This window comes from Bacillus coreaensis (genome assembly GCF_050586445.1).
In the GTDB taxonomy this organism is placed as follows: Bacteria; Bacillota; Bacilli; order Bacillales; family Cytobacillaceae; genus Robertmurraya_A; species Robertmurraya_A coreaensis.
In genome coordinates this window covers 57,672-115,342 of the sequence record NZ_JBOCCY010000005.1, presented here as the reverse complement: position 1 = coordinate 115,342, position 57,671 = coordinate 57,672, and the positions used below count along the sequence as shown (strand labels likewise).

General features: G+C 38.5%; 56 protein-coding genes, 2 pseudogenes and 2 other annotated features (2 of these 60 cut by a window edge). Of the genes and pseudogenes, 5 read left to right on the top strand and 53 right to left on the bottom strand.

Features of this window, described 5'->3' with window-relative positions:
- A protein-coding gene (locus tag ACQ5H4_RS09805; protein ID WP_430774759.1) for a DUF421 domain-containing protein crosses the window boundary here: on the bottom strand, positions 1-7 show its 5' end (the start). The gene continues 644 nt to the left of window position 1, outside the view; only the first 7 of its 651 coding nucleotides appear in the window; it begins with the start codon at positions 5-7; the stop codon falls past the left edge of the window.
- A gap of 89 nt (positions 8-96) precedes the next feature.
- On the opposite strand from ACQ5H4_RS09805, the gene ACQ5H4_RS09800 reads away from it, so the two are divergent.
- Complete coding sequence (locus tag ACQ5H4_RS09800) at positions 97-546, top strand: TIGR04086 family membrane protein (RefSeq protein ID WP_430774758.1); 450 nt, start codon at positions 97-99, stop codon at positions 544-546.
- A 48-nt stretch (positions 547-594) separates the two neighbouring features.
- On the opposite strand, the gene yajC is transcribed toward ACQ5H4_RS09800, so the two are convergent.
- From yajC to nadB, 13 genes are all read right to left on the bottom strand, one after another.
- Positions 595-876, bottom strand: a complete 282-nt coding sequence (yajC, locus tag ACQ5H4_RS09795) for a preprotein translocase subunit YajC (RefSeq protein WP_430774757.1) — start codon at positions 874-876, stop codon at positions 595-597.
- A 30-nt stretch (positions 877-906) separates the two neighbouring features.
- Positions 907-2,046 (bottom strand): tRNA guanosine(34) transglycosylase Tgt, encoded by a 1,140-nt coding sequence (gene tgt / locus ACQ5H4_RS09790; protein ID WP_391560266.1) that lies wholly within the window; start codon positions 2,044-2,046, stop codon positions 907-909.
- 24 nt (positions 2,047-2,070) lie between these two features.
- On the bottom strand, positions 2,071-3,099 hold the full coding sequence (gene queA / locus ACQ5H4_RS09785; protein WP_430774756.1) for a tRNA preQ1(34) S-adenosylmethionine ribosyltransferase-isomerase QueA: 1,029 nt from the start codon (positions 3,097-3,099) through the stop codon (positions 2,071-2,073).
- Positions 3,100-3,130: 31 nt separating this feature from the next.
- Positions 3,131-3,337 (bottom strand): DUF2905 domain-containing protein, encoded by a 207-nt coding sequence (locus tag ACQ5H4_RS09780; protein WP_430774755.1) that lies wholly within the window; start codon positions 3,335-3,337, stop codon positions 3,131-3,133.
- Positions 3,334-4,335: a Holliday junction branch migration DNA helicase RuvB gene (ruvB, locus tag ACQ5H4_RS09775; protein ID WP_430774754.1), complete on the bottom strand. Its 1,002-nt coding sequence runs from the start codon at positions 4,333-4,335 to the stop codon at positions 3,334-3,336. Before ruvB ends, ACQ5H4_RS09780 begins: the two co-directional genes overlap by 4 nt.
- 24 nt (positions 4,336-4,359) lie before the next feature.
- Positions 4,360-4,971: a Holliday junction branch migration protein RuvA gene (ruvA, locus tag ACQ5H4_RS09770; RefSeq protein ID WP_430774753.1), complete on the bottom strand. Its 612-nt coding sequence runs from the start codon at positions 4,969-4,971 to the stop codon at positions 4,360-4,362.
- 109 nt (positions 4,972-5,080) lie between these two features.
- A complete protein-coding gene (locus ACQ5H4_RS09765; protein ID WP_430774752.1) occupies positions 5,081-5,602 on the bottom strand; it encodes a BofC C-terminal domain-containing protein in 522 nt (173 codons plus the stop codon).
- Positions 5,603-5,735: 133 nt separating this feature from the next.
- The gene (locus ACQ5H4_RS09760; RefSeq protein ID WP_430774751.1) at positions 5,736-6,485 is read right to left on the bottom strand and encodes a YhcN/YlaJ family sporulation lipoprotein; all 750 of its coding nucleotides are present in this window, start codon (positions 6,483-6,485) and stop codon (positions 5,736-5,738) included.
- A 93-nt stretch (positions 6,486-6,578) separates the two neighbouring features.
- Positions 6,579-7,565 carry a phosphotransferase gene (locus ACQ5H4_RS09755; protein ID WP_430774750.1) on the bottom strand — a complete coding sequence of 329 codons (987 nt, stop codon included), beginning with the start codon at positions 7,563-7,565 and terminating at the stop codon, positions 6,579-6,581.
- Positions 7,549-9,096 (bottom strand): SafA/ExsA family spore coat assembly protein, encoded by a 1,548-nt coding sequence (gene safA, locus ACQ5H4_RS09750; RefSeq protein ID WP_430774749.1) that lies wholly within the window; start codon positions 9,094-9,096, stop codon positions 7,549-7,551. Before safA ends, ACQ5H4_RS09755 begins: the two co-directional genes overlap by 17 nt.
- 158 nt (positions 9,097-9,254) lie before the next feature.
- Positions 9,255-10,358: a quinolinate synthase NadA gene (gene nadA / locus ACQ5H4_RS09745; protein WP_430774748.1), complete on the bottom strand. Its 1,104-nt coding sequence runs from the start codon at positions 10,356-10,358 to the stop codon at positions 9,255-9,257.
- Between the two features lie 22 nt (positions 10,359-10,380).
- A complete protein-coding gene (gene nadC / locus ACQ5H4_RS09740) occupies positions 10,381-11,217 on the bottom strand; it encodes a carboxylating nicotinate-nucleotide diphosphorylase (protein ID WP_430774747.1) in 837 nt (278 codons plus the stop codon).
- Positions 11,186-12,760 carry an L-aspartate oxidase gene (gene nadB / locus ACQ5H4_RS09735; RefSeq protein ID WP_430774746.1) on the bottom strand — a complete coding sequence of 525 codons (1,575 nt, stop codon included), beginning with the start codon at positions 12,758-12,760 and terminating at the stop codon, positions 11,186-11,188. The genes nadC and nadB overlap by 32 nt, the downstream gene beginning before the upstream one ends.
- A gap of 106 nt (positions 12,761-12,866) precedes the next feature.
- Between nadB and ACQ5H4_RS09730 the strand changes: the two genes are divergently transcribed.
- Entirely contained in the window at positions 12,867-14,024 is a 1,158-nt protein-coding gene (locus tag ACQ5H4_RS09730) for an IscS subfamily cysteine desulfurase (protein WP_430774745.1), read from the top strand.
- 32 nt (positions 14,025-14,056) lie between these two features.
- A complete protein-coding gene (locus ACQ5H4_RS09725; protein ID WP_430774744.1) occupies positions 14,057-14,596 on the top strand; it encodes a transcription repressor NadR in 540 nt (179 codons plus the stop codon).
- A 156-nt stretch (positions 14,597-14,752) separates the two neighbouring features.
- On the opposite strand, the gene pheA is transcribed toward ACQ5H4_RS09725, so the two are convergent.
- The 23 genes and pseudogenes from pheA to ACQ5H4_RS09610 form a co-directional block, all read right to left on the bottom strand.
- Positions 14,753-15,607 carry a prephenate dehydratase gene (pheA, locus tag ACQ5H4_RS09720; protein ID WP_430774743.1) on the bottom strand — a complete coding sequence of 285 codons (855 nt, stop codon included), beginning with the start codon at positions 15,605-15,607 and terminating at the stop codon, positions 14,753-14,755.
- A 98-nt stretch (positions 15,608-15,705) separates the two neighbouring features.
- Positions 15,706-16,164 carry an ACT domain-containing protein gene (locus ACQ5H4_RS09715; protein ID WP_119709261.1) on the bottom strand — a complete coding sequence of 153 codons (459 nt, stop codon included), beginning with the start codon at positions 16,162-16,164 and terminating at the stop codon, positions 15,706-15,708.
- Positions 16,165-16,197: 33 nt separating this feature from the next.
- Complete coding sequence (gene obgE, locus ACQ5H4_RS09710) at positions 16,198-17,490, bottom strand: GTPase ObgE (RefSeq protein ID WP_430774742.1); 1,293 nt, start codon at positions 17,488-17,490, stop codon at positions 16,198-16,200.
- A gap of 90 nt (positions 17,491-17,580) precedes the next feature.
- Entirely contained in the window at positions 17,581-18,126 is a 546-nt protein-coding gene (locus ACQ5H4_RS09705; RefSeq protein ID WP_430774741.1) for a Spo0B C-terminal domain-containing protein, read from the bottom strand.
- A 134-nt stretch (positions 18,127-18,260) separates the two neighbouring features.
- A complete protein-coding gene (gene rpmA / locus ACQ5H4_RS09700) occupies positions 18,261-18,551 on the bottom strand; it encodes a 50S ribosomal protein L27 (RefSeq protein WP_160547636.1) in 291 nt (96 codons plus the stop codon).
- 14 nt (positions 18,552-18,565) lie between these two features.
- The gene (locus ACQ5H4_RS09695) at positions 18,566-18,898 is read right to left on the bottom strand and encodes a ribosomal-processing cysteine protease Prp (protein WP_430774740.1); all 333 of its coding nucleotides are present in this window, start codon (positions 18,896-18,898) and stop codon (positions 18,566-18,568) included.
- Positions 18,899-18,909: 11 nt separating this feature from the next.
- Positions 18,910-19,218 (bottom strand): 50S ribosomal protein L21, encoded by a 309-nt coding sequence (gene rplU, locus ACQ5H4_RS09690; RefSeq protein ID WP_391557273.1) that lies wholly within the window; start codon positions 19,216-19,218, stop codon positions 18,910-18,912.
- A gap of 13 nt (positions 19,219-19,231) precedes the next feature.
- Positions 19,232-19,309, bottom strand: a sequence feature (ribosomal protein L21 leader region).
- Between the two features lie 69 nt (positions 19,310-19,378).
- Positions 19,379-20,827 carry an Rne/Rng family ribonuclease gene (locus ACQ5H4_RS09685; protein WP_430774739.1) on the bottom strand — a complete coding sequence of 483 codons (1,449 nt, stop codon included), beginning with the start codon at positions 20,825-20,827 and terminating at the stop codon, positions 19,379-19,381.
- 45 nt (positions 20,828-20,872) lie between these two features.
- A complete protein-coding gene (locus ACQ5H4_RS09680; protein WP_430774738.1) occupies positions 20,873-21,739 on the bottom strand; it encodes a M50 family metallopeptidase in 867 nt (288 codons plus the stop codon).
- Entirely contained in the window at positions 21,732-22,508 is a 777-nt protein-coding gene (locus ACQ5H4_RS09675) for a peptidoglycan DD-metalloendopeptidase family protein (RefSeq protein ID WP_430774737.1), read from the bottom strand. Before ACQ5H4_RS09675 ends, ACQ5H4_RS09680 begins: the two co-directional genes overlap by 8 nt.
- Positions 22,509-22,632: 124 nt before the next feature.
- A complete protein-coding gene (gene minD / locus ACQ5H4_RS09670) occupies positions 22,633-23,436 on the bottom strand; it encodes a septum site-determining protein MinD (RefSeq protein WP_119709270.1) in 804 nt (267 codons plus the stop codon).
- A gap of 1 nt (position 23,437) precedes the next feature.
- On the bottom strand, positions 23,438-24,118 hold the full coding sequence (gene minC, locus ACQ5H4_RS09665; RefSeq protein WP_430774736.1) for a septum site-determining protein MinC: 681 nt from the start codon (positions 24,116-24,118) through the stop codon (positions 23,438-23,440).
- Positions 24,119-24,261: 143 nt separating this feature from the next.
- Positions 24,262-24,780 carry a rod shape-determining protein MreD gene (mreD, locus tag ACQ5H4_RS09660; RefSeq protein WP_430774735.1) on the bottom strand — a complete coding sequence of 173 codons (519 nt, stop codon included), beginning with the start codon at positions 24,778-24,780 and terminating at the stop codon, positions 24,262-24,264.
- Complete coding sequence (mreC, locus tag ACQ5H4_RS09655) at positions 24,777-25,658, bottom strand: rod shape-determining protein MreC (RefSeq protein WP_430774734.1); 882 nt, start codon at positions 25,656-25,658, stop codon at positions 24,777-24,779. Before mreC ends, mreD begins: the two co-directional genes overlap by 4 nt.
- 80 nt (positions 25,659-25,738) lie before the next feature.
- Positions 25,739-26,761 carry a rod shape-determining protein gene (locus tag ACQ5H4_RS09650; protein ID WP_119709274.1) on the bottom strand — a complete coding sequence of 341 codons (1,023 nt, stop codon included), beginning with the start codon at positions 26,759-26,761 and terminating at the stop codon, positions 25,739-25,741.
- Between the two features lie 175 nt (positions 26,762-26,936).
- A pseudogene (locus ACQ5H4_RS09645) lies at positions 26,937-27,077 on the bottom strand (JAB domain-containing protein); the annotation flags it as partial.
- Between the two features lie 104 nt (positions 27,078-27,181).
- Positions 27,182-28,420: a hypothetical protein gene (locus ACQ5H4_RS09640; RefSeq protein ID WP_430774733.1), complete on the bottom strand. Its 1,239-nt coding sequence runs from the start codon at positions 28,418-28,420 to the stop codon at positions 27,182-27,184.
- Between the two features lie 511 nt (positions 28,421-28,931).
- Positions 28,932-29,480: pseudogene (gene radC, locus ACQ5H4_RS09635) on the bottom strand (RadC family protein); the annotation flags it as partial.
- A 43-nt stretch (positions 29,481-29,523) separates the two neighbouring features.
- Complete coding sequence (locus tag ACQ5H4_RS09630) at positions 29,524-30,081, bottom strand: Maf family protein (protein WP_430774732.1); 558 nt, start codon at positions 30,079-30,081, stop codon at positions 29,524-29,526.
- 184 nt (positions 30,082-30,265) lie between these two features.
- Complete coding sequence (locus ACQ5H4_RS09625; RefSeq protein WP_430774731.1) at positions 30,266-31,351, bottom strand: hypothetical protein; 1,086 nt, start codon at positions 31,349-31,351, stop codon at positions 30,266-30,268.
- Between the two features lie 131 nt (positions 31,352-31,482).
- On the bottom strand, positions 31,483-33,198 hold the full coding sequence (locus tag ACQ5H4_RS09620; protein WP_430774729.1) for a diguanylate cyclase domain-containing protein: 1,716 nt from the start codon (positions 33,196-33,198) through the stop codon (positions 31,483-31,485).
- Between the two features lie 86 nt (positions 33,199-33,284).
- On the bottom strand, positions 33,285-34,595 hold the full coding sequence (locus tag ACQ5H4_RS09615) for a bifunctional folylpolyglutamate synthase/dihydrofolate synthase (protein WP_430774728.1): 1,311 nt from the start codon (positions 34,593-34,595) through the stop codon (positions 33,285-33,287).
- A 60-nt stretch (positions 34,596-34,655) separates the two neighbouring features.
- On the bottom strand, positions 34,656-37,301 hold the full coding sequence (locus tag ACQ5H4_RS09610) for a valine--tRNA ligase (protein ID WP_430774727.1): 2,646 nt from the start codon (positions 37,299-37,301) through the stop codon (positions 34,656-34,658).
- A 43-nt stretch (positions 37,302-37,344) separates the two neighbouring features.
- Positions 37,345-37,578: a binding site (T-box leader), on the bottom strand.
- A 184-nt stretch (positions 37,579-37,762) separates the two neighbouring features.
- Between ACQ5H4_RS09610 and ACQ5H4_RS09605 the strand changes: the two genes are divergently transcribed.
- Entirely contained in the window at positions 37,763-37,954 is a 192-nt protein-coding gene (locus ACQ5H4_RS09605) for a hypothetical protein (RefSeq protein WP_371321643.1), read from the top strand.
- 8 nt (positions 37,955-37,962) lie between these two features.
- Here the strand turns inward: ACQ5H4_RS09605 and ysxE are convergent, their stop codons facing one another.
- The 8 genes from ysxE to hemA form a co-directional block, all read right to left on the bottom strand.
- Positions 37,963-39,012: a spore coat protein YsxE gene (ysxE, locus tag ACQ5H4_RS09600; protein WP_430774726.1), complete on the bottom strand. Its 1,050-nt coding sequence runs from the start codon at positions 39,010-39,012 to the stop codon at positions 37,963-37,965.
- Between the two features lie 66 nt (positions 39,013-39,078).
- Entirely contained in the window at positions 39,079-40,236 is a 1,158-nt protein-coding gene (gene spoVID, locus ACQ5H4_RS09595) for a stage VI sporulation protein D (RefSeq protein WP_430774725.1), read from the bottom strand.
- 144 nt (positions 40,237-40,380) lie between these two features.
- A complete protein-coding gene (gene hemL / locus ACQ5H4_RS09590) occupies positions 40,381-41,667 on the bottom strand; it encodes a glutamate-1-semialdehyde 2,1-aminomutase (protein WP_430774724.1) in 1,287 nt (428 codons plus the stop codon).
- A gap of 24 nt (positions 41,668-41,691) precedes the next feature.
- Positions 41,692-42,669, bottom strand: coding sequence for a porphobilinogen synthase (hemB, locus tag ACQ5H4_RS09585; RefSeq protein ID WP_430774723.1), 978 nt, complete (start codon positions 42,667-42,669; stop codon positions 41,692-41,694).
- Positions 42,666-43,451: a uroporphyrinogen-III synthase gene (locus ACQ5H4_RS09580; RefSeq protein WP_430774722.1), complete on the bottom strand. Its 786-nt coding sequence runs from the start codon at positions 43,449-43,451 to the stop codon at positions 42,666-42,668. Before ACQ5H4_RS09580 ends, hemB begins: the two co-directional genes overlap by 4 nt.
- A complete protein-coding gene (hemC, locus tag ACQ5H4_RS09575) occupies positions 43,448-44,383 on the bottom strand; it encodes a hydroxymethylbilane synthase (RefSeq protein ID WP_430774721.1) in 936 nt (311 codons plus the stop codon). Before hemC ends, ACQ5H4_RS09580 begins: the two co-directional genes overlap by 4 nt.
- 23 nt (positions 44,384-44,406) lie before the next feature.
- The gene (locus ACQ5H4_RS09570; protein WP_430774720.1) at positions 44,407-45,240 is read right to left on the bottom strand and encodes a cytochrome C assembly family protein; all 834 of its coding nucleotides are present in this window, start codon (positions 45,238-45,240) and stop codon (positions 44,407-44,409) included.
- 14 nt (positions 45,241-45,254) lie between these two features.
- On the bottom strand, positions 45,255-46,601 hold the full coding sequence (gene hemA / locus ACQ5H4_RS09565) for a glutamyl-tRNA reductase (protein WP_430774719.1): 1,347 nt from the start codon (positions 46,599-46,601) through the stop codon (positions 45,255-45,257).
- Between the two features lie 252 nt (positions 46,602-46,853).
- Here hemA and ACQ5H4_RS09560 point away from each other — a divergent pair, with 252 nt between their 5' ends.
- Positions 46,854-47,339 carry a LiaI-LiaF-like domain-containing protein gene (locus ACQ5H4_RS09560; protein WP_430774718.1) on the top strand — a complete coding sequence of 162 codons (486 nt, stop codon included), beginning with the start codon at positions 46,854-46,856 and terminating at the stop codon, positions 47,337-47,339.
- 44 nt (positions 47,340-47,383) lie between these two features.
- Here the strand turns inward: ACQ5H4_RS09560 and yihA are convergent, their stop codons facing one another.
- The 8 genes from yihA to leuC form a co-directional block, all read right to left on the bottom strand.
- On the bottom strand, positions 47,384-47,965 hold the full coding sequence (gene yihA / locus ACQ5H4_RS09555; RefSeq protein ID WP_119709293.1) for a ribosome biogenesis GTP-binding protein YihA/YsxC: 582 nt from the start codon (positions 47,963-47,965) through the stop codon (positions 47,384-47,386).
- Positions 47,962-50,289 (bottom strand): endopeptidase La, encoded by a 2,328-nt coding sequence (gene lon, locus ACQ5H4_RS09550; RefSeq protein WP_430774717.1) that lies wholly within the window; start codon positions 50,287-50,289, stop codon positions 47,962-47,964. The genes yihA and lon overlap by 4 nt, the downstream gene beginning before the upstream one ends.
- 184 nt (positions 50,290-50,473) lie before the next feature.
- A complete protein-coding gene (gene lonB, locus ACQ5H4_RS09545; RefSeq protein ID WP_430774716.1) occupies positions 50,474-52,141 on the bottom strand; it encodes an ATP-dependent protease LonB in 1,668 nt (555 codons plus the stop codon).
- A 137-nt stretch (positions 52,142-52,278) separates the two neighbouring features.
- The gene (gene clpX, locus ACQ5H4_RS09540; RefSeq protein ID WP_430774715.1) at positions 52,279-53,544 is read right to left on the bottom strand and encodes an ATP-dependent protease ATP-binding subunit ClpX; all 1,266 of its coding nucleotides are present in this window, start codon (positions 53,542-53,544) and stop codon (positions 52,279-52,281) included.
- 375 nt (positions 53,545-53,919) lie between these two features.
- Positions 53,920-55,203 (bottom strand): trigger factor, encoded by a 1,284-nt coding sequence (gene tig / locus ACQ5H4_RS09535; RefSeq protein ID WP_430774714.1) that lies wholly within the window; start codon positions 55,201-55,203, stop codon positions 53,920-53,922.
- A gap of 135 nt (positions 55,204-55,338) precedes the next feature.
- Entirely contained in the window at positions 55,339-56,379 is a 1,041-nt protein-coding gene (locus ACQ5H4_RS09530; RefSeq protein ID WP_430774713.1) for a tetratricopeptide repeat protein, read from the bottom strand.
- Positions 56,380-56,476: 97 nt separating this feature from the next.
- The gene (gene leuD / locus ACQ5H4_RS09525; RefSeq protein WP_430774712.1) at positions 56,477-57,067 is read right to left on the bottom strand and encodes a 3-isopropylmalate dehydratase small subunit; all 591 of its coding nucleotides are present in this window, start codon (positions 57,065-57,067) and stop codon (positions 56,477-56,479) included.
- 16 nt (positions 57,068-57,083) lie between these two features.
- Positions 57,084-57,671, bottom strand: partial view of a 3-isopropylmalate dehydratase large subunit gene (leuC, locus tag ACQ5H4_RS09520; protein ID WP_430774711.1) — the 3' end only. It continues 825 nt past the right edge of the window; only the last 588 of its 1,413 coding nucleotides appear in the window; the start codon falls outside the window, past its right edge — the gene reads right to left on this strand; the stop codon is at positions 57,084-57,086.

The window sequence follows — 57,671 nt, the reverse complement described above, 5'->3', positions numbered from 1 at the left end:
GATCCAAAAGAACCGCTCCCTTTAAGTTCATTCCTTTTTATTGTTTGCAAATCTGCAGAAAACATGAACAAAATGTGATTCTATTTAGAAAAACTCATGAATATGCTTGTACTAAGCAATTACTGCAAAAGTATTAGAAGGGAGAGGGGTCCAATCGAAGAATCGAAAAATTTTGGCAATGCCGTACTATACGGGGTCATAACTGTATTTTTATTTGCAATTGTTAGTTCGGTTATATTTTCCTTAATTCTCCGATTTACACCAACTAGCGAATCTTCATTACAATTTGTTATTACTGGTGTTTCATTTATCACTTTGTTTTTTGGTGGGTTCGTATCAGGGGGAAAAGGGAAACAAAAAGGCTGGCTAGTTGGAGGCCTCACTGGCATTGTTTACACCACAATCATTTTTTTATTCCAATTTTTAGGAATGGATAGTTTGTTTTCTTTTGAAGAAATCGTTTATCATGTTTGCTATATTTTAACAGCCATGATGGGTGGAATTTTAGGTGTTAATATAAGTACCACATCTAAAAGAACTGCATAATACGCAATAAAAGAGGCAAACCCGTTAAGGTCTGCCTCTTTTTATGTGTTATGCATTTGCTACAGAGCTAGATTCAAGCACTTCTCTAATAGCAGCGCGGTCGTATGTAAGACGACTTCCATCACCACATTTAATAACTACCTTGCCTTCGTCTAATGCATCGACTGTTCCGTGTAGGCCACCAATCGTCACGATTTTATCCCCTTTTTTCAGGTCGCTTTGCATTTTCGAAACCGCCTTTTGACGCTTTTGCTGTGGACGAATTAACAGGAAGTAAAATAATGCAAACATTAGGATTAATGGACCTAATGTACCTAATAGTCCTTCCATTGTCTAACCTCCTTTCAATGTCTTATCAATTTAGAAGTTTTTTGCATTCGGCTGATTAAAGCCATACTGTTCAAAAAATTCTTCTCTGAAGTCCCCTAAGCGATCTTCTCGGATTGCTTGTCTGACATTCTCCATTAATTTTAACAGAAAATATAAGTTATGGTAAGTTGTAAGTCTTATTCCGAACGTTTCATCACAACGAATCAAGTGACGAATATAGGCACGAGAATAGTTTTTGCAAGTGTAGCAATCACAATTTGGATCAAGTGGTCCAAAATCTCTTGCATACTTCGCATTCTTTACAACCAATCTACCTTCACTCGTCATCAATGTTCCGTTTCTAGCTATTCTAGTTGGTAAAACACAATCAAACATATCAATTCCTCGAATAGCCCCATCGATTAGAGAATCTGGAGAACCTACTCCCATTAAATATCTTGGCTTATTCGATGGTAATAGAGGGGTTGTGAACTCTAGAACTCGATTCATAATATCCTTCGGTTCACCAACAGATAGACCACCAACTGCATATCCTGGGAAGTCGAGAGAAACAAGGTCACGTGCACTTTGTTTCCGAAGTTCCTCGTATTCCCCACCTTGTACAATACCGAATAGTCCTTGATCCTCTGGACGTTGATGCGCACTTAAGCATCTTTCTGCCCAACGCGATGTACGTTCGACCGATTTCTGCATATACTCATACGTAGCAGGGAATGGTGGACATTCATCAAAGGCCATCATGATATCCGAGCCTAATGCATTTTGAATTTCCATTGCTTTTTCTGGTGATAAGAAGAGCTTGTCGCCGTTTAAATGATTTCTGAAATGAACTCCCTCTTCCTCAATCTGGCGAAACTTACTTAGAGAAAATACTTGGAATCCACCAGAGTCAGTTAAAATGGCCCGATCCCAGTTCATAAACTTGTGTAGCCCACCAGCCTCTTTAATAATCTCATGTCCAGGTCGAAGCCATAGATGATAAGTATTACTTAAAATAATCCCTGCCCCCATCTGAACAAGTTCTTCTGGTGACATCGTTTTTACCGTTGCAAGTGTTCCTACCGGCATAAAGACAGGTGTGTCAAATGAGCCATGTGGTGTGTGTACTCTGCCTAATCTTGCCCCTGTCTGTTTACATGTCTTTATTAATTCGTATCGAATAGCCGTCAAAAATAGTCAACTCCTAGTAAGTAATTAAACAATAAGCATCGCATCGCCAAAACTAAAGAAACGATACTTTTCGGTTACTGCTGTTTCATATGCGTGAATGACATTTTCTCTTCCTGCAAGTGCACTTACAAGCATGATTAATGTGGATTTTGGAAGATGGAAATTTGTTATCATTCCATCAATTCCTTGAAATGTATATCCAGGAAAAATAAAAATATCGGTCCATCCACTTTCAGCGACAAACTCGCCGTTATGTTTCGATGCGATCGTCTCTAATGTTCTTGTGGAGGTAGTTCCAACTGAAATGATTCGTCCACCTTGATTTTTTACATCATTTAGTAATCGAGCGGTTCCTTCTGACATCTGATAGAACTCGGCATGCATATCATGTTCTAAAATATCGTCTACACTGACAGGTCGGAATGTCCCTAATCCAACATGGAGTGTAATAAAGGCGATATGAACCCCACGTGAGCGAATTTCTTCTAAAAGCTCTTCTGTGAAATGAAGACCCGCAGTGGGAGCTGCAGCGGAACCACGTTCCTTAGCAAATACGGTTTGATATCGTTCGCGATCCTCTAATTGTTCTTTTATGTAAGGGGGCAGTGGCATTTCACCTAATTGCTCTAATACCTCATAAAAAATACCTTCATAGTTAAATTCAAGCGTTCTACCTCCGTGCTCGGATTCCCCTACACACAGGGCCGTTAAAAGTCCATTTCCAAATGAAATAACTGTACCTTCTTTTACCCTTTTCGCTGGCTTTACTAAAGTTTCCCAACGATCTCCATCCAACTGCTTTAGAAGTAATACTTCAATCTTGGCACCCGTTTCCTTTTTTTCACCGAATAATCTCGCAGGCAAGACTCTCGTATCATTTAAAACTAGGCAATCTCCTGGCCTAATGTACTCTACTATATTTTTAAATATAGTATGCTTTAACTTTCCATTTTCCTTGTCTAATACCATTAGTCTACTGCTTGTTCGTTCCTCTAATGGCGTTTGTGCAATGAGTTCCTCTGGTAAATGAAAATCAAATAAGTCTACTTTCATGCTGTTTCACCCTTCTTAAACACTACTTATATTAACGAAATTTCCCTAAAAAGTAAAAAATTGCAGATAAAATAATACTAACAAGAATAGAGGTAACAATAGGGAAATACACAGTCGTGTTTCCCTTTTTCACAATAATATCGCCTGGAAGCCTACCGATTTGTATAAACTGCATGAGAAAGCCCATAACAAAAATGATTGCCCCTATTGTCATAAGAATCTTTGGAACACCAGTCATTCTGTTGGTACCTCCATATTAAAATGCTTATAAACGAGATTCGTAACAATTCGTCCTCTTGGAGTTCTTTGAAGAAATCCTATTTGAAGTAAATACGGTTCATATACATCCTCAATCGTATGTGATTCCTCTCCAATTGTTGCTGCAATTGTATCTAATCCAACAGGTCCTCCTCTAAACTTCTCGATGATACCCTTTAATAGTTTATGATCAATATGATCCAAACCTAATGGGTCTACCTGAAGAAGTTGTAAGGAGTAAACGGCTAATGAAAGGTCAATCATTCCATTGCCTTTAACTTGAGCAAAATCTCTAACTCGTCTGAGCAGGCGATTCGCAATACGCGGTGTCCCTCTTGAACGCTTGGCAATTTCTAAAGCCGCATCTTTTGTAATTTCTACTTGGAACACTTCACCTGTTCGTAATACGATATCCATCAGCTGATCTTCTTTATAATATTCTAATCTGCTTAAAACTCCAAATCGATCCCGAAGTGGAGCTGAAAGAGAACCTGCTCTAGTTGTGGCACCAACAAGTGTAAATGGTGGTAAATCAAGTCTTACAGACCTCGCAGTTGCCCCTTTTCCAATCACGATGTCAAGACAAAAATCTTCCATGGCTGGATATAATACTTCTTCTATAGCTCTTGGAAGTCGGTGAATTTCATCGATAAATAATATATCACCAGGTTCAAGTGCTGTTAAAATGGCCGCTAGATCTCCTGGCCTTTCAATTGCTGGGCCTGCTGTTGTACGGATATTAACTCCCATTTCATTAGCAATAATGGTTGCTAATGTCGTTTTCCCTAATCCTGGGGGTCCGTATAAGAGAACATGATCAAGCGTTTCTTGACGTATTTTAGCAGCCTCAATAAATATTTCTAAATTCTCTTTTACTTTCGTTTGACCGATATATTGTTTTAATGTTAACGGGCGTAAGCTTTGTTCGAATGATAAATCTTGAACATCTGCCTCACCAGAAATAATCCGATCGTCCAATACTCACTCACCCTTTTTCCAACTCTATTTTAAAAGAAGCTGCAGAGCTTTTTTAATATATTGCTCTGTTTCTAGTGTTTCCACTTCAAGCTTCGGTGTAATTTTCTTTATTTCTTTTTCAGAATAACCAAGCGATAATAATGCTAACATCGCTTCTTCAAGTGCCAGATTTGAATTCTTCGGTTGTTCCACATGTACTTCTTCATTAAATAAATTAGGATAATAATCTGGAAGTGCTTGTTGAAGTTTCCCCTTCAAGTCTAAGATCATTTGTCTTGCTGTTTTCTTTCCTACCCCTGGGAATTTCACTAAAAAAGCTTCATCCTCATCTTCAATTGCTTGAACCACTTGTTCTGGTACGCCAGACGCTAATATGGCTAACGCTCCTTTTGGCCCAATTCCCGATACATTCAGGAGCTTGGTGAAGAGAATTTTTTCTTCCCTTGATGAAAAACCGTATAAAGCGATCAAATCTTCTCTTACATAATGATAAGTAAAAATTCGCATCGCTTGGTTAATATGTTTTGAAAAGCTGAAAGGGTTTGGCGTAGATACTTGGTATCCAATGCCTCCTGCCTCTACAACAATATATTCAGGTCCAATAAATTCGACCGTTCCTTTTATGTAATCATACATGTCACTAAAACTCCTCTAATTTTGCTGTACCTCATTGTATCACAAATATGTTAGTATATGCCTCTAAATGTAAGATGAAAAATGCAAAAAGGAACCGATTCCGGTTCCTTTAATTCGCTTGTTTTTCCTGAACAGTATAATTTTTAAACGTTTCAAGAACTTCGACATACCGATCTTTATTCCTAATCGGTATTCCTTCCTTTAGTTCTTCATGTCTCGTACTTTCTAATTTTCCAATATCCAATTGAAAAAAGGATTGAATAATATTATATTTTTGTGGTTTTCCATAATAGATCGTTAGTACACCATCGTCTGTAATTCCGAAGTAGCCATTAGCTTTTAATAGTGGAGAAATGTCGTCTACATGCTTACGGAACACGACAGATTGGTCATCCATATCCACGACCTGCCATTGATCATATTTTGACCAAAACTGTTCCATTGACCAAATCTTCTCCTCCATTTGCTCCTCACTAACTTCTCCGTCTAAATACACTCGTTCAAGAATCACCCTGACTTCAATGGGTTCTAATCTTGGTGTAGTTTTTGAATCTTCAGCTAGGACATAGTTTGTATGAAAAACGAATACGAGAAGAAATATCCCTAAACAACCGAGCCATTTGGTTCTCATAATGATCACCTCGTTTGAAAGTTACAATAAAGAGCTAATTTCATGATTTCATTTATATAATGACCATTTTTTTCAAATTTATGCCCATTAACGCACGAAAGAGTTGATCATTTGGATCAACTCTTTCGAAATCCTATTCTTTTCCCTGAATTCGGGCCTTTAATGTTCGAAACATTCCTTTTATATCTGCATCAATGGTCTCGCGTGGACCACCATCACGCAAGTCATTATCAATATTTCTGATCCTGCTAAATGTTCCTTCATCCGTCACTACCTGTACCGATCTTCCTCTAAGATAGGGTTGAACCGCTCTTGTGATATCTGCCTTTGTTTCCACATCACGATCGTAGTTTGTTAAATCAACTGCGATTAATACATTGCTCCCATATACCACGGAACGAACATCTTCCACATTGGGAACCTTCGCCGTAACATCACCTATTTTTTCTGCTAAATCTCCTTCATACGCTGTGTAATAGGAGCTTCTTGCTTTACGGGTTTGATCATCTAAATGCCCATGATAATTGGCATCAGCATGACTATAACGGTTATCTTTCTCAAAGAAATTTTTATCCTGTTTAGCTCGAGGGACTGTAGGATTAGCAGGATTACCCGCATCATCTTTTTGCATTAAATGCTGTCTTCGATTCTCTCTGCTTCTCTGTCCTTCCTCACCGAGAGAGTGATCCATTATTTCTACCAATGGACCATCATTTTCATTGTAAATCCTTGCATTTCCACCACCGTTATGATTTTCATTCGAGTAGTATCCAAATGGTTGGCTTATTTCCTGATTACCATTGGTTGCTTCATCCTGGCTACAACCAGCTAAACTAAAGGTTAAGGCAGCAGTGATTGGAAGTAAAACAAGTTTTTTACTCAAGCGAATAACCCCCTCCGCTTATTTGAGAGCATGATCATGCTCATTTATAGGGTGTGAGGGTTTTAGCTTTTTAATCCTGACAGTTACGACCAATTACTCTTCAAGTAAAAGCTTTACCTGCTCTACAAAGCTTTGCCGATCAAAAAATTGCCGTACAGTAAGATCCAGTACCTGTCTTACTTGAAATGTACTTGAATATTGACGAGCTTTAATAAGTCGATTCCATTCCCGAAAGATATCTGTTGGAAATATTAAAGCATACAAAAATCCACGATTATTTAAAAATGGTTCTATTTGTTCGTATTCAGTAAGATCATGTAAAGACCATTCAAGACTCGGCAGGATACGATTGCAATATTGTAAGTAATCACAAGCTGGACTACCGATTGAAACTAAGTCGAAATCAATGATATATAGTTCTGAGTCTATACCACGAATAAAGTTGTGGTGTGCTAAATCGCCATGAAGAATCACTTGATCATGGTTGTTCAAAAATGAATTTTCTAACTCAAGTCCCTTTAAGGAAAAATCGGCCCATTCCATCATTTCATTTAGTATTTCTTGCTGCACAAAAAATTTAATAATGGATAAATTATTAATAAAACGAGCTGCACGTTCTCTCCATTTCAATATAAGATTATATTCTTTTAGTACCGTTTGATACCTTCTTGAAAGCTTACCTGTAGTCTGATGAAATTCTTCAAGGAGACGAAGCCCATCTTTTCTTTCTTCTTTCGACTCATAAGAAAAAGGACTGCTGGAGGATAGTGGTATGTGCTCAAGACATCCGTAATACGTACCGTCTAAGTAAAGTGGTGATTCCTTTTCGAGGTTTTGAAAAATGTATGAGTACTGAAACCCTTCTTGTCTTAAAGATGAAGCAAAAGCGTTTTGGATCTGGAGTTTTCTTAAATGACTAAACCCCTTTAAAATAACAAGTTGATTACTCGTTTGTAGCAGATAAACATTCTTCCTTATTGGTTGAATGGATTCAATTGGAGTGACGAGCTCTTCCTGTAAATAGGAGAAGAGACGATTTAGAGTTAAATCGTCTCCACTAATATTATTCTTCATTTCCATCGTTTGTATTTTGACCTCTTGGCATTCCAAATGCTGATGGTCCGTACCCATAGGGATTCATATATGGCGGCTGTGCCATGGGTTGCCCGTAGGATGGAGCATACACTGGTGGCATTCCTGGGGCAAAGCCTGATCCCATTCCATAAGGGGTCATAGCAGGCCCTCCACATCCACAATCATCCTGTACGCCTTGTACGGCTGGAGCTGGATAATTTGGTGTTAAAGGCATTTGGTGATTGCCCATACTCGGTGATTCCATTTGATCCATTACCCCTTGCACTTGTGGCATTGGGCTATATGGCATTTGTTGTGGCATACCCATAGATGGATAACCTGGTGGGTAGTATCCTGGTCCAGGCATTACTGGTCCACAAGGAAATAATGGTGCAGGATATGGTGGATAAGGATACATTGGAGCTTGGTACATTGGAGTATCTTGAACTCCAGCAACTTCTGTTGGCATTAATGGCATTTGGGCATCCTGCGCACCCATCACTTGACTTGGCATCATCGGCATTTGGGCATCCTGCGCACCCATCACTTGACCTGGCATCATCGGCATTTGGGCATCCTGCGCACCCATCACTTGACCTGGCATCATTGGCATTTGCGGCATAAACGATGATGATTCATCATCGAACGGTTGCATGCCCATTCCCGGAACTCCTGGCATCATTCCATACGGCATAGTTGGCATTGCAGGCGCACCTGTCATTGCACCTTGAACCTGAGGATATGGTGCTTGAGGAGCAAAACCTGTTGGCTGACCAAATCCTGGATTAGCTTGTGGATAAGGAAAGAAATTTTGTGGGTACATTGGATTCATTGGATTCATGGGTTCGTAACCCCCTCCTTGAGTATAGTTTGGAACGTCAGTATTGGCCTCTGGCAGTGGTTTCACACCTTTAATTGGCTTCACTTCCGACAATGGTTTTACCTCTGGTAAAGGCTTCATTTCCGCTGGAAGCTGTTTGGGTTGCATTGGAAATTGTGGTGCTGGTTGAGATTTAAATTCGGCAGGTGCCACTTGTTTTGGATTTACCTCTGCTTTAACTGGTTTCGGTGGCTTCGGTACTGGCTTTGCAGGTTGTTGCGGTTGTACAGATAAATTCGCCATATTCATCATATAATAGTTGTTTATATCAATTTCAGGCATCATTGGCTGTGGCATTTTAGGCTTGAACGGCTTCTTTGGAGCCTCAGCAATTGGTTCGATTTGCTCCTCCATCTTTGGCGGTTGTTCAATCGGCATTTCTTTTTTAGGCGCTTCTTTTGGTGCAAGAGCAATTGGCTGTTCTTTAGGCATCTCTTTTTTTGTACCCATATTTATTTTCGCTTCCGGCTTTCCAGTGATAGGTGCTTCTTTCTTTATCATTCCACCACCGGTTGGTACTTTGATTTTCATACCGGGCATGATCATATCAGGGTTACTGAGCTGCGTATTCATTTTTTTCAGCTCTTCAAAATTCACGCCGTACTTCTTGGCGATCTTCCAAAGAGTATCCCCTTTCTGTACGATATGGATTTTCACTCTGATTTCCCTCCTATGCGTAAGTCCATATATTGTATGTCGGAGTGGGCAAATTGCTAACAATCTACATAAAAACTTATGAATTTTTCAAAAAGAATATGAATTGTCCCCTTTTTTCTCACAAAAAAACCTCCAAATGATTGGAGGTCTATAGCTTTTTAGGATTGGTCGAGCATTCTTGTTAGAGCAAGCTTTGCATACTCCGCAATTTCAGCCTCAACCTTAATGACATTATGGAGTTCATCTTGTTCTATACTTTCCAACGCCCATAACAAATGGGGTAAATCAATACGATTCATGGTGAGACACGGACACATATGCGGGTTTAAAGATACGATTTGTTTATCTGGATGTTCCTGAATAATTCGATTCACTAAATTCATCTCCGTTCCAATCGCCCAAGCAGAACCGGGAGATGATGCCTCAATTTGCTGAATAATATAATTCGTCGAACCAGCTAAGTCAGATAACTCCACTACCTCACGTTTACACTCTGGGTGAACAATAATTTTCATATCAGGGTTATTAGAACGTATATCCGCAATGTTTTGAACGGTAAAGTTCTCATGAACAGAGCAATGCCCCTTCCATAAAATCACCTTTACTTCTTCTATATCTCCTTCGTATTGTAAAGTATTGGAGATAGGATCCCAAACCGCCATTTTGTCTAACGGTACTCCTAAATTAAAAGCGGTATTTCTCCCTAAATGCTGGTCAGGAAGAAATAAAATCCGATCCTTTTGGGTAAACGCCCATTTGACCATATGTTCAGCATTGGACGAAGTAACTGTTGCCCCACCATGTTTTCCAACAAAAGACTTAATGGCCGCAGTGGAATTCACATAGGTTAAGGGAAGAATGGTATCATCAAATACAGCCTGTAGCTCTGCCCATGCCCTTTCCGTTTGGTAAATATCGGCCATATCTGCCATTGAACACCCAGCTCGCATATCAGGCAGTATCACTTTTTGTATATCATTGGTTAAAATATCCGCCGTTTCTGCCATAAAGTGAACGCCGCAAAACACAATATATTCCGCTTCTTGATTCTCTGCAGAAAGCTGGGCAAGCTTTAATGAATCTCCCGTATCATCTGCAAATTGGATTACTTCATCTTTTTGATAATGATGCCCAGGGATATATAGTTTGTTTCCTAATCTTTCTTTAATGGCTCGAACTCGGTCTTCCATTTCATCCTTCGTAAGTTCTTTGTATCGATCAGGCAAAAGCTTATTTTTTTCAACCACTTCAAATAAATTCATCCCATTTCATCCTCTCTCTCTCTTACTTCACATGTACTTTCGCACTAATATCTATTGATTGAATCGTATGTGTTAAAAAGCCTAATGAAATAACATTGACTCCCGTATGCTTGTACGTATACAGGTTCTCTAACGTAATACCACCAGAAGCTTCCGTTACGATTCCGTTTGGAACTAAAGTGATCCACTCTTTGATTTCATCAGGTGTACGATTATCAAACATAATTACATCAGCACCAGCTTCAATCGCCTCTAGAAGCTGCTCTTTCGATTCAATTTCCACTTCAATTTTAACCATATGTCCTAAATTGGATTTTACTTTTTCCACCGCTTTTGAAATGGATCCTGCAAAAGCAATATGATTGTCTTTAATCATTACTCCATCGTATAAACCAAAGCGGTGGTTAAAACCTCCACCACATCGAACCGCATATTTTTCAAGCATTCGAAGACCTGGTGTCGTTTTTCGAGTATCTACAATTCTAGTAGAAGTAGAATCCACTATATTTACAGCTTCTTTAGTTCGAGTAGCAATTCCACTCATTCGCTGAACGAGGTTAAGTACCACTCTTTCCCCCTTTAATAACGTAGTTACTTGACCAGTTATGGTTACTAACTTCTGGCCTTTTTCAAACCGTTCTCCATCCCTTACTTCCAGATCAAAAACCACATCAGTATCTAGAAGGGTGAATCCAGTTCGGATGATCTCTTCCCCACAGAATATGCCATTCTCTTTCGCAATAAACACAAGTTCCCCTTGCTCATCATCGCCAAAAATCAGCTCACTTGTTGTATCTCTCTCCCCAATATCCTCCAGGAAAAATTGCTCAATTTGTAAACGCAGCTTTAGTTTGTTCATAGGAATATCCCTGCTCCTGTTCATGTTTTAAAATGATTTTCTTCTCTAACCAGCCGCTATCTTCGAATGGAAAATCCTCACGGAAATGCCCACCTCGGCTCTCTTGTCGAAGAAGTGCTGATTTCGTAACTAACCAAGCGGTTATTAACATAAAAATCACTTGGATGTCTTCCTTTGATTTTTCATCGATTGAATAACTAATCAGCTCTTGTATTTGGAAGCTCTCTAGCCAAGCTAAATGCTGTTGTAGAGCTTTCTTATTTCTTACAATCCCTGCATGTTTCATCATATTTGCCTGTATAACTGTCTTATCCGGTAGAGACATTGCTCTCACCTCCCCTGAACTTCTTTCGAAAAAGGAAGATAAAGATGAATCCTGTTTTCCTTCATGATTAATTAAACCGGCAAGCCTCTTCCCGAAAAAAAGACCTTCTAATAAGGAGTTACTAGCTAATCGGTTGGCACCGTGTATTCCTGTGCAAGCTACCTCGCCAATTGCATATAGGTTATGAACACTTGTACGTCCATAATGATCGGTTTTCACGCCGCCCATTAAAAAATGGCAGCCTGGCACAACCGGAATAAGACCTTTTGAAAGATTCACTTGATTCTCCTCACACATTTTTGTTATGGTTGGGAATTTTTCAGTAAAATCTTTTATCTTACGAATATCTAAAAATACTTGCTCACCTGCTTGCAAATAATCAAATATGGTTTGTGACACAATATGTCTTGGTGCTAGGTCTTCCATGGGATGTACATTTTTCATAATTCTTGTTCCATCCTGTAAAGTTAAAAATGCCCCTTCGCCGCGAACTGCCTCCGAGACTAGTCCTTGACACTTCCCTTCAATAAACAAAAGAGTTGGGTGGAATTGAATAAATTCTAAATCTGCTACTTCCGCACCTGCACGGTATGCTAGTGCAATTCCATCCCCGACTACTGTTTCTGCATTAGAAGTAAAACTATAAATTTGACCAAGTCCTCCTGTTGCTAGAACAACATGGTTTGCAAGAAAAACTTTTGTCTCTCCATGTTTATTTTTAGCTTTTACCCCGATACACTTTCCATCTATAACCAACAACTCATAAACAACCATTTCTTCGATTATTTGTATGTGCATCGTTTCCTTTAATAAATAATTCATTACATTTTTCCCTGTTGCATCGCCACCGCTATGAACAATTCGATGATGACTATGTGCACCTTCCAATCCAAGCAGTAAACCGCCATCTTTTGCTCGGTCAAAGGTACATCCATCACAAACCATTTCTTTTATTAGGTCTGGAGCCATTGCTGTCATTTCTTTCACTAGCTCACGATCATTCGTGTACCTTCCTGCCTCCAACGAATCAAGATAATGTTTGTCCGGATGGTCTTCCATAGCTATTGCAGCAGCTATGCCACCCTGAGCAAGATTTGAATTTCCATCTGTCACTTCTGACTTTGTGAGAATAATCACATTCATATCACAGCTAAGCTTCTTTGCCAATTGCAAAGCAGCCACTCCACTTCCAATAATTAAAACATCGGAGTGTATCATTTTATCACCATCCGTATTTTACAGGTGTCTTGACACTTATATTTACATACAATTACAATTATGACAAGTGTTTTATGAAGGAAATATAGTAGTTTGGGGGATGAAAATGAAATATTTTGATTATGCCGCAACTTGTCCACTGGACCCTGAAGCTGCGTCAGCATTTGTTAAAGCATCAACTGAGTATTATGGAAATTCTCAAAGCCTACATGATATAGGGAGTCGTGCATCCACCTTACTTGAAGGCTGCAGAGAGGAGATTGCAAGATTACTAGGTGTAAAGAAAGAAGGAGTTTATTTTACCAGCGGAGGTTCTGAAGGGAATTTTCTTGCAATTCAATCGCTTTTATCGCAATCATCAAAAAAAGGAAAGCATATTATTACGAATATTGCTGAACATTCCTCTATCCATTCCTCCTTAAAAATGTTAAAAGGTTATGAGATAACTGAATTGCCCTTAATGGATAATGGAAGGATTGATGTGCAGGAGTTTCAATCCGCTATTCGTGGTGATACCGTACTTGCTTGTATCCAACATGTTAATTCTGAGATTGGAACGATACAGCCACTAAATGAAATTGGTGCGGTTTGTAAGGAAAATGGCATTCTCCTACACAGTGACTGTGTACAATCCTTTGGGAAGTTGGATGTAAAAACGATTTCTCCATTCGTAGATAGCCTTGCGATTTCAGGTCATAAAATATATGGACCTAAAGGGATTGGTGCACTATATGTTTCACCATCCATTCCATTTGATTCATATTATCCAAATACGTCACATGAGCGTGGAATGAGACCAGGAACAGTGAATATTCCTGCCATTGTTAGCATGGTTACAGCCGCTAGTAAACATATAGGAAACTTAACTCATCATCATGACCACATGAAATCATTACGTAAAGAGTTTCTATTCCATCTAATGGACGTAAGAGATGAACTCATTATTCATGGAAATGTAGATGACCAGCTACCATCCATCCTAGGTCTTCGAATAAAAGGACTTGAAGGTCAATGGGTAATGCTAGAGGCTAACCGTAAAGGGTACGCAATCTCTACTGGAAGTGCCTGCCAAGTGGGACGGACTACCCCCTCCAAAACGATGCTTGCACTAGGGATAAATGATAAGTCAGCAAAAGAGTTCATCCGTATATCGTTCGGGGTTCATACAACTGAAGCGGATGTGAAAGGATTGGCTCAAACCATTATTGCAATTATCCAAGAAGCACCACAGCGTGATAATCAAATAACAAGTATGGTAAAATAACCGTAGTGTTGACAATAAGGGAGACGTTTAAAATGAGTGAGAAAAAGATATTAGGAGAAAACCGTCGTGAGCTCATTCTTGAATGGCTTAAATCAAGTGGTGCACCGATTACTGGAGGGGAACTCTCAACAAGAACAAATGTTAGCAGACAAGTAATTGTTGGGGACATTACACTTTTAAAGGCAAAAGGTGAGCCAATTATGGCCACGAGCCAGGGCTATTTATATCTCTCCAATCAAGTGAACGATGCTCCTATTTACCGAACCATTGCCTGTTCACATCCACCTGAGCAAGCAGAAGAAGAACTAAATTTGCTCGTTGATCATGGAGTTACTGTTAAAGATGTAAGAATTGAACATCCAATATATGGTGATTTGACGGCATCCATCATGGTGTCAAATCGTAGAGAAGTAAAGCAATTCTTAGAAAAGATGCAATCAACCAAATCCTCCTACCTCTCAGAGTTAACAGGAGGCATTCATATTCACACCATCTCCGCTCCATCTGAACAAATCCTTGATCAAGTCGAAGAAGCACTGGACAAAGCTGGTTTTCTCATTGATCGAAAATAAAAAAACCTAGTTGCTCGTTAAAGCAACTAGGTTTTTTGTCCAGCTCCAGCGCCTAGCCCCTCGGGGTCATAAGCCAAATCTCTCCAGAAGGCAGGCCTTCCTGCGTGATTCGTCTTATGCTTGTCGGGGCTTAGCAAGGCGCTTCCGCTTTTCTTTTTATCCAATTTCATGATAATACGGATAGCTGCCAAGCACCGATACACTACAACCTAGCGCTTCTAGTTCGGCAATTGCACCTGGGATCAGAACTTCGTCCATCTTTTCCTCAATATCAATGATAAAAAAATAATTTCCAAGTCCCGTCTTCATTGGACGAGACTCGATTTTTGATAAATTTAATTTTCTCCATGCAAAAGCAGATAGCACTTGATGTAAAGCACCTGACCGGTCCGTAGGTAATGTGACCATTACTGTCGTTTTATAACCTTTGATATCAATGGTTTTTGGCTGAAGTGGGATGTTTTTCTTTGATAGAACGATAAATCTTGTATGGTTAAAGTCGTAGTCGTGAATATTATCTTTTGCAACAGCTAGTCCATATTCTAGAGCAGCTAGTTGATTCGCAATAGCGGCTACGTTTTCATCCGGATGTTCGATAATATACTTCGCTGCAGCAGCTGTGCTCGTTGCATTCTCACAAGGTACGCCTTTTAATGATCCGTGAAGGAACTTATGACATTGAGCAATGGCATGCGGATGGCTTAATACTTTTGTTACCTCCTGCCATCTCTCTTTCACAGATGGATGTACAAGTAAATGCTGCTTTACTGGAGTTGTAACCTCAGCAATAATCGGTAAGTTAATTTCATGAATTAAATAATCCAATGTAATATTTACCGATCCTTCTAACGTATTTTCAAGCGGAACAACCGTAACGTCAACTTCTTCCTCCATTACTGCATCTAAGCAATCCGGAATTGTGGCATAAGGAATTCGCTCCTCGTGAGGAAACATTTCTCTTGTCACTAAATCAGTAAACGTGGCTCTTGGTCCTAAAAATGCTACTTTCAATCTTCTCTCTCCTTTGTACCACAATCCATATCTCTCTTTTTATCACTTTATCACTTTAAACAAAATAAGTATACAAATGAAAAACAGGGCTGAAGCAATTATGCTCCTGACCCTAGTACTTCAACCTTTTCTACAAATTCCATCCTACGTAATCGTGCAAGCAGTTCTTCAATCTCAATAGCCATATCCGTCGTATTTAAAGATAGCGTTACGTTGGCCCTACCTTGAAGTGGGATTGTCTGATGAATAGTCAATACGTTACAACCAGATGATGCTACCACACCAAGCAGCTGTGAAAGCGTACCCGAACGATCTTCGAGATGAAAAAACAAGGTTATTAGCCGTTCTTTGACAATCGTGTGGAAAGGAAAGACTGTGTCTCTATATTTGTAAAAGGCACTGCGGCTTAAGTCGACCTTTTGAACCGCATCCCACACAGACTCAACCTTCCCACGTTCAAGCATTTCCTTTGCATCGAGAGTTTTTTTCATCGCTTCAGGTAGCACATCTTCACGCACTAAGTAAAACTTCTTGTCTAATATATCTTCTTCTTTCATTTCCCCCACCCCCAGGTAAAGCGCTACGAAATACTAATCTAAAAATTCGAATTCATAATCCATAAGTCTTACTGTATCACCATTTTTTGCTCCTCTTTCTCTTAACGCTTCATCGACTCCCATACCGCGTAGCTGGCGAGCAAATCGTTTGATCGACTCGTCTCTAGAGAAATCAGTCATCTTAAACAATCGTTCCACTGCATGTCCTGAAACAACAAAGGCTCCATCCGGATCTCTCGAAATCACGAACTCTGTCTGCTCTGCTTCATGTTTGTAAAGCACGCGGTGTATTCCAGTACTCTCAAGCTCTTCTTCATGAAGTGGAAATTCAGGAGTTTGTTCAATTTTGTCAGCAACCGCAAAAAGTAAATCTCTAAGTCCCTGGCGCGTAATTGCTGATATTGGGAAGATGGGATATTCATCTGTTAATTTTTCTTTAAAGGATTTCAAATTTTCTTCAGCTTCTGGCATATCCATCTTATTGGCTACGATGATCTGTGGTCTTTCAGTTAAACGTAAATTATACTCCTGCAACTCCTTATTGATCGTTACGTAATCCTCATAAGGATCTCTTCCTTCTGTTGCAGCCATATCAATTACATGAACGATCACCCTTGTTCTTTCAATATGTCGCAGAAACTGATGACCAAGCCCTACACCGGAATGAGCGCCTTCAATTAGTCCAGGCAGATCAGCCATTACAAAGCTTCTTCCATCTTCTGTCTCGACCATTCCAAGGTTCGGAACAATCGTTGTAAAATGATACTCAGCAATTTTCGGTTTTGCAGAAGAAACGACAGACAGTAATGTTGACTTTCCAACGCTAGGGAAGCCCACCAATCCAACATCAGCTAGAAGCTTGAGCTCGAGAATTACATCTCTTTCCTGCCCTGGTTCACCATGTTCAGATAATTCAGGTGCTGGATTAGCAGGTGTAGCGAATCGCGAATTTCCTCTACCGCCTCGACCACCTCTAGCAATAATTGCACGTTGTCCATGTTCAACTAAATCGCCAATAATTTCATTTGTTTCTGCATCTTTTACGACAGTCCCTGGTGGTACTTTAACAATCATATCTTTCGAATTTTTACCATGCTGATTTTTGGACATCCCATGCTCACCACGGGGAGCTTTAAAATGCCTTTGGTATCTAAAATCCATTAGCGTTCGTAAGCCTTCTTCAACCTCAAAAACCACATCTGCACCTTTCCCGCCGTCACCTCCAGCAGGTCCACCCTTTGGTACATATTTTTCACGGCGGAATGCTACCATCCCGTTTCCACCGTCTCCACCCTTTACGTATATCTTTACCTGATCTACAAACATCGTAAATCCTCCCGTCTGTCCTATGTTGTTGCTCTATAGTAATGAGCCTGATAGAAGTTGTCATCACATGACGAGAATCGAATGATCCAATTATTCCTCATATGGTAAGAATACCTGTAACGAAAATTCCTGTTCCGAACATTCATGAACGATTACTTCTATTAATGTTTCTTTTCTTTCAAAAAATTCTACAAGTCCTGTCCTATTTTTTATTATTCCTCTAAAATCAAAAAAGAAACAGGCTGCCTTTTGTTGTCTGTCGATCGTGATTGATAGATGATTCTCAGCAAACTCCTGAACCGTTTGCTGTAAACACTCAAAAAATAAGGTTATCCAGTTCAAAGCAACAGTGTCATTAATTATGTTTTGGTTGTCGGTAGATGCCTCGAGCACTTCATAATCTACCTGAAAAGAGAAGTTGTTCCAGTTGCAGGTAAGAAAGAGGGCAGCAAGCTGTGGTGTATGTAATTGAGAGAGACGAGCCTCATTTTGTGCCTCAATAACAATTTCCTGAATGATTTCGTTTACCCTGTCGTATTTATGTAAAGATAAGTTACCTTTTATGAGCTGTACTTTATTTAACCAATCGTGACGAGAGTGACTCAGCAACTCAACCGTCGTCCAATCCTTATTCATGTCATGCACTCCTGTACCAATTCGTTATCAGTCAGAAAACTGCTTGTTTTTAGTATAGCAAAAAAGAAAACCTTGGTAATAGCTTTATGATTAAAAAAACTCTAACCTAAAGGTTAGAGTTTTTTCTAAAAGAATTAAGCTTCTTGAGCTACAGGGTATACGCTCACTTGCTTACGGTCACGTCCTAGGCGTTCGAATTTAACTACTCCGTCCACTTTCGCGAATAGAGTGTCATCTCCACCCTTACCAACGTTCACACCTGGATAAATCTTTGTGCCACGTTGACGGTAAAGGATTGAACCACCAGATACGAATTGACCATCTGCACGCTTAGCACCAAGGCGCTTAGCATGTGAATCACGACCGTTCTTTGTAGAACCTACTCCCTTTTTAGAAGCGAAAAACTGAAGATCTAATCTTAACATTATTGTTCCACCTCCTACTTTTTGAAGGTAATTTTTACATATTTCCCGTAATCTCTCTCAATCGTTTGTAATGACACGACCATGCCTTCAAGCAATAGCTGTACCTTCTCCTGTATGTCCGTAGAGAGATTAGTCGGAATCACACAGCGGAGAAAGCCACCATCTCCTTGCTCAATTTCGGGTTCAACACCTGTTAACGCAATAACTGAGTTAATAGCACCGAATGAAACGGCAGAGACACCGGCACAGACGATATCGTCCCCTCGGTTAGCAAAGAGAGCATGACCACTCAATGTAAACGACTTTATGTGTCCAGATTCAGTACGATAAATCGTCGTTTGAATCATCTTAGACCGCCTTATGCGTTGATTTTTTCAATGACAACTTTTGTGTATGGTTGACGATGACCTTGCTTTTTGCGTTGGTTCTTCTTCGCCTTGTACTTGAAAACAATGATCTTCTTAGCGCGACCTTGCTTTTCAACTTTAGCTGTAACCGTAGCACCCTCAACAACTGGGCTTCCTACCTTTACGCTTTCTCCACCAACGAATAAAACCTTGTCAAATGTAACAGTTTCGCCTGCTTCAGCGTTTAGCTTTTCAATGTAGATAGTTTGTCCTTCTTCTACCTTTACTTGCTTTCCGCCTGTTTCAATAATTGCGTACATGAACTGCACCTCCTTATAAACTAAGACTCGCCATCACAGGCGCTTTTCTAACGAAAGACTTATAACCTGATCTGCGCGGTTGTAGCACGGGTGCTACAAACATAACATAAACGATATTATCATATTTTAACTCTTATTGTCAATACAAAAAAGCTCACCGTTAGATGATCTTCGTAATTTTATAGAAAGGTTTATGGTTCGATATGATAACAAAACGAAGCGATACATGGATTGATTCTTCCATTCTCTTCAGATGTTTTCCTTCCAAACCTGAAAACACATTTTTTACTTCTTCCGTAGTTTCAATGGTAACAGACTCGTAATCAGTCCCTCTTAGCTCCCAAAGCTCTCGTTCCAACTTGAAAGCAAGCGTTTCTGCACTTAACACACTTCCCGTCCCATCACAGACCTTACATTTTTCAGTTAAACCTTCAGAAAGTGCTACTTTTGTTTTTTTCCTAGTAAGCTGCATGATACCTAGCTGAGTAAATCCAACAATATTTGTTCGTTTATGATCCTTTTGCAAAGCTCTTTCCAGTTTCTTTTGAACCATTTCTTGGTCACTTATATTCTTCATATCAATAAAATCAATAAGAATAATTCCACCAATGTCCCTTATTCTTAATTGACGTGCAATCTCTTCTGCTGCAAGCTCATTTGTCTTCAGAACGGTATCTTGAAGATGATTTTTCCCTGAATACTTTCCTGTATTCACATCAATAATGGTAAGAGCTTCCGTTTCATCAATCACTATATATGCACCGTTTGACAGCCAAACGACACGTCTTAATGCTTTTTCAACTGAGTCTTCAATCCCGTATGCGGAAAATATATTTTGTTTCTCATGAAAATATATAATTTCACATACTAGATCATCAGAACCACCTGCTAATAGTTTATCCCTTAGGCTAATGTCGTCAATCACAATGGTGGCAGACTTCATTTTTTTACATTCTTCCCTAAGTTCCTTAATAAAGTGCTCACTTTCATGAACAACCATCGGTTTCTTTACCATCTTCAAAGATTTTATGAGTTCATGATACCGACTTCGTAAATGGTGAAGCTCTGTTTCAATTTCCTCTTTTTTTGCATCCGAACATGATGTACGAAAAATGAGCCCTTCATGCTCTTCTTTCAGTTCATGTCCTATTTGACGCCAGCTTTCTCTTTGCTGTGAATCTTCTATTTTTCTTGAGACAGCCACATAATAGCCATTTGGCAGATACACAATATTCTTTCCATTAATTTCAACAATCCCTGTTAAACGTGGTCCTTTATCACCGCTTGCATCTTTTTCCACCTGAACAAGAAGTCTCTCCCCTTGATGGACAAATGATCCAATCGCTTTGGTCTCTTTTACCGTTTTTTCATCTTTTGATGATAGAAATGTAACGAGCTTATCTCTATGTAAGAACCCTTGCTTTTCTTCACCAATATCAACAAAAGCAGCATGTAACCCTGGCATGACTTTCGTTACTGTACCTAAATATATATTACCAACGAGCGACTGCTGCTTTGGTTGTTCTATATACAGCTTCTCAACTCTTTGATCCTTGAGTATCGCATAGCGTTTTTCTCTACCTATATAATTCACAATAATCTTATCCAACATCTATTCCTCACTTTATCAATACGTCACCTTTATTATCATAGTTCAATATTCATAAAGCAAATCCTTCATTCTTGCCATCAAAAGTTTATCTGCAAAGTAAGCATGTAACAATTCGTTTTCATCAAGCAATCTTTTCTCCTGTCCATCATTCTCAATGATTATTGGATGCTTACAGCCTCTTTGAAATTTTTCAAGTACATGAATAATTAGCTCATCCTCTTCCACCTTTATGGGAATGAGTGTTCCAAAGGTATCCTTTTTCCCATAATAGCGTTCAAGTAAAAACCGAACAAACACATATCTTCTTTGCTTCCATTCATAATACAAAGAAAACAAAAGAAACGAGATGATGATCCAAACATTAAGATTTAAAGGTTCTGTGACCATAATGACAGCACTAAATAATAATAAAACATAGAAAGAGAGGAGAAGTGTTTGTTTGAATGCGATTGGAAAGGGCTTATTGATAGAAAGCCATAAAAAAATGAACTTCCCACCGTCTAATGGCCAAATAGGAAGCAGATTAAATAAAAATATCATTACATTATACTGTATAAACATGGAAAATAAATGATCATTCAAAAGTCCAACCTGATGAAGCAGATAGGCAATAGCAACAAGCCAAATGTGTTGTATAGGACCAGAAAGTACGACGATCGCTTCTTCTCTTAGAGGCCTGTTTCCGTGTTCGTCCATCTCTGCCACACCACCAAAAGGTAGCAACGTGATTTTTTTAATTCTCCATGAAAAATAAGAAGCAGCTACCCCATGACCTAGCTCATGTATAAAGATAATGATTAAGAGTAGAAGGAGTTCATAAAAGTGACCAGTTAATACAGACAAAGCCACGACTACCCACAAAAGTGGATGAATATGAATTTTTGAAAAAAGCTCAATCATTTTATTCAACCTGAATCACCTGGAAAGGATCTATAAATTCATTTCCTTCTTTTAAGGCAAAGTAAAAGGAACCTTTTTCGCCATCATCACTATCCATCGCTGTTCCAATTTCTTTTCCTTTTTCGATGTATTCATAAAGATTAACTGAAATATCATCAAGATTTCCATACCAAGTCTCACTCTTATCACTGTGCTGGACAATAACCGTTTTCCCAAATCCCTCTTTCACACCAGCAAATTCAACCATACCACCACCCATCGCGGTAACAGCCGCACCTTTAGGTGTTTCAATGGTTACCTTTTGTCCGTCTTCACCAAATTCCTCTAGAATCTTCCCTGACGCTGGTAGGGCATATGGCTCCGACTCCTGATTCATTTCCTCTGATTCATTATTGGTAAACGGCAATAGTGCAAGAGGCTTTCCAAACTGATCTTCATACCAGTTTGATACTGTCGTAAATTGAAAGTCCTTTTCCATGTTTATCGACACAAATTCTCTAACACTTTCAAATCTAGCGTCATTATTTCTAAAAATAATCGCTACTAAGAACACCAAAATAGTAGAGGCTAGAATTTTAAAAATAAATACTTCCTTTCGAAATAGAGGATGAAGCTCTTCTCCTTTCCCACTTTCATATGTGGGAATCCGATCATATCCGTGCGTTTCTTCCGTTTCTGGCAGCAACAGCCTTGAATGAGCAACGGTTTGTGTAAGCCTGTCCCTTTCCCTCTTTCGCTTTGCAATACGTTTACGAATATCATCCGGTCTTGACCCCATGGTTTCCCCACCATTCCTTTTACGTTTTGTACAAGTTTATGTGCAAAAGGACAAACCTATGACAATACAATTCATTTACACGTACTAAGAAACCAAATAAAAAAACCGAGAAACAATCTCGGTTTTACTTAACACCAAAAAATTTTTTAATTTTTGTAAATACACCTTTATCACTATCATCAAGCTGTTGGAGTGGTATTGATTCTCCTAATATTCGGCGTGCAATATTTCGATAGGCGATCGATGCTTTTGAGTTAGGATTAAGAGCGATTGGTTCACCATGATTAGATGCTTTAATAACTTCATCATCATCTGCGACTATTCCGATTAAATCAATGGATAGGTGTGCTGTGATTTCGTCTACATCAAGCATATCTCCATTTTTCATCATATGACTGCGGATACGATTGATTACTAGTTTTGGTGCCTCCACATTTTCTTCCTTTTCTAGAAGTCCAATGATTCTGTCGGCATCCCTTACAGCTGAAACCTCTGGTGTGGTTACAACAATAGCTTTATCCGCACCTGCAACTGCATTTTTATAACCTTGTTCAATTCCCGCTGGACAGTCAATAATGATATAGTCATAGTCCTGTTTCAAATTGTTAATCAATGTTTTCATTTGTTCAGGCTGAACTGCCGTTTTATCACTTGTTTGTGCAGCTGGAAGTAAGTATAGTAGGTCGTCAAATCTCTTATCTTTAACTAACGCTTGATGAATCTTACAGCGGCCTTCCACGACGTCAACTAAATCATAAATGATTCGGTTTTCAAGACCCATCACAACGTCTAAGTTTCTCAATCCGATATCTGTATCAACAAGGCAGACACGCTTCCCTTGTAAGGCTAGTGCTGTTCCAATATTTGCAGAAGTAGTCGTTTTCCCTACTCCACCTTTTCCCGAAGTTACAACAATGGCTTGTCCCATTTTAGCGTCCCCCTTCCAGCTTCGTTAAGTTTGGTCTTAGCTGAGATAATACTTGTAATCTATCAATAATAATGTGATCGTTTTCATCAATATAGGCACATTCCATTACCCGTTTCTCTTTATCTGTTCCATAATCTGGAGAACGGTTAATGCAATGACTAATTCTGATTTGTGAAGGATTCATCACTGAGGCGACAACGACAGCATTTGAGTTTCCAAAGCATCCTGCGTGAGCAATTCCCTTTAGCGCTCCCATAATAAAGATATTTCCGCCTGCTCGAACGGTCCCACCAGGATTCACATCTCCCACTAAGAGCAGATCACCTGGTGCTTCTAGTACTTGCCCTGAACGAATAACTTTAGCTACTGGGATGATCTCATTTGCTGCTATTGCTAGCTCGGCTTCTTCCCTTGTCATTACATTTGATTGAATTAATTCAACGACTAAATTCTTTTTTTGACGTATTAAATTTTTAATTTCTTCTTGCTGATCTTCTGTCAAGTATCGGTTACCTACTTGAACTCGAACAGATATTAAAGGACGATCCTTATTAGCTAACGAATTTTCAGTTAATTTGGAATCTAATTCTCTCTTTAATTCTTCATAAGAGCAAAGATCATCTAAGTGTAACGTTAAACCATCCTTTGTTCCTTTTATTAGCACATTTTGTGTCTTCTTCATGTTAAGTTGGTCACCTCAATAGAAAAGCATCCCTCGATGTTAAGCAAACTTAAGAATAAGCTCAATACGAAACAAGCTGACATATATCTTTATATTATTTCGACCTTAAGCCCCAGAAATCCTTTTTTGATCGCATCGATTTTTTATTCATTTCTAAGTTCCTCTGCATATTTATCAAACTGTCGTTTTAGGAGAAAGGAAACCAAAATCGTAAATGCTAAATTTAATATCAAGGTTGGATAAAGCCTCTCCTGTAAGAAAGTTTGAAAATCCATTTCAGTCACTTTTAATAAAAAATTTAACTCATACACACCTAGTTCAAGTAGAATGATTCCCACCATGCTGGTTAATGAAACTACAACAAGATGATTATGTATAAGCTGCATCGTCTTTGAAACAAAATAAGCGATCAGTGGATACAAAAAGAAATATATCCCAATCACTTCTGTATAGACAATATCAAAGAGCAGCCCAAAAATAGCCGCATACAGGATCCCCTGTTTCTTTCCACCATAAACAGTTAAAAACAATAGAACCACTAAAAGAAAATGAGGGACGATGATACGATCACTATTAAAAAGCTGTGGAGAAAAGAGCTCGACAAACAAACTCTCTAGAATGAAAAAAAACAATACAAAAATAGGAAGAAGGAGTTTTTTCACAATTCCTCCTCCTCTTCACTAGAAATATCACTTAAATCTGGTGTATTCGTCTTAACTGTAACAACCATAACGTGACGAATATCATAAAAATCGGCACCTGGCTCTATATACGCAGTTTGGTTTAATCCAAATTCATCTGGAACGACTTCAACCACTTTACCAACAGGTAAATTCTTTGGAAAAACTCCACCTAGTCCGGAAGTAGTAACAATCTGGTCTTTCTCTATTTTCGCATCATACGGAAGCCTCTTAAGTTTAAGGAGTTTCCTTTCCTCATCATATCCTTCAATGGTCCCATAAGTTTCTGTTTCACCTATTATTTTTGCAGAAATTCGATTTGTTGGGTCATTTGCACTTAATAGCTGAATGGTCGAGGTGAATTGACTCGTGCTTTTCACCTTTCCAATGAGCCCATTTGCAGTGATAACCGCCATATTTTGTTGGATACCTTCTTGTTTCCCCTTATTAATAACGAGTAGTTCATGCCATCTTTCAGGGTTTCTACCAACAACGATGGCCTGCACAGGATCAAATGCGCTTAGATCTTCCTTATTATCTAGAATCTCTCTTAACTCTTTATTCTCTTTTGCTAGTGTTTGAACATCTACCTCAAGCTGAACTAACTCGTCTAGTCTAGCTTTTAATTCCTTGTTCTCTTCATATGTATTTTGCAAGTCTCTAACATTCTCAAAGAAACCTGCTACATAATTAGCAGGACGCGAAAAGGCCGATTGTACCCATCCTGTCGTATCTTTAATAAATTGTTCAGGCCATGTTAACTTCTCTCGCTCTCTTATTGAAAAACCGATTAATGCCACGAGAATAATGATGCTAACTAGTAATATGATAAGGCGTTTATTTGATAAAAATTGTGGCATGTCTTACACCTCAAGTGAAAATATTTTCCCACACAGGGGTATTCCCTCACTCCTTAGGGAGTGAGGGAAAGATCATTTGCTTATCGTGTTTCTGAAGCTTTATTTTTAAAGAGATGAATATGATCAAGAGCTTTTCCTGTACCTATTGCCACACAATCAAGTGGGTTTTCAGCAATGAGTACTGGCATATTGGTTTCTTCGCTAATCACTCGGTCTAAATTACGAAGAAGCGCACCTCCGCCTGTAAGGACAATCCCACGATCCATAATATCTGCAGCAAGTTCTGGTGGAGTTTTTTCCAATGTAACCTTAACCGCATCAACGATTGCATATACCGTATCATGAAGAGCTTTCGAGATTTCCTCCGCTCTAATTTCAATCGTTTTCGGTAGTCCTGTTAACAAATCACGACCACGTATTTCCATATTCTCAATGCCTTCAGGGTCACCCGCACTTCCAATTTCCACTTTAATCGTTTCTGCTGTACGATCACCGATCAGAAGGTTGTACGTTTTTCGAATATAATTAATAATTGCTTCATCCATTTCATCTCCAGCAATGCGAATGGACTGACTAGTCACGATACCGCCCAATGAGATAATAGCAACCTCAGTTGTCCCGCCTCCGATGTCGACAACCATACTTCCTGTAGGCTCCCATACAGGGAGATTTGCTCCAATTGCAGCTGCAAACGGTTCTTCTATCGGGTATGCATCCCTAGCACCAGCTTGACGAGTTGCATCAATCACTGCTCTCTGTTCTACAGCCGTTATACCTGATGGTACACATACCATTACATAAGGTTTGCCTGAAAAGAGTCCCTTGCTTTTGTTTGCTTGATTTATGTAATATTTCATCATCGTTGCAGTTGTTTCATAATCAGCGATAACACCATCTTTCATTGGTCTAAGAGCTACCACATTACCTGGTGTACGGCCAATCATATTTTTCGCGTCGTTCCCTACTGCTACAATATGTTTGGTATCTGTTTGCAGCGCAACAACAGAAGGCTCCCTTACAACAATCCCTTTTCCTTTCACATACACAAGTGTATTTGCTGTTCCTAAATCAATCCCAAGATCTCTTGTTCCTATTCCAAACATGAAGTATCTCCCTTTCTCATCCAAATCGTCGAATAAAGTCATCCGTCTAATGGTTTGTCCAATATGGAAATTCACTTTTGCTAGTCAAAGCTATTTATTATGAATTCATCTTAGTGTTTTATTGCAAAAAAATCATAAAGCTTATTATATCGCATCGTCAAATAAATTCATAGTGTCATAAATAGCCTTTTTCCTTTAAACTGACAAATTTATTTTCCCCAATAATCAAATGGTCAAGAATTTCTATGCCTAATATTTTCCCACATTCTGCTAGTCTTTTCGTAACCTCAATGTCCTCCTTGCTAGGAGTAGGATCGTAGGGTAGGAGAAAAGCGCCAAATAACAGTTACTGGTTTCTTCTCTCCTCCCACAGAACCGTACGTACACCTTTTAGCGTATACGGCTCGCCAGCTACAAGGCTTAATATCTCAAAAAGGAAAACTCAGATAATTTAATAAATGGATATAAGCGTTCAACTTCTCCTTCCACTTTCACTTTTATACAAAGATCACCTTGTTGATACGATTTCATTTCTAGACTAACTTTGTTAACTGAACACTTTCTTTTCCTTGCTATCGTTCTGATAAAACTGCCTCTAGCTAAGGAGAATAGTTTAGAGAGGTCATGCCAATTACTTGCTCCTCTATACATCATAACTACCTTTATTAATTCAAAATGATACACCCGCATAATTTGACGTTCCGAGAGGTTGATTAATGCCGGTCGAGGTATAGGGAGAAAATCTTCCATCTTTCCGTATTTTTTTGATAGTCTCTTTAATGTAACGAAAGGAATCTTAAAAAGAAGAGTGTTAGTTTTCCTACACGAAATCATCTCATATCCACATAAAAAAGCAGATTCCTTGAGATTGGAAAGGGTCAAGGAATATTCTTTGTTTTCATATAAAAGTTTCAAGCTAAAAGCTCGTTGTACCTCATTAAAAACCTGGACTGCTTCGTCTTTTGAACCTTTAAATGTCATGAAGAACTGTTCAAACTCTTCGAAATACTTGAACGTTCCTAAGGTAGTATTTGCAATTTTCCCCTTATTCAATTTCATTTTCAATAATAAATCCACTTCTTGAAAATAAATAGAGTAAAGTATTGATTTAAGAGATGTACCTTTGTTTGTAGTTTCTTTATCGATTAATCCTGAAAATATTGCATTATGAAGGAGGAGGAAGAAACGTCGGTCACTTACCTTATTTTCAATATTTTTCAGGAGCTGATGGTACCAAAAAGGAGACTCTTTATGATTTATATTTCCTAAAATCAACCAGGTTTGGTCACTCCAATTTCTTTTTACTTCTTTGAGAGATTGATTCAGTTCATCCTTATTATAGTGAGTTTCTTTAAATATGGTTGTAAGAATTACCTTGATTACCTCAAGGACCATTAACTCTCTATAAGATGGAGAAATTGAATCCTGTAACTTGTCCCTATGATTATCGAAACGGAACATTCCCTTTTTTAGATTTAAGATGATTTCATCGATTTCTAACATAGGAAAATCAGTTGAATTTTTCAGATCATATAATTGTTTTTGTGCCCTTATCCATAAATCCTTCTTATACATAAGACGATAGCAATCCGTAATTTGTTTCCCTTTTTGTATAGCCATTTTCAAAACGTCTAATTGTTGAAATGGATTTTTTGCCATGTTCATGACACCTTTCAAATGAACGAATTGTAGCCTGTCACCCTTCCCCTTGCTAAACCCATTACAGGTAAACGTTGAGTACTATGGTGACTCCGTTACCATATACAACCTTTGTTGCACTTAGGCAATCCCTGAATTATGCAACATAATAGAACGTGATGGTTAGGTACCCCTTTTGACGTTTTACTCTTTATAGAGTATAGAAGGACAATCCTTACAATCGTAAAAAGTCAGGAGAACTCCTACGATATTGTCCTCGTTACCTGTTAGCTATCATAAGTAACGGCGTACCCTTCGCTCCTTCGCCTAGGATTCAAGCAGTCTAGCCTTTACCATACATCACTTGGTCTGAGAAACTGACTCGATATGATAGCAAATCGTCTCTTTCCCTTTTCACATCATGCTTTTTTCCCTTTACAGGTTTCCCTTTCAGGTAAGATGCTGACCATAGAACCATGTAAGGAGTTCTAATTCTTTTAGAATGCTATTATGCGGCACCATACAGGCGCACTCCTGATGGATGATTATGTGCACATATTACAGAAGCTGCAGAACGTTTTATAGCTTCCTTGTACAACTCGCGAGGATGAACGATGGAAGCATTTAAGCTCCCAATAAAGACTGTTTTTTTATGGAGGACTTGATTTTTTGTATTAAGATATAGACATACAAAATGTTCTTGACTAAGGAATCTCATATCCTGCATGACATACTTAGCACCATCTTCAGGTGAACGAATGACATACCGATCATCATAATTCAAGTTTGTTATTCGCCTCCCTATTTCTACGGCAGCAAGTACTTGAATAGCTTTAGCCATCCCAATCCCTTTAATTTGGGTCATTTCATCTAAGGTCGCTTCTTTTAGAAGCCTAAGTCCTTCAAAATGATTTAATAGTCGATTGGCCAATTGAAGAACAGACTCTTCTTTTGTTCCCGTTCTCAAAAGAAGAGCAAGAAGTTCATGGTTTGAAAGGCTTTCTGGACCGCTTTTTACAAAGCGCTCCCGGGGACGGTCTTCATGGGGATAGTCCTTAATCATCATAGCTTCTGTTCGCATTTCGTACCTCCTAGTTTTTTGGGAGGGCGACTTAGAACCTTCATCACCTAAAAGGTTTTAATTCGCGGACAAGACGTGCTATCGGTAATCCAACGACCGTAAAATAATCACCTGAAATTCGTTTCACTAAAGTGCTACCGAATCCCTGAATACCGTAGCTTCCTGCCTTATCGTACGGTTCACCGGTACTTATATAGGAGTGAATTTCTTCGTCAGTTAACTCCCAGAATGTTACATCCGTCTTTTCATAAAAAGTCGTTGTTCGAACAGCCGATACAATCGCAACTCCTGTGTATACAGAATGTGTCGAACCAGATAATTTCCTTAACATCTCAAAAGCTTCGGTTGGGTTATTAGGTTTCCCTAAAATTTCACCTGCCACAACAACGATCGTGTCTGCACCAATGACGATAGCTGAAGAATCATTTTTTGACACATGCTTTGCCTTACGCTCTGCTAAATTAATAACTACTTCTTGTGGTGCAAGTTCAGAATGAAAGGTTTCATCCACATCACTTGCTTTAACCTCAAACGGGATTTGAAGAATGGATAACAGTTCCTTTCGTCGAGGAGAGGAAGAGGCTAAAATGAGGCTTTGCATAAGATCACCTTACCTTTTTATTTGGATCATAGGGGAGATACCTTTTTATCGTAACAAAAAATAGAATGCCAGTCATTTATTAACTGACCTTTTTTCTAAAAAAAAACAGAGCTTGTCAATGGATTGACAAGACTCTGCTATTTTTTCGCCATTTCCCGGAAAATATCCGAAAATGTCGATATTTTTATTTTTCTGATTGGTATAAGGACAAAAAGCTTAATAAATGCTGCTGAAGCTCAGCACTCTTCTCTTTTGATGGATTTATAGCTACAGTTATTGCTTTATCTATTTCCTCTTTGATCTGAATAAATCTTTCACTTTTAATTTCATTACTATCAATTTTATCCCACTCGACTTTCATTTGTGTGACAGTATTTGATGCGTCTTCAGGAATGGATTGTTCAAGTGTGAGACTTGTACTAATTGTCACTAGTGGTGCATATAATTGTGATGCCTGTTCTAGTAACTTTTGTTCCGTACTGGTGATTTCGTTTAGCTGAATGCCACCGACTTGTATTTCTTTTGCATATATATCGTCGATGCCTTTTTCCATTAAACCTTCACCAATTGCTTTACCACTTTCTTTCGTTACACCAATGCCAACAAACAGATAACTTCTATCTGTAGTAACGACTGAAGAGGGAATTTCTTTTTGATCAAGAACTTTCTTGCCTTCATTTGCTGCTTCAACAGAAGAATAGGCACTTTCTTGGACAACAAAAGTAGAAACAACCGGTAATGTATAACTTACTACATTCGCCTGTTCGCTTTGTTGTTCCGTAGGGGGAACCGTCGTAACTACTTCTTGTCCTCCAAGCGTCTGGTCACTTATGACAAGTCTTAAGAGGATAAATCCAAAGCTCATTCCAATGATTACGGCAAAAAAGAGGGCAAAGAAAATAGAAGGAGATAGATTATTTTTATTTTTCTTAAGGGCCTTGATCACGCTCTTTCCCTTATTGGGTTTACTAGTATAGCTAGCAATCTTGTACTCCTCTAGTTCTGGTTCCTCGCTAGTTTCTGGGAGAATCCAGTCAAAGTCTTCTTCATTCTTTTCAGCAGAAGCCGCTGCCACTTCCTCATAATTCGGTTCCTTTATATGTCCCTTTTCTACTGGTCGTTTATTGAATTCTAGTTTTCGACCATCATCTTCGACAAAAGTTTTACTAGAAGTCATTTTTTCTGGTTTTAGATTTTGCTTATTCTCTTGATACATTCTTGATTTACCATCAATTTTAATCGTGATAGTATTTTTTTTCTGGTTTTCCACTACATTTGCCTCCTTCGAAGATGAGTGCTTGTTTCATCCTATCATAGAGTACAAAAAAAATAACAAGACTTTTGTCGTCTTGTCATGGAATGATTTCGCCAAATTTCTTGGTTATTTTTGTAATTTCTATTTTATTTTACGTATTGAGCTACTCTATTTCTTCCCGCACGCTTCGCACCTACATATAATGCACGGTCCGCGTGTCGTATTAATGATTGAGGATCTTCCGCATCATCCGGGGATGTGGCTACTCCAATTGATGCTGTAATGTTTACTAGTAGCTTTTTATTTTTCTCCGAAATATGTTGTTCAAGGGTAAATGGCCAATTAGCTATCGTTAATCGTACAAGCTCAGCCAGTTTGAGAGCCTCTTGCTTATCTACATCAGGTAAAAGTATCGTAAATTCCTCTCCACCATATCTCGCAACCGTTCCCTTTTTTTCGACTAAATTCTCTAATCGACCAGCTAATTCTCTTAAAATTTCATTCCCACTTTGGTGCCCATATGTGTCATTTACTGACTTAAAATGATCGATATCTAACAAAATAAGAGAAATTTTCTTTCTTTCAGTAGCCATCAACTTCGCGTACTCTACTTGCAGCTCATTATCTAAGTATCGATAGTTGTACAGATTAGTAAGTGCGCACCGCTCACTAATTTCTTTTGTCTTCTCATAATGTCTCGCATTCTCCACCGCTACCGCTAAATAAGAGCATAAAATTTCAAGAATCATTAGCTGTGATTTTTCGTACGCCCTTTTTTCAGAAGAAGCTAGCAATAAGATTCCAACCGCCTCGTTGCTTTTAACAATAGGAACGCAAAGTACACTCTCCATATTCAGAGAAACCGGTTCCTTTGTTATAGGTTTCCACTCTTTGCTGCTCGAGAAAATAAGAGCATTCTTATCTGCCCAAACCTTCCCACCAATTCCTTCTCCTTTTTTTAAAGGTTTCATGGTATTGAAGGATCGAAACTCTTCATGGTTTCTCTCCATCCGAATGATGTGCAATTGACCATTCTCTTTATCAAACACAAATGCTTCATCTACTGGAAGCAGGGTTTTTAATTTTTGTAAAAAGAGTCCTAATACTCCGTCCACATCAAGTCTTTCAGCAAGCTCATGTCCAATTTCTGCCGCTTTTTGGAGATAACTATTCACCTTTTCTGTGGAGTAGTAGAGGTTTAATATGATCGATAAACTAGCAAACGGGACTCCAACAAATAATAGAGCCACAACGCCCACCTCGATATATAACGTGTATAGAACTAGCCCTATAGGCAAAGTAAGGGTAGATGTAATAGTCTCCCAGATAAAATCCTTACCAAAGTACTGCTGTTTTTGCTTAAACAAAGCATATCTTATACCCGATAGAATCAACTGATTGAGAGCGTAATTTACGACTGCATAAGTAATCGCAATCAGTAGCAGCTTCGGATTCTCTACCAAAGCAATGCCATGAACGCCACCTAAAGCATAATAAATCACTCCACTAAATAACGAGCAAATAAAAAACATAAGTGAATTAAGAGGAAAACGATATAATTGCTGTTTCGTGACACGAAGTTTAATTAAAAGGACAATGATACCAAATTGCACAAGAATCATTTCATAAAATAATCCAAATGTTAGAAAAACCGCCAATGATACCCATTGAATAAGAAAAATAGGAGTATTATTTACAACCATTGGGACAGATGCAACGAAAGAGATTAGCAAAAGAAAAGCTAATAGATCTAAATCTACCCCACTAATTAATGGTGGGAAAAAGGAATATGTTAAATAGAGCCCAATTGGTACAATTGATAGCCAAGATATCCAAATAATTTTCTTTGCTTTTGGATCCAATTCCTTCCTCCTCCTTTATTAATGGGTGAAAAGACTTACATTTACGTTAAGTTTATCAAAGATTCAGATATTTGTCATAGTTTATTTTACATTGATTCTAGTAGCTTTAGTAATTTGGGTTTAACCTCTGCTAAGAAATATAGCGACCCCGTAATAATAAGCACTTGATTCTCCCTTAGATGGAGTAAGTTCTCTTCAATACTTAGCTCCCAATCCATGTTTTCTTTTTTATTTTCAGACAAACTAATCGAATAGAGTTCCTTGCTGGTTGCTGCACGTGGAAAATCAAAGGATACGAAGGTAATTTGAGAAGCGATTCCATCTAACTCTTGAATCATTCCATCTAGCTTTTTATCTCTTAACGCCGCAAAAACGATATGGATTTCCTTATCACTGTAGCGTTTCTTCGCTTCACGGACCAATGTGTGAATTCCCTCTTCGTTATGAGCTCCATCAATAATAATCGTCGGGTCATTACTTACTACTTCAAATCTCCCTGGCCAATAGGCTTTTTTTATGCCCTTTATAATAGATGTGAAATCAATGACAAATTGCTTCGTATCATTTAATAGCTGAGCAGCCATAATCGCTAAAGAAGCATTTTCGATTTGATGTTTACCTATCATCGTCGTTTGAATTGAAGGCCAGTTTTTATCAGCCATCTTCCAATCAAACTCTTCACCATTTGTTAATGACTGATGGTTGTGAACATGAAAGTCTTCCCCTAATACAAAACAATCTGCATTCTCTTTCAATGCTTTCTTTTTTATTACTTGTAAGGCCTCTGTTTGGTGTACAGCTGTAATAATAGGTACATGCGGCTTAATAATTCCAGCTTTTTCAAATGCAATTTTCTCATGGGTCTCACCTAAGATGGCAGTATGGTCAAGACCAATGCTAGTAATTATCGACAGAACCGGATTTATAATATTTGTTGAGTCAAACCGTCCACCTAGCCCGACCTCATATAGTACCAGATCAACCGAGCACAACTCACCAAAATAATAGAGTGACATAGCTGTAATGACCTCAAATTCCGTTGGTGCCCCTAGTTCCGTTTGCTCAAGTTCATCACTTAAAGGTTTTATTATATTGACTAAACGAACAATATCATCGTTAGAAATAGGCTTTCCATTTACACTAATTCGTTCGTTAAATTGCTCAAAATATGGGGAAGTAAAGGTGCCAATCGTATAGCCCTGTTCTTCTAAAATGGATCTCAAAAATGTAACAGTCGAACCTTTTCCGTTCGTCCCCCCAATATGTACGGAGTGAAAATGTTTTTCTGGATGACCAAGCCTGTCCATCATCCATTCCATTCTTGTAAGCCCCGGCTTGATTCCGAGCCTTAATCTAGCATGAATCCATGCCACTGCTTCTTCATAGGTCAAAAACATGATGGTTCACCTTTCATAATTTAGTGGGACGAATCTATTTTAGATTCGTCCCACTAAATATTATAGTCCTTTTAATTCATTTAAACGTGTTTCTACAAGTGCTCGTTTTTCCATGTAGTCTTTCTCTTTTGCACGCTCTTCATTAATTACTTTTTCAGGAGCCTTCTTTACAAAACCTTCATTGCTGAGTTTCTTTTGAACACGTTCTACCTCTTGGGTAAGCTTAGCGTATTCCTTTCCTAGTCGAGCAATTTCTTCCTCTATATTTATTAGTCCAGCTAGTGGAAGAATAATTTCTGCTCCTGTTACAACAGCTGTCATCGCCTTCTCTGGCTCATCAACTACCGTCCCAATGACTAATTCTGCAGGATTACAGAAACGCTCAATATATGCACGGTTCTTTTCCAACACAGCAGAGATCATGTCGTCTTTACCTTTTACAATCATGTTGATTTTTTTGCTTAGCGGAGTATTTACTTCCGCACGGATATTTCGAACAGAACGAATAATCTCAACCAACAGCTTCATATCAGAAGCAGCTTGATGATCATTTAATTCCTCACTTACTACTGGCCATGATGCAACCGTAATTGACTCTCCTTTATGAGGAAGGTTCTGCCAGATTTCTTCTGTGATAAAAGGCATGAAGGGGTGTAGAAGCCTCATCGTTTGATCAAGTACATAAGCTAATATAGATCTTGTTGTTAATTTTGCCGCTTCATCCTCACCATAAAGTGGAAGCTTCGCCATTTCGATATACCAATCACAGAAGTCATCCCAAATGAAGTTGTATAGAACACGACCTACCTCACCAAATTCATATCGATCTGATAGTCTTGTTACGGTTTCAATGGTTTCATTCAGTCTTGTTAAAATCCATTTATCCGCTACAGACTTTTCACCACTTAAGTCAATTTGTTCATATGTTAAACCGTCCATATTCATTAAAGCAAAACGCGAGGCATTCCAGATTTTATTAGCAAAGTTCCAAGTTGCTTCTACCTTTTCCGTGCTATAACGTAAATCTTGCCCTGGAGAGCTACCGGTTGATAAGAAATAACGCAATGAGTCTGCTCCATACTTATCAATTACTTCCATCGGGTCCACACCATTTCCAAGTGACTTACTCATTTTCCGTCCTTCCGCATCTCGAACAAGTCCGTGAATAAGGACATCTTTAAATGGGCGTTCTCCTGTGAATTCCAAGCCTTGGAAGATCATTCTAGATACCCAGAAAAAGATAATATCGTAACCAGTTACAAGACATCCGGTTGGATAGTAACGCTTGTAATCACTTGATTCGATATCTGGCCAGCCCATCGTTGAAAACGGCCAAAGAGCAGAACTGAACCATGTATCTAATACGTCCTTATCCTGTTCCCAGTTTTCAATATCTGCAGGAGGCTCATGATCAACGAGCACCTCTCCTGTTTGTTTGTGATACCACGCTGGAATACGGTGGCCCCACCAAAGCTGGCGAGAAATACACCAGTCACGAATGTTTTCCATCCAGCGCAGGTACGTGTTCTCAAATCGGTCAGGAACAAAATTCACTTTATCTTCTTTTTTTTGTAAGGCAATTGCTTCATCTGCTAAAGGTTGCATTTTAACGAACCACTGTGTTGATAAATATGGCTCAACAACTGCACCACTTCTTTCTGAGTGCCCAACTGAGTGCAAATGCTCTTCAATTTTAAATAATACGTCATCTGCTTGAAGATCTTTAACAATTTGCTTACGACACTCGAAACGGTCTAACCCTTGGTATTTACCAGCATTCGCATTCATCGTACCGTCTTCGTTCATCACAAGTACACGTTCAAGATGATGTCTATTTCCAATTTCAAAGTCATTCGGGTCATGTGCCGGAGTTATTTTCACTGCGCCTGAACCAAATTCCATATCTACATAGTCATCACCAACGATCGGGATTTCACGACCAACAATTGGCAAAATAACTGTTTTACCAATCAAGTCCTTATATCTCTCATCCTCAGGATGAACAGCAACTGCCGTGTCACCAAGCATGGTTTCTGGTCTTGTGGTTGCCACTTCAATGAATCCTGAGCCGTCACTTAAAGGATATTTCATATGGTAGAAAGCACCTTGAACATCCTTATAAATAACTTCAATATCAGAAAGCGCTGTTTTTGTTGCTGGATCCCAATTGATTATATACTCTCCTCTGTAGATAAGACCCTTTTTATATAAAGAAACGAAAACCTCTCTTACTGCTTTCGACAAGCCTTCATCCAGCGTGAAACGCTCTCTGCTGTAGTCAAGACCTAGACCTAACTTTGACCACTGCTCACGAATATGACTCGCATACTCTTCTTTCCACTTCCAAGTTTCTTCTACAAATGCCTCACGACCAAGATCATATCGACTTTTTCCTTCGGCACGGAGCTTTTCTTCTACCTTTGCTTGTGTTGCAATACCAGCGTGGTCCATTCCTGGCAACCACAATACATCATACCCTTGCATACGTTTCATTCTCGTAAGAATATCCTGCAAGGTGGTATCCCAAGCATGCCCTAAGTGTAGCTTTCCTGTTACGTTTGGTGGTGGAATAACGATTGTATATGGCTCTTTCTCTTGGTCATTAAGTGCTTGAAAGTATTTTCCCTTTAGCCACCAATCGTATCGACCACGTTCAATCGTATTTGGGTCATATTTGGTTGGCATTGTTAATTCATTTGTTTCCATTTTGTTCCCTCCTAAGCTAAATACAAAAAAACTCCAATCGTCTAAAAAGGACGAATGGAGTTTGCTTCGCGGTACCACCTTTTTTCCAATCAATAAACAACCATGATTGGCTCTTAAAATAGATAACGGACTTCCCGTCTTTCACTACAAAGCATAGCTGTTCGTAAAAGATGCTCAAGGGCGACCTTCAATTGGAACGCTTAGAAAACCTTTCAGACGCGAGTTTCCCTCTCTTAAAGCGAGTAACCAACCTACTCTTCCCTTTCAAAGCAGATTTCAGTATTCAATTATGTAAGTTTAAAGATGTGAATCTTCATTTTATACTCCATATACTACATAAAAAAGTATGTTAACGTCAATAAGGATACCCATATTTTTTTATAACCATACATAGAGTAATGGAAGAAGCATTTTTTTACTATCGTCTATGGTTTTACTTTATGAACATAGGAGGGATTGGTGTGAAAAGAAGGTATAATCCTTATACATTACCACCATGGTTAAGGACTGTGAGAGGCGTATGCAGACAATTCATTCTCCCTTTTTGCATCTTTCAAGGAATTCGAACCATTTTTCTTCCAACAACATTTGATGTATTGTTTCTAGCCATACTCATTGCTCTAGCTATTGCATTTCACTTTGAATTTATTTAGGGAGCCCATTAACTTTGGGCTCCCTCGTTACTTTGAGCTGCTGCTGCAGCTTGTTTTTTTTGTCTTTCAATTTCCTCAATACGCATGACAACGTACTCAGAATTTTTTAATAACCAAAATTGTTTCTGTAGCCTTTGAACGAATTTTCTTTCATTATGTTCTTTTGATTTATAATACTCTTCTACCACCCTTAACACGGGGCCAGGGTGAGCAAAATACCCTAATAATAAAAGCATTTCGTCATCTTTTAATGGAAAGTACTTTAAATACACATATAACCAGTCTATGCAGTCATCGCAACGCTTTGGAAAGGTATTTAACAGTCTTGATAAAAAAGGTAAAATATCATGAATAGCAGCTCCTTCTCTGCTGCCTTCAAGATTAATAAAGTATCCATAACCTCTATCGTCATAGAGAAAATGCTCAGAAGAGATCTTACCATGAACCACTACCGCCCTAGCCTTCGTTTCTTCCTTTGTTAGCTCGAACCATTCTTTTAGCTTGTTTTTGGAATATGTTAGTGCTTGACGAATGTCATTGTAATACAAGCAAAACAAAAGTTCGGTAGGGGACATATATTGTTTTCCTTCACACGCTTCAATATAGCCTTCAATAAATTCCGTCTCTTTATCCCAAAGTGATGAAAGAGACGTATAATGTTCCTCTTTTTCTTTGGGATCAATGGTCACTTCATGAAGGGACAATGTATGAAGCCTTGCTAGCTCCCGAAAGAGCTGTTGATTTCTTTCATTCCTGTTTTCTTTTTCCTCATTGGGTAACCATGGCATAAGGTAATATAACGCTTGATTATGCAAAACCGCATAGCGTCCATCAACTGTTGGATAAACAGGGACAATCCGATTGTATCCTTTCTGATAGAGATATTGGATATGCCTAATAAAATCGGTTCCGTGTTTAGGAGCTATCTTTTTTAGAGCAAATACTCCTTTATCACTATAAACACGATATATTTTCCCAAATCTCTCAATAAAGTGTGGCTTTACGCCGTAATTTTTTAACACCGGCTCCATTTGCTGCAAATAATTAACATTCGACAAGGAGGCTCAACCCTTCCATTAAAAACAACAAGGGCAGGAGTTTTCACCTGCCCAATGGTTGTTCTTCTATTTATGGGCAATAGGAATAGGTATATAAAGTACTTGCCCTTCGTATATATCTTGATTTAACTCAAGATGGTTTACCTTAAGTAATTGTTGTACAGGTACTTCGTAACGTCCCGCTAATTGTTCGACCGTTTCTCCGCTTTGAACAATGGCTACACGAAGTTTTGTTAGGTCTTCCGTCTCCTCTTTTCGAGCAAAAAACTCGGTTAAAGACATCCCCTTTTTTGAAGATTTCTTTTTCTTAATCTTAGGTTGAGGAGGTGAAGAAGAAGATTCTTCTTCCGTTTCTGGCTGGCTTTCTGCTTGTGGTTGAATTTCTGTCACTGGTTGTGGCTGAAGTTCGGCTTCTGGTAGAGGCTGAAGCTCAACCTCTGGTGCCTCCTCAACAATTTCTTCTGCAAGCTCTTGAGGTCCTTCACTTCGAGCTGCTGAAAAAGTAATTTCAGGCTCCTTTGCTTCGTTCACAGGAAGTTGTGGTGCTTCAAAAAGATCAACCGCTTTATTTATTGAAACCACTTTTTCCTCTGTGTCATCTGCTGATTTTCTCGCTTCCACAGCGAACGGTTCATACTCATGTTCCAAAATCGTTGGTTCCTCTTGTAGTTCTGTACGAAGCTCATTAGATAATTCAACATTTTCATCTATCTCATCAACGGTTGCTTCTCGGTAAGCAACCTCAAGTTGAACTTCCTCCACTTCTGCATCTTCATGTACTGGTTTGTGTTGCTGATCACCATAAAGACCCGTAATCGTTAAATCGGCAGTTAGCTTCATACAGCTTCTTTCTTGGAAAAGATAATCAAAGCTTTCCACTTCAACATGGATGTCATCAATGCTTTGAATACGGTTATTAGGAATGGTTATATCTACCGGAAAACGGTGTGAAAACTCATAAAGTCCCTCTTCCCTCTCCTCCACATGATGAACGAACTTCGGAGCAGTAAACAAATCCTCCTCCTCATTAGTGCCATCATTGTAACGCTGATATTCCCCTGTTAATTCTAATGCACCTTGAATGGTGACATATTGTTCGTTTTCATGAATCGTAATATTTGGGTCAAGTGAAATAGAAACTAACTCCTCTACTTCCTGTCCCTTTTGAAACCACACCGATTCTTCTAATGAAAATCGCAAGCACGACTCGTTACCCTGAGACAAAGCGACTCCTCCCTTCATATCCTATACGTTTAATCACTATGTCATTATCACTCTATGAACTAGTGAATATTTTTATGAATAAAAGTAATCGCTAAGTGTGTGTTTACAAAAAAAAGAGACCCAAAAGAGTCTCTATCCTTATATTTATCTTAGCTTAGAAAAGGCAATTTCAATGGCTTTGATTGTTTTTTCAATATCTTCGTTACTATGAGCTGTTGAAAGGAACATTCCTTCAAATTGAGAAGGTGGTAAGAATACTCCCTGGTTTGCCATTTCTTGATAATAAGTAGCGAAATAATCAAGATTTGATGTTTTGGCTTGCTCGTAGTTTGTAACAGCTTCGTTTGTAAAGAAAAATCCAACCATCGAACCCACACGGTTAATGGTGTGAGGAATATCGTGTTTTTCTGCAGCTGCTCTTATTCCCTCTTCAAGTAATGCTGCTTTACGCGCAAACTCCTCATAATGATCTGGTGTTAGCTGACTTAGTGTTTCTAATCCTGCTGTCATAGCAAGAGGATTACCAGAAAGGGTTCCAGCCTGGTATATTGGCCCACTTGGTGCGATTTGCTCCATAATTTCTGCTCTTCCTCCGTAGGCTCCAACAGGAAGCCCACCACCAATAACTTTTCCAAGACAAGTTAAATCTGGAGTAATCCCAAAATATCCTTGTGCACAGTTATATCCAACTCTAAACCCGGTCATTACTTCATCAAATATTAAAAGTGCCCCATATTGAGTAGTAATATCTCTAAGGCCCTCTAAAAATCCTGGTTGAGGTAGAACAACTCCCATATTTCCTGCAACAGGCTCTACTATGATTCCAGCAATATCATCGCCGAATTGCTCAAATGCATAGCGAACACTTTCCAAATCATTATACGGAACCGTAATCGTATTTTTTGCGACCCCTTCTGGAACACCTGGGCTATCAGGAAGACCTAATGTCGCCACCCCAGATCCTGCTTTTATTAACAGAGAATCACCGTGACCATGGTAACAACCTTCAAATTTTAAGATTTTATTTCTCCCTGTATATCCACGAGCTAGTCGCAGAGCACTCATAGTAGCTTCCGTTCCTGAAGAAACCATACGAACGATTTCAATAGACGGAACTCTTTCTTTTACTAATTTAGCTAGTTTCGTTTCAATCAAACTAGGAGCACCAAAGCTTGTACCAAGTTCTGCCACCTTTTTAATCGCTTCAACCACACGATCATTTGCATGCCCCAAGATTAAAGGTCCCCAAGACAAAACATAGTCAATATATTCGTTTCCATCTATATCATAAATTTTCGAGCCTTTTCCTCTCTCCATAAAAATCGGATCCATTTTAACCGATTTAAACGCTCGAACAGGACTGTTTACACCACCAGGCATAAGTGTTTTTGCTTCAGCAAAAGCTTCAATAGATTTAGAATAAGAGCGCATAGGAATCCCTCGTTTCATCAAATATTAGTTTTCTTTTAACCATCTTGCTGCATCTTTGGCATGATAAGTGATAATAAGGTCCGCACCTGCTCTTTTCATACCTGTTAGCATTTCCATTACAATATTCTTTTCATCAATCCACCCGTTCTGAGCAGCCGCTTTAACCATTGAATATTCTCCACTCACATTATAGACAACGACAGGCAAGTGAAAATTATTCTTTATATCACGTACAATATCCAGGTATGGCATTCCAGGCTTCACAATAAGGAAGTCTGCTCCTTCCTGTACATCTGAATTCGCTTCTCTTAAGCCTTCCATTCGATTAGCTGGATCCATTTGATACGTTTTACGATCTCCAAATTGAGGTGTGCTTTCAGCCGCTTCACGAAATGGTCCATAAAAAGAAGAAGCATATTTAACAGCGTAAGACATAATTGGGATATCCTCAAAGCCGGCCTCATCTAAGCCTGCTCTTATAGCCGCAACAAATCCGTCCATCATATTTGAAGGAGCTATAATATCCGCTCCAGCTTTTGCTTGGCTAACTGCTGTATCTGCTAATAATTTCAATGATGGATCATTTAATACTTTCCCACCTTCAATTACTCCACAGTGACCATGACTAGTGTATTCACACAAGCATGTATCAGCAATAACAACAATTTCAGGATACTGTTCTTTTATGACTCGAGTCGCTTCCTGTACAATTCCATGATCATGGAAAGCACCCGTACCGCACTCATCTTTTTCATTTGGGATTCCAAATAAAAGGACAGACGTAATCCCAAGTGCTGCTACTTCATCCATTTCAGTTTTTAATTGATCCAATGATAGCTGAAAAACTCCTGGCATAGATAGAATGGCATTTTTTATATTTTCACCTTCTACTACAAAAATTGGATATACCAAATCTTCAAGGTGCAAATGGTTTTCGCGAACCATTGTGCGCAAAATTGCTGTAGTTCGTAAACGACGGTGACGTGAAAATGAATGATTCATTTGTTCTCCCTCTTTCTTATTATTTTCATCATACTTTGTAGCATATGATCAATTGTATATGTATCTGGCATGGCGTCCACACGTAATCCTAACGCATTAGCCCGTTGAAAAGTAATAGGCCCAATACACATAAAAAGACAATGATCAATAGTAGACAATATATTCATCTCTTTCACAACAGCCATAAAATGATCAACTGTCGAAGGACTAGTAAAACTTATGATATCTATCTTCTTTTCTGTTAACGCCTTCACTAAAGCATCCCGACTGCTGTCAGGAAAAAACGTTTCATAAATGACTAGTTCATCCACATGGGCTCCCTTTTTTTCAAGGGTAGTAGAAATAAGTTCTCTAGCTAAGTTTCCTTTAGGAATTAGAACATTCGTCCTTGCGTTTATACGCGGTGAGAATTCTTCAACAAAAGCTTCAGCTACATATTCTTTTGGCTTAAAGGCAACAGTTACTCCTTTTCTAACTAAGGCTTCCTCCGTTTTTTCACCAATAGCGGCAATCTGTATATGCTCGAGGACGGTCGGGTTGATGTCAAAAGAAAAGAATGTTTCTACAGTCACATTACTAGTAAAAATGATCCAATCATATTTATGTAGTTTCTTACGCAGGAAGATAGCCAGATTGTCTGAAGCAACTGGTCGAAAGGAAATAAGAGGGATTTCCACTGGAATCCCCCCATATTTCTTGACTAAATCTGAAAATGGTTTTGCATGCTTTTTTCCTCGCGGAACAAGAACCTTCATTCCATTGAGAGAGTAGTCATCACTCATTCACTATCAAGCTCCACTTTCACCGCGTCAATTAAGGCTTTTCCTCCGTTAGCAATTAATGCATCTGCCACTAGCTCCCCTAACTTTTCAGGATCTTGTCCACTAGCTGATTCCTTTAAGATAGTTTTTCCATCTGGAGTTGCAACAAGCCCTGTAAGAGAGATATCACCGTTTTCTTCAACTTTTGCATACCCCGCAATTGGGACCTGACATCCACCTTCCATCTTTTGAAGAAACGCTCTCTCGGCAGTTACCGCTTGTTTGGTTTTCATACAAGTAAAACGAGATAATAAGTTAAGTAGTTGCTCATCGCTTTCACGGCATTCTATCGATAGTGCACCTTGACCAACTGCTGGGATACATACTTCATCATCAATAAACTCTGAAACTACCTCACTTGCCCATCCCATTCTGGAAAGGCCTGCAGCAGCTAAGATGATTGCGTCATATTCTCCCGTTTCTAATTTTGCTAATCGTGTATCAATATTTCCTCGTATCCACTTTATTTCAAGATCTGGTCTGATCGCAAGAAGCTGTGCACTGCGACGAAGACTGCTTGTGCCTACAACAGAACCAGGCTTTAATTCTTTAATAGGCGTGTGGTTTTTAGAGATAAGTGCATCTCGATGATCCTCACGAAATGGAATACAACCAATAATTAGACCTTCCGGCAAGACAGCTGGCATGTCTTTCATACTATGTACCGCCATATCTATTTCTTCATCAAGCATTGCCTGCTCAATTTCCTTAACAAATAACCCTTTTCCACCAACTTTAGATAGTGTTACATCAAGGATTTTATCCCCCTTCGTAACAATTTCTTTTACTTCAAATTCAAAGGATGGGTCTAATTTCTTCAACTGCTCAATCACCCAGTTTGTTTGTGTAAGTGCAAGCTTACTTCGTCTGGAGCCAACTATAATTTTCCGCATGTAAACCTCCTATGTATGTATCCTTATGTGTACCAAAAGTGGAAGGATGATAAGTTGCCGATTAAAAAGAAATTGATCAAAACAATTAAGAATGAAGCAATATTCCAAAGAGCCAATGACCTTCCGTACAGCTCCTTACTAACACGTAAGTATAAATAAATGCTATAGGCAATCAGTACACCGAAAGAGCCAATTACCTTTGCATCTAACCAAAACATTTCAGGAATTTTCAAGTATGCCCATTGAATTCCTAAAATGACTGCTAGCATTAGCATAGGCACACCAATGACATTTAAAACATATGACATATGCTCAAGCTTGGATAAATCAGTAATTCTTAGCAGCCTAGCTCCCCACTTCTTTTTCTTTAGTAAATTGTATTGAATCAAATAAAGAAAAGAGAAAACAAAAGAAAGAGAAAAAGCGCCATAAGAAAGAATCGCAAGTGTTATATGAATCAACAAAAGCTCTGAGATGAGCTGCTCGGCCATCACATGAGATTCAAATTGTACTGGTGCAAACGTATGAATAGCTAGAATGATAAACCCCAAAACATTTGTAAAAAACACAATGAAATCAACACGAAGTAACCGATTGATTCCTAATGATAAAGTAATTAACACCCAAGCATAAAAATAGAGCCCTTCAAATATGGTAAGTACCGGGAAACGGCCGGTTTTTAGCATATACAAAAATAAAAACATCGTTTGAAGTAACCACACAAATGCAAGTAACCAGAAGGCAACACGATTTGCCTTCCGGTTATGGTGTAAGAAATCAATAAAATATAAGAGCACACTCAAAGCATACAGGACAACGGTCAGCTCATGCAGCCTTGTCATATAGTAGTCAAACATTCGCTTCTCCTCTTTTATGATTGAAAGGAAGGCTGTGGGTTTGTTAGAACCACTCGATTTGGCTCCGCTTCTCTCGGAACTTGTTGCTCTTTTACAAGTTCATCAATGTTAAAGATCTTCACGAACAAATCTAACGCTTGTTCTGAATCTTTTCGAGCCGCTAATTCCTTCGCTTGAAGGATTGGGTCCTTAAGCATTTGATTAATAATACTTTTCGTATGTTTATTTAATACTTTAAATTCACGTTCAGACAGATGAGGAAGCTTTCGTTCTAAGCTTTCCATTGTCCCGGATTGAATCGTAAGTGCTTTTTCACGTAAAGCAGAAATAATAGGGACAACCCCTAGTAAATTTAGCCATTGTTTAAACTCAACGATTTCTGCTTCAATCATCATCATAATTTGTGTAGCAGCACGTTTTCGTTCTTGAAGGTTCGCTTCAACGATTCCTTCCAAATCATCTATATCATATAAGAAGACACTCTCAAGCTCAGCTAATGCTGGGTCCAAGTCACGTGGTACCGCAATATCAACCATGAATAAAGGCTTTCCTTTACGCAGCTTTTCTACTTGAGTCATCATATCTTTTGTAATAACAAATTCTTTTGCACCTGTTGAACTTATTAAAATATCTGCATCAATTAAAGAACACTGAAGCTCTTCTAGTGTTTTAGCTTCACCTTCGAAACGCTCAGCTAAATTCTGAGCCTTTTCATACGTACGATTAATAACAGTTACCTTGCTTGCTCCATTTGCATGTAGATGCTGTATGGCAAGTTCCCCCATCTTACCTGCACCAAGAATTAACACATGCTTTTTATTTAAGGAACCAAAGATTTTCTTGGCTAGTTCAACCGCTGCATAACTTACTGATACCGCATTTGCACCAATATCTGTCTCTGAATGTGCTTTTTTAGCTAAGGTTACTGCTTGCTTGAATAACTGGTTAAATACTGTACCAACTGCTGCATTTTCTTGAGCTAATAAAAAGCTTGTACGAACTTGACCAAGAATTTGTGTCTCGCCTAATACCATTGAGTTCAATCCGCATGTTACACTAAATAAGTGTTCCATTGCACCGTCATGTTCGTATATAAATAAATATGGTGAAAATTCGCTTTGCTCAATCGAAAACCATTCTGAAAGAAATTCTTTTATATAATATCTGCCAGTGTGTAGTTGATCAACAACCGCATAGATTTCTGTTCGGTTACAAGTAGAGACAATTACATTTTCTAACACACTCTTTTTTTCTTTAAGAGCGTTCATTGCTTCCCCTAGTTGTGCAGGGTTAAATGTCAAACGCTCACGAATTTCAACAGGGGCAGTTTTATAATTAAGACCGATCACTAATATATGCATACCGAAATACACCCCCCAGAATATTTGCATGTTTGCTAGTAGTAATTATACCATGTTCCATTTTTGTAGATTAAAATGAAATATGACTATATTTGAATAAAATGTGAACAAAAATTAATCAACTGTGATGCAAATATGCTATTATAATTATTTGGTAAACCTTGCTTGCTCGTCATATTACGACAAGCCTCCATATGTACATTAACAAAAATTAGAATGATTATCAAGTAATCCTTACTGGAAGTGGTGCTAATGAAAAATCAACGAATCTTTCCTGGAATCATCCTTATCGGTTTTGGTGTTTATTTCTTTTTACAACAGGCGAACATCGCTCTTTTCCAACAGTTTTACACATGGCCAACATTGCTGGTAATCGTTGGAGTCTCCTTTCTCTCTCAAGGCTATGGGGCAAAGGATTACGAGGCTATCCTGCCCGGTGTTATCCTTACAGGCTTTGGTCTGCATTTCCATATCATTAACCATCTCCAATTATGGCCAAATCATATTGGAACGTTTATCCTCATTATTGCCCTTGGATTCTTACTACGTTACCAGAAGGTCCGATCGGGACTCTTCCAAGGGATATTATTTCTTATACTTGCGTTATTACTTTTGTTTTACGATAAATTCACCGCATGGCTTGGTATTCTCGAAAACACCGTATCGATTGCTTGGAAGTCTTGGCCGGTAGTGTTGGTGATAATTGGCTTTTACTTACTCTTTATCCGAAAAAAATAACTATCATAAAAAACCGTCAGACATTTTGTTCTGACGGTTTTGCTCTACATATAGCTTTCAATGGTTGCCCACGCTTTATCTTTTCCTTCTCCTGTTTCAGAAGAAAATTGAATGATTGTATCATGTGGGTGTAATTCGAGCTTTTCTTTTGTGATTTTTAAATGCTGTGCTCTTTTTGTTTTAGAAATTTTATCAGCTTTTGTGGCAATTACAATGCATGGAATTTCGTAATGCTTTAAGAAATCATACATCATAATATCATCTGCCGTTGGAGGGTGACGTAAATCAACAATTAATAACACAGCTTTAAGCTGCTCTCTCATCGTTAAATACGTTTCAAGCATTTTCCCCCATGCTTCCCGTTCCTTTTTTGAAACCTTTGCATAGCCGTATCCTGGTACGTCTACAAAATGAAGGACTTCATTAACGATATAAAAGTTCAGTGTTTGTGTTTTACCAGGCTTTGAAGAAATTCGTGCTAACCCTTTCCGGTTGAGCATTTTGTTAATAAATGATGATTTCCCTACATTAGAGCGACCAGCTAAGGCAAATTCAGGAATTGGTTCAACTGGGTACTGATCTGGCTTAACAGCACTAATGACGATTTCAGAGCTTGTTACTTTCATCTAGTGGCACCGCCAGTCAAAGCATGCTCTAAAACTTGGTCAAGATGTGACACGAGAACAAACTGTAATTCTTCACGAACACTTTCAGGAATATCATCGATATCTCTTTCATTATCCTTTGGACAAATAATTTTAGTTAATCCCGCTCGATGAGCACTTAACGATTTCTCCTTTAGGCCCCCAATTGGTAGGACTCGACCACGTAATGTAATTTCACCTGTCATACCTACTTCTTTACGGATGGCACGCCCTGTGAGAGCGGAGACCAATGCCGTTGCCATTGTAATTCCTGCAGAAGGTCCATCCTTCGGAACCGCTCCTTCTGGGACATGGATATGGATATCATTTTTCTCATGAAAGTCTGGATCAATTCCAAGTTCCTCAGCTTTTGAACGAATATAACTAAATGCTGCTTGGGCAGACTCCTTCATCACATCGCCAAGCTTCCCTGTTAGTATGAGCTTCCCTTTTCCGGGAGACAATGATACTTCAATTTGAAGGGTATCTCCACCCACGGTTGTATAAGCAAGACCAGTTGCCACTCCTACTTGATCTTCAAGTTCTGCTTGACCATAGCGGAAGGTTGGCTTTCCTAAAAATTCATCTACATTTTTTTCAGAAACAATGACTTTTTTCTTTTCACCTGAAACGATAATCTTAGCTGTTTTTCTGCAAATGGTCGCTAACTGTCGTTCTAGACTTCTTACACCAGCTTCTCTAGTGTAGTAACGGACGATTTTTTGAATGCCATCTTCTCGAATTTGTAACTGAGTTTTCGTTAGACCATGCTCCTTTGTTTGTTTTGGTAGCAAGTGATCCTTTGCAATATGAATCTTCTCAAGCTCTGTATACCCAGCAATCGTAATAATTTCCATTCGATCTCTAAGCGGACCAGGAATGGTTGCTAAATTATTTGCAGTGGCAATAAACATTACTTTGGATAAGTCATATGTTTCCTCAATATAGTGATCACTGAAGTTGTGATTCTGTTCAGGATCAAGCACCTCAAGCATAGCTGCTGATGGATCACCACGGAAATCACTTGACATCTTATCGATTTCATCGAGTAGGAAGACAGGGTTAATCGTTCCTGCTTTTTTCATTCCTTGAATAATTCTACCAGGCATTGCCCCTACATACGTACGTCTGTGACCTCTAATTTCAGACTCATCTCTTACTCCACCGAGAGAAATTCTCACAAAATTTCTATTCAATGACGTCGCAATCGAACGGGCTAAGCTTGTTTTTCCAACACCCGGAGGACCAGCCAAACAAAGAATAGGCCCTTTCAATGAGTTAGTCATTTGCTGAACAGCTAAGTACTCAAGAACCCTTTCCTTCACTTTCTCGAGACCGTAGTGGTCATTATTTAATACTTTTTCCGCCTTATGAATATCTAGGTCATCTTCCGTTGCCTTCGACCAAGGAATTGCTAAAAGCCATTCGATATAGTTACGGATAACGGCACTTTCTGCAGAGCTCGAAGGAACCTTTTCATATCTTTCTAGCTCCTTCAGGGCTGTTGCTTTTACATGCTCTGGCATCCCAGCTTGTTCGATTTTTTCAGTAAGATCGCTTACTTCTCCTGTCTTACCTTCTTTATCACCTAGCTCTTTTTGAATGGCCTTCATCTGTTCGCGCAAGTAATATTCCTTTTGAGTGCGCTCCATTGATTTTTTTACTCTTTGGCCAATTTTTTTCTCTAGGTTCAATACTTCTTTTTCATTATGAATGATGTCTACGATCTTCTGTATTCTTTCCTTCACATCGATTGTTTCTAGAATCTCCTGCTTTTCCTTTAGTTTTAAAGGAAGATGTGAAGAAATGATGTCAGCCATTCTACCCGGTTCCTCTATATCCGTTACAGTCGAGAAGGTTTCTGCTGAGATTTTCTTAGACATCTTTATGTACTGCTCAAAATAATCAAGCATTGTTCTCATTAATGCTTGTGATTCCGCATCTTTTTCAACTGGATCCTCGTATGTTTTTATTTCAACAGAGTAGTGATCGTCTTCATCAAAAAAAGAAGTAATCTCTGCTCGCTTTAAGCCTTCAACAAGTACTCGTATCGTACCGTTTGGAAGCTTGAGCATTTGCTTGACTTTCGTAAGTGTTCCCATCTTATACAAGTCATCTTCTAGAGGTTCGTCAATCGAAACCTCCTTCTGTGTTGTTAAAAAGATTAAACTGTCATCTACCATTGCCTTCTCGAGAGCTTGAACTGATTTTTCTCTTCCGACATCCAAGTGTAAAACCATAGTCGGATAAACAAGTAAACCTCGAAGTGGCAGGAGGGGGACAATGATTTCTGTCTTTTTCGCCATTACCTTGCACCTCCAAATGCTTTCTTTCCCTCTTTTAATAAAGGAATTCTTTGTACAATTCTATCGTATTTAACCTGTAGTGTCTAATTACAAGCAACAATCATAATGATCATGAAAGCGTTGGCTTCCAACAAAAAACTCCGGCTCCTCAAAACTGCAAACCGAAGTTCTATTGTTCATTCCACTAAATACTCTCTTTTTTCGGTATTTGCATGGATGCTGTGATTACTTCTTCATTTGCGTATTCCTTTAATAGAGCATGTTCGAACACCTCAGACAAATGGCTGACTGGGATGATCTCAATATCTTTAATCTCGTAAAGCATCGATTGGATATTCTCTTTGGGAATAATTACTTTACTAGCTCCAGCCTTTTTCGCAGCTTTTACCTTTGGATATACTCCGCCAATAGGCTTTACATTTCCATGAATACTAATTTCACCCGTCATAGCAACCGTATGGTCAATTGGGTGCTTGTATATAGCTGAGTAAATACCTGTTGCCATCGCAATCCCTGCAGACGGTCCATCAATCGGAACTCCACCTGGAAAGTTGACGTGTATATCAAATTCATCAGCAGGGACTCCCATTGAACGAAGTACAGTTATAACATTCTCAATTGAACCTTTTGCCATACTTTTTCTTCTTATTGATTTTCCTTGCCCACCTATGCTTTCTTCCTCAACTATGCCTGTTATGTTTATGGAACCTTTTTCTTTTGTAGGAATAACCGTTACTTCGATTTCAAGCAATGCTCCAGAGTTTGGTCCGTACACTGCTAGTCCATTTACAAGTCCAATGGTGGAAGAGGACATAATTTTTTGTTCCATTCTTGGTGTTAACTGACTGGATTGAATCACCCACTCAATGTCTTCATCCTTTATAAAATCTCTATCCTCAGTAATTGCAAGACCAGCAGATATTTGGATCATATTTACTGCCTCTCGACCATTTCTAGCATAAGATGCTAGAGTTGCAATTCCTTTTTCACCAATTTTCAACTTAACCTTTTCTGCAGCCTTTTCTGCAATGGAAGAGATTTCTTCCCTACTTAGCTCCCTGAAGAATACCTCCATACATCTAGAGCGAATCGCAGGAGGAATCTCACTTGGTGTTCTCGTTGTAGCACCAATTAAACGAAAATCTGCTGGTAATCCATTCTTAAATATATCATGAATATGCGTTGGTATTTGCGTATTCTCTTCACTATAATACGCACTCTCTAAAAATACTTTGCGATCCTCTAGTACTTTTAAAAGCTTATTCATTTGAATCGAATGAAGTTCTCCAATTTCATCAATGAATAATACACCACCATGCGCATTTGTTACTGCTCCTTGCTTTGGTTGCGGAATTCCAGCTTGTCCCATTGCTCCTGCACCCTGATAAATAGGGTCATGGACAGATCCGATAAGAGGATCAGCAATCCCTCTCTCATCAAACCTAGCTGTCGTTGCATCTAACTCAATAAACACAGAAGAAGATTGGAATGGAGATTTGGCATTTTTCTTTGCTTCCTCTAAAACGAGTCTAGCTGCTGCCGTTTTTCCTACTCCAGGTGGTCCATAAATGATCACATGTTGAGGATTTGGACCACATAGTGCAGCTTTTAACGATTTGATTCCGTCTTCTTGACCAACAATATCATCAAAAGTACTCGGTCTCACACGCTCTGAAAGTGGCTCGGTTAATGAAATGGATCTCATTTTTCTTAATTGGTCCATTTCTTTTTTTGATTCCCTATCAATGGACACCTTTTGTGTCCGTTGACTTCTTAATAAGTTCCAAAAATAGAGTCCGATAACGATGCCAAAAAACAACTGAATAAATAAGGCAATACCCGTCCAACTCATTGCATTCCCTCCTGCACTTTTCGTAGTAGTTATAAGCTAGTATCTCCTTCTGCAGAAGGGAATAAACAAAGATTGACGTATTTTACTTTTGAGAGCAAAAAAAGAACCGTAGTCATTAGCTACGGTTCTAATATATTTTATGCAGATGTTTTACGTTCTTCTTCAAGAATACTACCATCTATAAGGATTAATTTTGGTACACCATTATCAACTACTGTTTCTTTCGTAATGACACACTTGGTAATATCTTCTCTTGAAGGAAGATCAAACATTACGTCAAGCATAATTCCTTCAATGATAGAACGAAGTCCACGAGCACCCGTTTTACGTTCAATAGCTTTTTTCGCGATTTCCTTAAGAGCATCCTCTTCGAAATCTAGCTCTACATCGTCTAGTTCAAGCATCTTTTGATATTGTTTCACAAGAGCATTTTTTGGCTTTGTTAAAATCTCAATTAATGCATCTTCATCTAATGGCGCTAGACTTGCGATAACTGGAAGACGACCAATAAATTCAGGAATTAATCCGAAGCGTAAAAGATCCTCTGGTAATACCTTAGAAAGAAGATCTTTATCTTCTACTTCTTTCTTCTTCACATCTGATCCAAACCCGATTACCTTTTGACCCAAACGTCTTTTAATAATTGGTTCGATACCATCAAATGCTCCACCACAAATAAATAAAATGTTAGTAGTATCAATTTGTATGAACTCTTGATGCGGATGCTTTCTGCCGCCTTGAGGTGGCACACTTGCCACTGTTCCTTCAAGGATTTTTAGTAGAGCTTGCTGAACTCCTTCACCAGAAACATCTCTAGTAATTGATGGATTTTCAGATTTACGAGCAATTTTATCGATTTCATCAATATAGATAATTCCTTTTTCAGCCTTTTCAACATCATAGTCAGCTGCTTGAATAAGTTTTAGCAGGATATTTTCAACATCTTCACCTACGTACCCAGCTTCAGTAAGTGATGTTGCATCAGCAATAGCAAAAGGAACATTTAATATTCTTGCTAATGTCTGGGCAAGAAGCGTTTTCCCGCTACCCGTAGGTCCGATCATAGCTATATTACTTTTCGAAAGCTCAACTTCATCTATTTTGCTGTTAGAATTGATACGCTTGTAATGATTGTAAACAGCAACCGATAAGTTTTTCTTTGCTTGGTCCTGACCGATTACATACTCATCTAAAATATCGCGGATTTCCTTTGGCTTCGGAACATCCTTAAATTCTACTTCCTCTTCTGTTCCAAGTTCTTCCTCCACAATTTCAGTACATAACTCGATACACTCGTCACATATATACACACCTGGACCTGCAACTAGTTTTCGAACTTGGTCTTGTGTTTTACCACAGAAGGAACACTTTAATTGTCCTTTTTCATCATTAAATTTAAACAATTTCTTCACCCCTTGAAAAGCGTCTAAAACACATAAATTGCTGCAGATATAATTGTTTTTATCTTTACTTACAGTATTCTTTATTCAATTGTTATCAATAGTTATGTATTGCATTGTATCACATTTACTAGGTGGACAGGAAATGATAACTCTTGAAAAGGAAAACATTTTCATATCTGCAAAAGTAAATAAATATGTACTAGTTAATCTTAACCATAAATTCTAAAGTTAAATCGGAAGTTTTTACTAAATCTTTAAAAACTTCATTTTCTGTATTTGTTATGTATATGTCATGCTAATAAATTTTATAAGTATGTAAATTGTATAAAACAAGGCACGATTCAATCGCGCCTTGTTCATTTTTTATGATATGATTTAAACCGTTTTGCTGTTTTCTACTAAGAATTCAACAGCTTTTCTAACTTTAAGGTCACCTTTAATTCCATCTACATTTCCTAAAGCAGCTTTAATGTTATCAACAGTCATATTATACATTTCAGCCATTTTATTTAATTCTGCATCTACATCTTCTTCAGAAACTTCAAGATTTTCTGCAGCCGCGATTTTCTCAAGAGTTAGGCTTACACGTACACGCTTTTCGCCTTCTTCTTTCATTTGCTCACGAAGAGCATTTTCATCTTGGCCTGAGAACTGGAAGTATAATTCAAGGTTCATACCTTGCATTTGTAAACGTTGTTCGAACTCTTGCATCATGCGATCAACTTCTGTATCGATCATTACAGCAGGAATGTCAATTTCAGCATTTGCAGCTGCTTTGTCAACAACTGTATCACGTACGTGGTGCTCTGCTTCATGCTTTTTAGAATCTACTAAACGATTCTTAATCTTTTCTTTTAACGCATCAAGTGTTTCAACTTCTTCATCCACATCTTTTGCGAACTCATCATCAAGCTCAGGAAGTTCTTTTCCTTTTACTTCATGGATTGTCACTTTAAACACTGCAGGCTTTCCAGCAAGCTCAGTAGCATGGTATTCTTCTGGGAAAGAAACTTCTACATCTTTTTCTTCTCCAGCAGCTAGACCTACTAATTGCTCTTCGAAACCAGGAATAAATTGTCCTGAACCTAACTCAAGTGAGTAGTTCTCAGCTTTTCCGCCTTCAAAAGCTTCACCATCAACGAAACCTTCAAAGTCCATTACTACTGTATCTCCATTTTCAGCTTTGCCTTCTTCTTTTACTACAAGCTCAGCTTGACGCTCTTGAAGAGTTTTCAACTCGTTAGCAACATCCTCGTCAGTAACTTCAGTTTCAACTTTTTCTACTTCAAGTCCTTTGTACTCACCAAGTTTTACTTCAGGCTTAACTGTAACAGTTGCCTTAAAGATAAAGCTTTTGCCTTTTTCGATTTGTTCTACATCGATTTCAGGACGATCAACTGGATCAATTCCAGATTCTTCAACTGCGTTTGAATATGCTTCTGGAAGAAGAATATCAATTGCATCTTGATATAATGACTCCACACCAAAACGCTTTTCAAACATTGCACGAGGCATTTTCCCTTTACGGAAACCAGGTACATTTACTTTTGTTACTACTTTTTTGAATGCAGCGTCTAATCCTTCATTAACCTTTGCTGCATCTACTTCAACTGTAAGAACCCCTTGGTTCCCTTCTAGTTTTTCAAACTTCACAGACATACGAACTTTCCCTCCAAAATCTATTTACATTTTCATTCGTTACTAATTTAGATGAATATGTAAGCTTGTTTTTAATATACAGTTATTACAACCACTACATTATAACATAGGTTGCATTCGTTTCAACATCCTAGACTAAATAATAGGATAAGAAAATTCTTCAATTTCTTGTATATATCGTAATAATGTTTCAATATCTTGTTCAGATGATTGATAAACATCACACATTTCCTCAATCGAATAGTCCTGTGCGAAAAACATTAAAACTAGCATATGATAAGCAGCAGCAAGTGCTCTCATATCACTCGTAGGGTAATGAAATGGGTACAATATAAAAAGATGACGGTCTATTAAACTAATGGCTTGTTCTAGTAACGTGGGATTCTCTTGTTCAAGTTGTTCCGCTAAAATCTTTGAGACCTCTATTTTTTGTTGATGCTCCCTCAAATCGTAAAGATCCTTAGGGATTACCTCCATTGAGGAGCTTAGCTTAGTTACCGTTACTTGCTCATGATATTGATGTTCTTTAAGAACATGTAAGAGCATTGTTTTAATAAACGGTTGGCCTTCACTAGATAGTAGGTAGTTACGTATTTCCTCTAAAACAGGTTGAATATTTTGATGAGCAAGATTTGCGACTTGTAACAATAGTTCCTTCTCATCCTTAGGGTCGAATAAGTTTAACGATTGGGAAACTACTTGCCTTTGTTCCTTTTCATATTCAGGTTCTATCGACAGTTCTTCTTCTACTGCATCAACCATTCTTCTACTAAAATCCAGCAGTCTTCTAAAATGTTCGTATTTCTCAACTGGAACTTCATGTTCCTCCAATAGCACCTCTAAAGTATGTGCGACACGATTGTATTCTTGTAGCTGAACAAGAACCATTATAAGCATATCAACCGTTTGAAAATACTCTCCAATTCCTATCCTAAGCATTTCTTCTGTATAATCTCTTGCTTTTTCATACGCACCGGACTCATAATAAGCCAGAACTAAAGCAAACCAAATATCACTGTTTTCCGGATCATGTTCTTTTGCTTCTTCAAAATAAGGTAATGCATCTCTAAATTGCTTTTTTTGAATAAAGTCTAACCCTTTTTCGAAAAGCCTCTTTTCTAAATTGGGGAAAAACACTACGTTTCCGTCCTTACGAGCCCGTTCCCTTTTTTTCATCTACCATTCCCCTTATTCTTAACCTGAGGTAAGTTTAGCAGAATCTTTTATAAAAACAAAATAATAAATGGCCACAGCTAGTGCTGTGGCCATTTATTTACTTTGTTAACAATGCTCGGTTCTTTTCGTAGGTATCAATTTGCTCGTCAAGTTGAAGGGTAATTTCAATTTCATCCCAGCCATTGATTAGCATCTTTTTCCAATAAGAAGAAACCTCGAAAGACTCTGAAAGACCTTCAGCATCACTTATTGTTTGGTTTTCTAAATCAATTTTTAATTTATAGTTCGGGTTTTTCCCTTTTTCTAATAACACCTTCACTTTTTCTTCCTCTAATGCAATAGGAAGCATACCGTTTTTCAGGCAGTTTTGGTGGAAGATATCTGCAAATGATGGTGCAATAACTACTTTAAAGCCATAATCTAGTAGGGCCCATGGAGCATGCTCTCTTGATGACCCACATCCAAAGTTCTCATTCGCAATTAGAATGGAAGCATTTTTCTTTGACGGGTGATTTAATTCAAACTCAGGATTATCGGAGCCATCACTGTTATATCTCCAGTCGAAAAATAAATATTTTCCAAATCCTGTTTTCTCAATTCTTTTTAAAAATTGCTTTGGGATAATTTGATCTGTATCTACATGAGCACGATCTAGTGCTACGGCTTCGCCTTCAAAAATAGTAAACATTATTTTTCCTCCCCCCTTATCGTACTTCTGCAGGAGTTAATTTTCTGATATCAACAAAATGGCCGTGTAACGCAGCTGCTGCTGCCATTGCCGGACTAACAAGGTGAGTTCGAGCTCCTGCCCCTTGTCTACCTTCAAAGTTACGATTAGAAGTAGATGCGCAGTGCTCTCCAGGAGGAACAACATCATCGTTCATGCTCAAGCACATACTACAACCAGATTCTCTCCACTCAAATCCTGCCTCAATAAAGATTTGATGTAATCCTTCCTCTTCCGCTCTCTGCTTAACCCCTTGAGATCCTGGAACGACTAGTGCACGTACACTCGGATGTACCTTTTGTCCTTTAACAACCTCTGCTGCCTTACGTATATCTTCAATTCTTGAGTTTGTACAAGATCCAATAAAGACATGCTGAATTTTAATTTCTTCAATCTTTTGCCCTTGATTTAGTCCCATATAATGTAATGCTCTTTCAAGCGAACTCTTCTCAATTTCTGTCTCGTAATCTGCAACTGTTGGAATAGATTCTTCTATTTTAGCTGTCATTGCTGGATTAGTCCCCCAGCTAACCATTGGTGAAATATCAGAACCATCTATTACAAT

What these genes read in the sequence shown, in the direction of transcription:
- ACQ5H4_RS09800 (WP_430774758.1), top strand. Translation starts at nt 97, where the DNA reads ATGAATATGCTTGTACTAAGCAATTACTGCAAAAGTATTAGAAGGGAG.
- yajC (WP_430774757.1), bottom strand. Translation starts at nt 876, where the DNA reads ATGGAAGGACTATTAGGTACATTAGGTCCATTAATCCTAATGTTTGCA.
- queA (WP_430774756.1), bottom strand. Translation starts at nt 3,099, where the DNA reads ATGAAAGTAGACTTATTTGATTTTCATTTACCAGAGGAACTCATTGCA.
- ACQ5H4_RS09780 (WP_430774755.1), bottom strand. Translation starts at nt 3,337, where the DNA reads ATGACTGGTGTTCCAAAGATTCTTATGACAATAGGGGCAATCATTTTT.
- ruvA (WP_430774753.1), bottom strand. Translation starts at nt 4,971, where the DNA reads ATGTATGATTACATAAAAGGAACGGTCGAATTTATTGGACCTGAATAT.
- ACQ5H4_RS09765 (WP_430774752.1), bottom strand. Translation starts at nt 5,602, where the DNA reads ATGAGAACCAAATGGCTCGGTTGTTTAGGGATATTTCTTCTCGTATTC.
- ACQ5H4_RS09755 (WP_430774750.1), bottom strand. Translation starts at nt 7,565, where the DNA reads ATGGAAATGAAGAATAATATTAGTGGAGACGATTTAACTCTAAATCGT.
- nadA (WP_430774748.1), bottom strand. Translation starts at nt 10,358, where the DNA reads ATGAATTTATTTGAAGTGGTTGAAAAAAATAAGCTTTTGCCTGATCGA.
- nadC (WP_430774747.1), bottom strand. Translation starts at nt 11,217, where the DNA reads ATGAACAAACTAAAGCTGCGTTTACAAATTGAGCAATTTTTCCTGGAG.
- nadB (WP_430774746.1), bottom strand. Translation starts at nt 12,760, where the DNA reads ATGATACACTCCGATGTTTTAATTATTGGAAGTGGAGTGGCTGCTTTG.
- ACQ5H4_RS09730 (WP_430774745.1), top strand. Translation starts at nt 12,867, where the DNA reads ATGAAATATTTTGATTATGCCGCAACTTGTCCACTGGACCCTGAAGCT.
- ACQ5H4_RS09725 (WP_430774744.1), top strand. Translation starts at nt 14,057, where the DNA reads ATGAGTGAGAAAAAGATATTAGGAGAAAACCGTCGTGAGCTCATTCTT.
- ACQ5H4_RS09715 (WP_119709261.1), bottom strand. Translation starts at nt 16,164, where the DNA reads ATGAAAGAAGAAGATATATTAGACAAGAAGTTTTACTTAGTGCGTGAA.
- obgE (WP_430774742.1), bottom strand. Translation starts at nt 17,490, where the DNA reads ATGTTTGTAGATCAGGTAAAGATATACGTAAAGGGTGGAGACGGTGGA.
- ACQ5H4_RS09705 (WP_430774741.1), bottom strand. Translation starts at nt 18,126, where the DNA reads ATGAATAAGGATTGGACGACGGTTGAGTTGCTGAGTCACTCTCGTCAC.
- rpmA (WP_160547636.1), bottom strand. Translation starts at nt 18,551, where the DNA reads ATGTTAAGATTAGATCTTCAGTTTTTCGCTTCTAAAAAGGGAGTAGGT.
- ACQ5H4_RS09695 (WP_430774740.1), bottom strand. Translation starts at nt 18,898, where the DNA reads ATGATTCAAACGACGATTTATCGTACTGAATCTGGACACATAAAGTCG.
- rplU (WP_391557273.1), bottom strand. Translation starts at nt 19,218, where the DNA reads ATGTACGCAATTATTGAAACAGGCGGAAAGCAAGTAAAGGTAGAAGAA.
- ACQ5H4_RS09675 (WP_430774737.1), bottom strand. Translation starts at nt 22,508, where the DNA reads ATGGGGTCAAGACCGGATGATATTCGTAAACGTATTGCAAAGCGAAAG.
- minD (WP_119709270.1), bottom strand. Translation starts at nt 23,436, where the DNA reads ATGGGACAAGCCATTGTTGTAACTTCGGGAAAAGGTGGAGTAGGGAAA.
- minC (WP_430774736.1), bottom strand. Translation starts at nt 24,118, where the DNA reads ATGAAGAAGACACAAAATGTGCTAATAAAAGGAACAAAGGATGGTTTA.
- mreC (WP_430774734.1), bottom strand. Translation starts at nt 25,658, where the DNA reads ATGCCACAATTTTTATCAAATAAACGCCTTATCATATTACTAGTTAGC.
- ACQ5H4_RS09650 (WP_119709274.1), bottom strand. Translation starts at nt 26,761, where the DNA reads ATGTTTGGAATAGGAACAAGAGATCTTGGGATTGATTTAGGAACAGCA.
- ACQ5H4_RS09640 (WP_430774733.1), bottom strand. Translation starts at nt 28,420, where the DNA reads ATGGCAAAAAATCCATTTCAACAATTAGACGTTTTGAAAATGGCTATA.
- ACQ5H4_RS09630 (WP_430774732.1), bottom strand. Translation starts at nt 30,081, where the DNA reads ATGCAAAGCCTCATTTTAGCCTCTTCCTCTCCTCGACGAAAGGAACTG.
- ACQ5H4_RS09615 (WP_430774728.1), bottom strand. Translation starts at nt 34,595, where the DNA reads ATGTTTTTGACCTATGAAGAAGCAGTGGCATGGATTCATGCTAGATTA.
- ACQ5H4_RS09610 (WP_430774727.1), bottom strand. Translation starts at nt 37,301, where the DNA reads ATGGAAACAAATGAATTAACAATGCCAACCAAATATGACCCAAATACG.
- hemL (WP_430774724.1), bottom strand. Translation starts at nt 41,667, where the DNA reads ATGCGCTCTTATTCTAAATCTATTGAAGCTTTTGCTGAAGCAAAAACA.
- hemB (WP_430774723.1), bottom strand. Translation starts at nt 42,669, where the DNA reads ATGAATCATTCATTTTCACGTCACCGTCGTTTACGAACTACAGCAATT.
- ACQ5H4_RS09580 (WP_430774722.1), bottom strand. Translation starts at nt 43,451, where the DNA reads ATGAGTGATGACTACTCTCTCAATGGAATGAAGGTTCTTGTTCCGCGA.
- hemC (WP_430774721.1), bottom strand. Translation starts at nt 44,383, where the DNA reads ATGCGGAAAATTATAGTTGGCTCCAGACGAAGTAAGCTTGCACTTACA.
- ACQ5H4_RS09570 (WP_430774720.1), bottom strand. Translation starts at nt 45,240, where the DNA reads ATGTTTGACTACTATATGACAAGGCTGCATGAGCTGACCGTTGTCCTG.
- hemA (WP_430774719.1), bottom strand. Translation starts at nt 46,601, where the DNA reads ATGCATATATTAGTGATCGGTCTTAATTATAAAACTGCCCCTGTTGAA.
- ACQ5H4_RS09560 (WP_430774718.1), top strand. Translation starts at nt 46,854, where the DNA reads ATGAAAAATCAACGAATCTTTCCTGGAATCATCCTTATCGGTTTTGGT.
- yihA (WP_119709293.1), bottom strand. Translation starts at nt 47,965, where the DNA reads ATGAAAGTAACAAGCTCTGAAATCGTCATTAGTGCTGTTAAGCCAGAT.
- lon (WP_430774717.1), bottom strand. Translation starts at nt 50,289, where the DNA reads ATGGCGAAAAAGACAGAAATCATTGTCCCCCTCCTGCCACTTCGAGGT.
- lonB (WP_430774716.1), bottom strand. Translation starts at nt 52,141, where the DNA reads ATGAGTTGGACGGGTATTGCCTTATTTATTCAGTTGTTTTTTGGCATC.
- tig (WP_430774714.1), bottom strand. Translation starts at nt 55,203, where the DNA reads ATGTCTGTGAAGTTTGAAAAACTAGAAGGGAACCAAGGGGTTCTTACA.
- ACQ5H4_RS09530 (WP_430774713.1), bottom strand. Translation starts at nt 56,379, where the DNA reads ATGAAAAAAAGGGAACGGGCTCGTAAGGACGGAAACGTAGTGTTTTTC.
- leuD (WP_430774712.1), bottom strand. Translation starts at nt 57,067, where the DNA reads ATGTTTACTATTTTTGAAGGCGAAGCCGTAGCACTAGATCGTGCTCAT.